This is a genomic window from Nitrospiraceae bacterium, assembly GCA_035623075.1.
Classification (GTDB): domain Bacteria; phylum Nitrospirota; class Nitrospiria; order Nitrospirales; family Nitrospiraceae; genus DASPUC01.
The window spans coordinates 57,672-107,500 of the sequence record DASPUC010000005.1 but is presented as its reverse complement, the minus strand read 5'-3'; the positions used below and the strand labels follow the sequence as shown (position 1 = coordinate 107,500).

Annotated in this window: 50 protein-coding genes (1 of these 50 only partly in view); 28 read left to right on the top strand and 22 right to left on the bottom strand. The window is 56.2% G+C overall.

Going from position 1 to position 49,829, the window contains the following annotated elements:
• Positions 1 to 546: 546 nt before the first annotated feature.
• From VEI50_01720 to VEI50_01690, 7 genes are all read left to right on the top strand, one after another.
• A complete protein-coding gene (locus VEI50_01720; protein HXX73831.1) occupies positions 547 to 735 on the top strand; it encodes a hypothetical protein in 189 nt (62 codons plus the stop codon).
• Entirely contained in the window at positions 732 to 1,358 is a 627-nt protein-coding gene (locus tag VEI50_01715) for an ATP-binding protein (GenBank protein HXX73830.1), read from the top strand. Before VEI50_01720 ends, VEI50_01715 begins: the two co-directional genes overlap by 4 nt.
• Before the next feature lie 58 nt (positions 1,359 to 1,416).
• Positions 1,417 to 1,938, top strand: coding sequence for a hypothetical protein (locus tag VEI50_01710; GenBank protein HXX73829.1), 522 nt, complete (start codon positions 1,417 to 1,419; stop codon positions 1,936 to 1,938).
• 252 nt (positions 1,939 to 2,190) lie between these two features.
• The gene (locus tag VEI50_01705) at positions 2,191 to 3,249 is read left to right on the top strand and encodes an NAD(P)-dependent alcohol dehydrogenase (GenBank protein ID HXX73828.1); all 1,059 of its coding nucleotides are present in this window, start codon (positions 2,191 to 2,193) and stop codon (positions 3,247 to 3,249) included.
• Positions 3,250 to 3,272: 23 nt separating this feature from the next.
• The gene (locus VEI50_01700; protein HXX73827.1) at positions 3,273 to 3,452 is read left to right on the top strand and encodes a hypothetical protein; all 180 of its coding nucleotides are present in this window, start codon (positions 3,273 to 3,275) and stop codon (positions 3,450 to 3,452) included.
• A gap of 58 nt (positions 3,453 to 3,510) precedes the next feature.
• The gene (locus VEI50_01695; protein ID HXX73826.1) at positions 3,511 to 4,860 is read left to right on the top strand and encodes an FAD-dependent oxidoreductase; all 1,350 of its coding nucleotides are present in this window, start codon (positions 3,511 to 3,513) and stop codon (positions 4,858 to 4,860) included.
• 80 nt (positions 4,861 to 4,940) lie between these two features.
• On the top strand, positions 4,941 to 5,189 hold the full coding sequence (locus VEI50_01690; protein ID HXX73825.1) for a hypothetical protein: 249 nt from the start codon (positions 4,941 to 4,943) through the stop codon (positions 5,187 to 5,189).
• Between the two features lie 509 nt (positions 5,190 to 5,698).
• Here the strand turns inward: VEI50_01690 and VEI50_01685 are convergent.
• The gene (locus tag VEI50_01685) at positions 5,699 to 5,878 is read right to left on the bottom strand and encodes a hypothetical protein (GenBank protein HXX73824.1); all 180 of its coding nucleotides are present in this window, start codon (positions 5,876 to 5,878) and stop codon (positions 5,699 to 5,701) included.
• A gap of 49 nt (positions 5,879 to 5,927) precedes the next feature.
• The gene (locus VEI50_01680; protein HXX73823.1) at positions 5,928 to 6,881 is read right to left on the bottom strand and encodes a hypothetical protein; all 954 of its coding nucleotides are present in this window, start codon (positions 6,879 to 6,881) and stop codon (positions 5,928 to 5,930) included.
• Between the two features lie 241 nt (positions 6,882 to 7,122).
• On the opposite strand from VEI50_01680, the gene VEI50_01675 reads away from it, so the two are divergent.
• Complete coding sequence (locus VEI50_01675; GenBank protein HXX73822.1) at positions 7,123 to 7,260, top strand: hypothetical protein; 138 nt, start codon at positions 7,123 to 7,125, stop codon at positions 7,258 to 7,260.
• A 4-nt stretch (positions 7,261 to 7,264) separates the two neighbouring features.
• Here the strand turns inward: VEI50_01675 and VEI50_01670 are convergent, their stop codons facing one another.
• Positions 7,265 to 8,179, bottom strand: coding sequence for an acyl-CoA desaturase (locus VEI50_01670; GenBank protein HXX73821.1), 915 nt, complete (start codon positions 8,177 to 8,179; stop codon positions 7,265 to 7,267).
• 357 nt (positions 8,180 to 8,536) lie between these two features.
• Between VEI50_01670 and VEI50_01665 the strand changes: the two genes are divergently transcribed.
• Positions 8,537 to 8,938 (top strand): PilZ domain-containing protein, encoded by a 402-nt coding sequence (locus VEI50_01665; protein ID HXX73820.1) that lies wholly within the window; start codon positions 8,537 to 8,539, stop codon positions 8,936 to 8,938.
• Here VEI50_01665 and VEI50_01660 read toward each other — a convergent pair.
• Positions 8,932 to 9,693 (bottom strand): DUF3365 domain-containing protein, encoded by a 762-nt coding sequence (locus VEI50_01660; GenBank protein ID HXX73819.1) that lies wholly within the window; start codon positions 9,691 to 9,693, stop codon positions 8,932 to 8,934. The two genes, VEI50_01665 and VEI50_01660, sit on opposite strands and share 7 nt — an antisense overlap.
• A 343-nt stretch (positions 9,694 to 10,036) precedes the next feature.
• Here VEI50_01660 and VEI50_01655 point away from each other — a divergent pair, with 343 nt between their 5' ends.
• Positions 10,037 to 10,393: a PilZ domain-containing protein gene (locus tag VEI50_01655; GenBank protein ID HXX73818.1), complete on the top strand. Its 357-nt coding sequence runs from the start codon at positions 10,037 to 10,039 to the stop codon at positions 10,391 to 10,393.
• A gap of 103 nt (positions 10,394 to 10,496) precedes the next feature.
• Here VEI50_01655 and VEI50_01650 read toward each other — a convergent pair whose 3' ends face one another.
• From VEI50_01650 to VEI50_01625, 6 genes are all read right to left on the bottom strand, one after another.
• Positions 10,497 to 12,803, bottom strand: coding sequence for a GspE/PulE family protein (locus VEI50_01650; GenBank protein ID HXX73817.1), 2,307 nt, complete (start codon positions 12,801 to 12,803; stop codon positions 10,497 to 10,499).
• Between the two features lie 192 nt (positions 12,804 to 12,995).
• Positions 12,996 to 14,723: a proline--tRNA ligase gene (locus tag VEI50_01645; protein ID HXX73816.1), complete on the bottom strand. Its 1,728-nt coding sequence runs from the start codon at positions 14,721 to 14,723 to the stop codon at positions 12,996 to 12,998.
• Positions 14,724 to 14,729: 6 nt separating this feature from the next.
• Positions 14,730 to 16,127 (bottom strand): RIP metalloprotease RseP, encoded by a 1,398-nt coding sequence (gene rseP, locus VEI50_01640; GenBank protein ID HXX73815.1) that lies wholly within the window; start codon positions 16,125 to 16,127, stop codon positions 14,730 to 14,732.
• 68 nt (positions 16,128 to 16,195) lie between these two features.
• Positions 16,196 to 17,356, bottom strand: coding sequence for a 1-deoxy-D-xylulose-5-phosphate reductoisomerase (locus tag VEI50_01635; GenBank protein HXX73814.1), 1,161 nt, complete (start codon positions 17,354 to 17,356; stop codon positions 16,196 to 16,198).
• A 24-nt stretch (positions 17,357 to 17,380) separates the two neighbouring features.
• A complete protein-coding gene (locus VEI50_01630) occupies positions 17,381 to 18,268 on the bottom strand; it encodes a phosphatidate cytidylyltransferase (GenBank protein ID HXX73813.1) in 888 nt (295 codons plus the stop codon).
• A gap of 8 nt (positions 18,269 to 18,276) precedes the next feature.
• Positions 18,277 to 19,062: an isoprenyl transferase gene (locus tag VEI50_01625; GenBank protein ID HXX73812.1), complete on the bottom strand. Its 786-nt coding sequence runs from the start codon at positions 19,060 to 19,062 to the stop codon at positions 18,277 to 18,279.
• Between the two features lie 216 nt (positions 19,063 to 19,278).
• Here VEI50_01625 and tldD point away from each other — a divergent pair, with 216 nt between their 5' ends.
• From tldD to VEI50_01605, 4 genes are all read left to right on the top strand, one after another.
• Positions 19,279 to 20,709, top strand: a complete 1,431-nt coding sequence (gene tldD / locus VEI50_01620) for a metalloprotease TldD (protein ID HXX73811.1) — start codon at positions 19,279 to 19,281, stop codon at positions 20,707 to 20,709.
• A 7-nt stretch (positions 20,710 to 20,716) separates the two neighbouring features.
• Entirely contained in the window at positions 20,717 to 22,093 is a 1,377-nt protein-coding gene (locus VEI50_01615; protein ID HXX73810.1) for a metallopeptidase TldD-related protein, read from the top strand.
• A gap of 165 nt (positions 22,094 to 22,258) precedes the next feature.
• On the top strand, positions 22,259 to 22,723 hold the full coding sequence (locus VEI50_01610; GenBank protein HXX73809.1) for a YbhB/YbcL family Raf kinase inhibitor-like protein: 465 nt from the start codon (positions 22,259 to 22,261) through the stop codon (positions 22,721 to 22,723).
• Between the two features lie 66 nt (positions 22,724 to 22,789).
• Positions 22,790 to 23,248: a hypothetical protein gene (locus tag VEI50_01605; protein ID HXX73808.1), complete on the top strand. Its 459-nt coding sequence runs from the start codon at positions 22,790 to 22,792 to the stop codon at positions 23,246 to 23,248.
• 44 nt (positions 23,249 to 23,292) lie between these two features.
• Here VEI50_01605 and VEI50_01600 read toward each other — a convergent pair whose 3' ends face one another.
• Positions 23,293 to 23,949, bottom strand: coding sequence for a uracil-DNA glycosylase (locus VEI50_01600; GenBank protein ID HXX73807.1), 657 nt, complete (start codon positions 23,947 to 23,949; stop codon positions 23,293 to 23,295).
• A gap of 60 nt (positions 23,950 to 24,009) precedes the next feature.
• Between VEI50_01600 and VEI50_01595 the strand changes: the two genes are divergently transcribed.
• Entirely contained in the window at positions 24,010 to 24,690 is a 681-nt protein-coding gene (locus tag VEI50_01595; protein ID HXX73806.1) for a hypothetical protein, read from the top strand.
• A gap of 25 nt (positions 24,691 to 24,715) precedes the next feature.
• On the opposite strand, the gene VEI50_01590 is transcribed toward VEI50_01595, so the two are convergent.
• The 5 genes from VEI50_01590 to VEI50_01570 all read right to left on the bottom strand — a co-directional run bounded on the left by VEI50_01590 (position 24,716) and on the right by VEI50_01570 (position 30,352).
• Positions 24,716 to 26,071: an FAD-dependent oxidoreductase gene (locus VEI50_01590; GenBank protein ID HXX73805.1), complete on the bottom strand. Its 1,356-nt coding sequence runs from the start codon at positions 26,069 to 26,071 to the stop codon at positions 24,716 to 24,718.
• Positions 26,047 to 26,907, bottom strand: coding sequence for a presqualene diphosphate synthase HpnD (hpnD, locus tag VEI50_01585; protein ID HXX73804.1), 861 nt, complete (start codon positions 26,905 to 26,907; stop codon positions 26,047 to 26,049). The genes VEI50_01590 and hpnD overlap by 25 nt, the downstream gene beginning before the upstream one ends.
• Positions 26,908 to 26,923: 16 nt before the next feature.
• Positions 26,924 to 27,625: an HAD family phosphatase gene (locus VEI50_01580; protein ID HXX73803.1), complete on the bottom strand. Its 702-nt coding sequence runs from the start codon at positions 27,623 to 27,625 to the stop codon at positions 26,924 to 26,926.
• 105 nt (positions 27,626 to 27,730) lie between these two features.
• On the bottom strand, positions 27,731 to 28,447 hold the full coding sequence (locus VEI50_01575; GenBank protein HXX73802.1) for an SH3 domain-containing protein: 717 nt from the start codon (positions 28,445 to 28,447) through the stop codon (positions 27,731 to 27,733).
• Positions 28,448 to 28,579: 132 nt separating this feature from the next.
• Positions 28,580 to 30,352 (bottom strand): adenosylcobalamin-dependent ribonucleoside-diphosphate reductase, encoded by a 1,773-nt coding sequence (locus VEI50_01570; GenBank protein ID HXX73801.1) that lies wholly within the window; start codon positions 30,350 to 30,352, stop codon positions 28,580 to 28,582.
• Between the two features lie 119 nt (positions 30,353 to 30,471).
• Between VEI50_01570 and VEI50_01565 the strand changes: the two genes are divergently transcribed.
• From VEI50_01565 to VEI50_01555, 3 genes are all read left to right on the top strand, one after another.
• Positions 30,472 to 30,885 carry a secondary thiamine-phosphate synthase enzyme YjbQ gene (locus VEI50_01565; protein HXX73800.1) on the top strand — a complete coding sequence of 138 codons (414 nt, stop codon included), beginning with the start codon at positions 30,472 to 30,474 and terminating at the stop codon, positions 30,883 to 30,885.
• 136 nt (positions 30,886 to 31,021) lie between these two features.
• Positions 31,022 to 32,035, top strand: a complete 1,014-nt coding sequence (locus VEI50_01560) for a hypothetical protein (protein ID HXX73799.1) — start codon at positions 31,022 to 31,024, stop codon at positions 32,033 to 32,035.
• A 134-nt stretch (positions 32,036 to 32,169) separates the two neighbouring features.
• Positions 32,170 to 32,799 (top strand): cysteine rich repeat-containing protein, encoded by a 630-nt coding sequence (locus VEI50_01555; GenBank protein HXX73798.1) that lies wholly within the window; start codon positions 32,170 to 32,172, stop codon positions 32,797 to 32,799.
• Between the two features lie 258 nt (positions 32,800 to 33,057).
• On the opposite strand, the gene VEI50_01550 is transcribed toward VEI50_01555, so the two are convergent.
• From VEI50_01550 to VEI50_01530, 5 genes are all read right to left on the bottom strand, one after another.
• A complete protein-coding gene (locus tag VEI50_01550; GenBank protein HXX73797.1) occupies positions 33,058 to 33,774 on the bottom strand; it encodes an FHA domain-containing protein in 717 nt (238 codons plus the stop codon).
• 36 nt (positions 33,775 to 33,810) lie between these two features.
• On the bottom strand, positions 33,811 to 34,623 hold the full coding sequence (locus VEI50_01545) for a Stp1/IreP family PP2C-type Ser/Thr phosphatase (GenBank protein HXX73796.1): 813 nt from the start codon (positions 34,621 to 34,623) through the stop codon (positions 33,811 to 33,813).
• A gap of 12 nt (positions 34,624 to 34,635) precedes the next feature.
• Positions 34,636 to 36,027, bottom strand: a complete 1,392-nt coding sequence (locus VEI50_01540) for a serine/threonine-protein kinase (GenBank protein HXX73795.1) — start codon at positions 36,025 to 36,027, stop codon at positions 34,636 to 34,638.
• A gap of 119 nt (positions 36,028 to 36,146) precedes the next feature.
• Complete coding sequence (locus VEI50_01535; GenBank protein ID HXX73794.1) at positions 36,147 to 36,995, bottom strand: PHP domain-containing protein; 849 nt, start codon at positions 36,993 to 36,995, stop codon at positions 36,147 to 36,149.
• Complete coding sequence (locus VEI50_01530; protein HXX73793.1) at positions 36,982 to 37,932, bottom strand: dihydroneopterin aldolase; 951 nt, start codon at positions 37,930 to 37,932, stop codon at positions 36,982 to 36,984. Before VEI50_01530 ends, VEI50_01535 begins: the two co-directional genes overlap by 14 nt.
• A gap of 131 nt (positions 37,933 to 38,063) precedes the next feature.
• On the opposite strand from VEI50_01530, the gene moaC reads away from it, so the two are divergent.
• From moaC to recN, 10 genes are all read left to right on the top strand, one after another.
• Entirely contained in the window at positions 38,064 to 38,555 is a 492-nt protein-coding gene (moaC, locus tag VEI50_01525; GenBank protein ID HXX73792.1) for a cyclic pyranopterin monophosphate synthase MoaC, read from the top strand.
• A gap of 35 nt (positions 38,556 to 38,590) precedes the next feature.
• Positions 38,591 to 39,289, top strand: a complete 699-nt coding sequence (locus VEI50_01520) for a molybdenum cofactor biosynthesis protein MoaE (protein ID HXX73791.1) — start codon at positions 38,591 to 38,593, stop codon at positions 39,287 to 39,289.
• Positions 39,290 to 39,344: 55 nt separating this feature from the next.
• Positions 39,345 to 40,412, top strand: a complete 1,068-nt coding sequence (moaA, locus tag VEI50_01515) for a GTP 3',8-cyclase MoaA (protein ID HXX73790.1) — start codon at positions 39,345 to 39,347, stop codon at positions 40,410 to 40,412.
• Between the two features lie 56 nt (positions 40,413 to 40,468).
• Positions 40,469 to 41,176: a sulfite exporter TauE/SafE family protein gene (locus VEI50_01510; GenBank protein ID HXX73789.1), complete on the top strand. Its 708-nt coding sequence runs from the start codon at positions 40,469 to 40,471 to the stop codon at positions 41,174 to 41,176.
• Between the two features lie 152 nt (positions 41,177 to 41,328).
• Complete coding sequence (gene accD, locus VEI50_01505; GenBank protein ID HXX73788.1) at positions 41,329 to 42,165, top strand: acetyl-CoA carboxylase, carboxyltransferase subunit beta; 837 nt, start codon at positions 41,329 to 41,331, stop codon at positions 42,163 to 42,165.
• A gap of 23 nt (positions 42,166 to 42,188) precedes the next feature.
• Positions 42,189 to 43,484 carry a folylpolyglutamate synthase/dihydrofolate synthase family protein gene (locus VEI50_01500; protein HXX73787.1) on the top strand — a complete coding sequence of 432 codons (1,296 nt, stop codon included), beginning with the start codon at positions 42,189 to 42,191 and terminating at the stop codon, positions 43,482 to 43,484.
• Between the two features lies 1 nt (position 43,485).
• The gene (gene lptD, locus VEI50_01495; GenBank protein ID HXX73786.1) at positions 43,486 to 45,945 is read left to right on the top strand and encodes an LPS assembly protein LptD; all 2,460 of its coding nucleotides are present in this window, start codon (positions 43,486 to 43,488) and stop codon (positions 45,943 to 45,945) included.
• A 38-nt stretch (positions 45,946 to 45,983) separates the two neighbouring features.
• Complete coding sequence (locus tag VEI50_01490) at positions 45,984 to 46,538, top strand: hypothetical protein (protein ID HXX73785.1); 555 nt, start codon at positions 45,984 to 45,986, stop codon at positions 46,536 to 46,538.
• The gene (trxA, locus tag VEI50_01485; GenBank protein HXX73784.1) at positions 46,526 to 46,969 is read left to right on the top strand and encodes a thioredoxin; all 444 of its coding nucleotides are present in this window, start codon (positions 46,526 to 46,528) and stop codon (positions 46,967 to 46,969) included. The genes VEI50_01490 and trxA overlap by 13 nt, the downstream gene beginning before the upstream one ends.
• 21 nt (positions 46,970 to 46,990) lie before the next feature.
• Positions 46,991 to 48,676, top strand: a complete 1,686-nt coding sequence (recN, locus tag VEI50_01480) for a DNA repair protein RecN (protein HXX73783.1) — start codon at positions 46,991 to 46,993, stop codon at positions 48,674 to 48,676.
• Between the two features lie 6 nt (positions 48,677 to 48,682).
• On the opposite strand, the gene VEI50_01475 is transcribed toward recN, so the two are convergent.
• Positions 48,683 to 49,829, bottom strand: partial view of an HD domain-containing phosphohydrolase gene (locus VEI50_01475; GenBank protein HXX73782.1) — the 3' portion only. Its footprint extends 5 nt past the window's final position; only the last 1,147 of its 1,152 coding nucleotides appear in the window; the start codon falls outside the window, past its right edge — the gene reads right to left on this strand; it ends in the stop codon at positions 48,683 to 48,685.

Sequence of the window (49,829 nt, the reverse complement as noted above, 5' to 3'; positions counted from 1 at the left end):
TTTTCTTTTCTGATTGAGATGCCGGTGTGACGAGGCTCAGCTGCTCCCACACCTTTCGGAGCGACCCTTTCGGACTCGGCGGGCGGAAGCCTTCTGGAATTCCTTCAGCTGCGATCCTGCGATCGCAGTGCTTCGGTCAGTTCCAGCTTTCCTACCCGACCGAGTCTCGGTGGGTCCCCGCGCCACGGTGTGAGGTGCGCTCAACCACGGCACACCGACATCCGGGAAATGGTTGCGGCTATCTGATCTTTCCACAATCGGGCATTTGGACTTACAAGGCAGCGTTAGAGGAGAGTGTGGTACTCATTCCGTTGGAAGCTACGCTTGAACGGAACTGCGCGAGCCAGGACCTGATTAAGCAATAGCGGCGCCGAGTGAGGAGGGCAGTGGCTAGTCTCTATTGCAGCAGACTGGCTAAGCAAGCGAGTCTTAGAGTTGACACGCGCGGTTTAGGAAAGTAGCTTGTCCCCACTATGCATGACCTATGCTGGTCTTGATGCTATCATCCCGCCACGACTGCCCGCCAGATTTCTCGGGAGGATACAAATGGGAATCGAATGGAAGAAAATAAGTGAGACGCTGCCAAAGACTGCCGCGCAATTAGTAAGGGACATTCAACGAGCTTACGAATCTGGCGGAGACGATCCAGCCAGAGCAGTTGACATGACTCTCCTGGAAAAGCTCTCCGGCGTGAGAGCCCGATTCGAGGCATTGAAGAAGGAGGGGGCAAAATGAGTGCGTGGCATCTGCAGAAGTTGCAGCTAAAAAACCTTCTCGGGTTTCAGGGGCTCAGGGAGCAGCGCTTTCAACCAGGAATCCAAGTCATCGAAGCCCCGAATCACACAGGCAAGACGTCATTGACAATGGCCCTGTTGTGGGGGCTGACAGGCAATATCCCGAATCTTCCTCGTATCAGTCGCCAATCCTTCCGCATGTCGAATAAGCATGCTGGGACGGATGCCGAACAGTTTTGCCAGATCGACTTGGTCGACGACGCTGGCCGTTGTATGACGGTCAAACGCTTATACCGAGGCGCACGGGCTGATCTCGACACGGAACTGACTCTGGAAGTGGACAGCAAAATCCTCAGCGGGCAGGATGCTCAGGCACGCATCGTTGAGGAGTTGAGGGTGAAGCCTGGCGGCTTGGAAGGTTGCGGCGTTGTCTTGCAGGATCATCGGCTTGGGTTCATCACGGGCAAAGACAGCGACATCAGCGAAATCATTAGCGATATGCTTGGCCTAACCGTACTGAGCAGATTTGTTCCCACCTTGGAGGAACGGCTCAAAGAGGCGAAAGGGTTACAAAAGGAAATTACCGGCTATCTGGAAGCTGCCGACCCCTTGAAGAAAGTGTGAACGAGAACGGGCTGACCAACTCGGGGATCACCTCGAAGAGCAACGAGACAGAAGGATCATGCAACTTACGATTTTTGCCATTCTCGGCGGGGCCTTGGTCGGCATACTCTCCGGTGCGCTCAACCTCGCGAACCAAGATACCGCGGCTGCTGCCGGCGCCATCGCCGGCGGTGTGTTGGAAACCGCGTTTGGGTCGGCGGCGATGTTCTATGAAACCCGTCATGACTTCCGGCATCGCCGGAATCTGCTGCAGGAGGTGTGGAGCGCGCCACCACAATCCACGCTCTTTCCCGACTCGGTGTGGCGATATTTAAATTCACCCAGTGACCCTCCCTTGCCCAATTCGTTGCGGGAAGCGGTGGTGTCTGAATGGCGCAGAACCGGCCGTTTGGGAGAGCCAGGGTCGAAAGACGAACAGAGGCGTCTCGCGCTGCTCTTCAGTCCAGGCGGGTCCTATACGGTTGAAGAATTGCGCGCGCGAGCGGCGATGCTGGACTTGCTCGCCGCCCATATCGACCTCATGAGTCAGGATCTCAATGTGCTCGTACGCGAGTTGTCGAGTCCGAGGAACGCCGGATAGCGTCGTGACTCATAGAAGTCAGTTAGAGGTCGTTATAGTTGTCTTGGTGGGCAAGCAGCATAAAGAAGGGACCGGCCTGTCGTAGTTCTCGGGGGCTGGATCAAGCTGTCGCTGAGGATGGAGGTGAAGATCGAGGGAAAGGTAGATGCCGAATATTCGCGCGGTGCCATTGACTCGCCGGACAGCTAAAGCGAGAATTATCCTCTCCGGTGGGCGATGATACTCACCTATCGCATAGAGGAGCATACATCCATGTACAACGCGAAGGCTTACTCCGCTGCCAGTGCGACCTCATCGATGGCGCCCACGACGATCACGAGGCGTGATCCGACCGAACACGACGTACAGATCGAGATCCTCTTCTGCGGCATCTGCCACTCCGATCTCCATCAGGTCCGCAATGAGTGGAAGAGCGTCATGCCAACGGTCTACCCCTGCGTCCCAGGCCATGAGATCGTCGGCCGTGTGACGAGGGTCGGCTCTTCAATCAAGAAGTTCAAGCCAGGAGACCTCGCCGCGGTCGGCTGCGTGGTCGATTCCGATCGCACCTGCCGCGAGTGCCAGGCCGGCCTTGAGCAGTTCTGTCCGAATCTGACGCTCACCTACAACTCCCCGGACAAACACCTCGGCCGCGTCACCTACGGTGGCTACTCCGACAGCATCGTGGTCGATGAACGCTTCGTGCTGCGAGTCCCCTCCAATCTCAACCTGGCCGGGGTCGCGCCGCTGCTTTGCGCCGGGATCACGACGTATTCGCCGATGCGCCACTGGGGCGTCACCAAAGGCAAGAAAGTCGGCGTGGTCGGGCTTGGCGGGCTGGGCCACATGGGGGTCAAGTTCGCTCGAGCGCTCGGAGCCCACGTCGTGGTCTTCACGACGTCACCGAACAAGAAGGAAGACGCGCTCCGCCTTGGTGCGCACGAAATCGTGGTGTCCCGCGATGCCAGCGAGATGAAGAAGCAAACCGACAGTTTTGACTTCATCCTCGATGCCGTTTCCGCCGAGCACGACATCAACGCCTATATCAACCTGCTTGGTCGCGACGGCAACATCACGCTCGTGGGCGCGCCTGAGCACCCTCTTCCCGTCGCTGCCTTCAGCCTTCTGTCCAAACGTCGCAGCCTCTCCGGCTCACCCATCGGTGGGATCCCAGAAACCCAGGAAATGCTCGACTTTTGCGGCAAACACAACATCACTGCCGATGTCGAAGTTATTCCCATCCAGAAGGTCAACGAAGCCTACGATAGACTGCTCAAGTCCGATGTGAAATACCGCTTCTCTATCGACATAGCTTCTCTCAAATCTCACTAACCGAGAGTGGAGACAGTAAGGGCATGCTACTGGTTTCAACGGCAGTGGCTGACGAGAGCCAGTGCGTGGCGTTCGTGACACAAGTGTTTCTGTCGCCGACTAGTCGGTCCCTCGGTATGGTCGGTGATCGCTTAGCAGGGGAAAATGCCTGTGCCGACATGCCGAAACTGCATCGCGACAACTTCCGGCATACATGTCATTGAGATCGGTTTTCCACGCCACATCTAGTGCGAGTCTTTCGCCACCTGTTAAGCTGAGGCCATGACTCGATCGCTCCGTGGGAAGTCCGTCGTCGTGGTCGGAGCTGGTCTGGCCGGGTTGACGGCAGCCGTGGAGCTGCAGAGGCAGGGTGCAGCCGTGACGGTGCTGGAAGGGCAGGGCCGGGTCGGCGGAAGGGTCTTGACGATCAGGGACGGGTTTGTCGAAGGACAGCATGCCGAAGCGGGCGCCGATTTTATCGACGAAGCGCACGAAGAGGTTTGTCGATTGGTTCACAATTTCAATCTGAAGCTCGTTCCCGTGTTACGTGCAGGTTTTTCCTTTGTGCTGTCGTCCGATGGGAAGGTCCGGCGAGCTGCCCCAGGAGGTGGCATTTGGAAAAGGCTGACGCATCATCTGGCTCCCCTGATTCGCGCCTACCGGCTGAGCGAGCAGCGATGGGATGGAGCGGTTGCGAAGGAATTGGGTTCCATGTCCGTGGCCGACTGGATGCAAGGGACGTCGTTGCCGGCGGAAGTGCGCGAGATGCTCGTTGGGCTGCGTGGTTTTTTTCTGGCCGACCCGGGCAACCTGTCGTTGCTCAGTTTGGTTGATCAGGTGGCATCCGGCAGTCCTGGAAAGGGAGGCATGTATCGGATCGCTGGTGGAAACGATCGGCTGCCAGAAGCACTCGCCTCGATCCTGTGCGACCGGCTTCTGCTTCGGCATGAAGCGCTGGCGGTATCCCAGTCGAACACCACAGTTCGTGTGCGTTTCCGTTCCGGCGATCACGAAACATGGCTCCGATCCGACTTTCTCGTTCTCGCGCTGCCGGCCACGAGGGTACGGATGCTGGATATCCGTCCCCCCTTGCCTCGTGAACAGGCTGCTGCCATCTCGACATTAGCCTACGGACCGGTGACCAAAACGCTGCTGCAGTTTGATCGCCGCTTCTGGAAAAAACCGAATCAGCGATTAGCCTATGGCACGAACCTGCCGATCGGTGCTGTATGGGATGCGAACGAACAGCAGAAGGGGAGGGCAGGGATTTTATGCCTCATGGCCGGAGGCACAACGAGTGAGGCTACTCGTAGGCTTCTATCGGGTTCCGGGACGGCGGGTCTCGTGCGAGCGCTCGACTGGCTCGGCAAGCGGCGAAGGAATTTGGTCGCGATGCGTTCCGTCACGTGGGAGAAAAATCCCTGGGTGCAGGGAGGCTACGCAGTCTTCGGGCCAAGGTTTGATCCGACGCTACGCGCGTGGCTGGCTCGGCCTTGTGGACGTATTCTCTTCGCCGGTGAACAGACCAGCCTGCAATGGCAAGGATACATGAACGGAGCGGTGGAAAGTGGATTGCGGGTTGCAGCCGAGATCCAGGCGCTGAGCCGTGAGCCAGTGAAGAAATCGGGATAGGCTACTGTCCTGAGGTACCTGAATCATGTCGTGGTGCTTGTGGCAATATACGGATGGAGCCGTGTGCAAGGGAGGTGCTTATGACTACACGATCGTCTCATGTCCTTCTACTCGTCTATCTGGTTCTCATTGCCGGAATGCTTGGGTGCCAACGGGAGACTCCCGCTGAAAAAGCCCAGCCTCCTCAGCCAACGTCAACCGTGGATCGAGCGGCACAGCAGGCCGTCGACGCCATCAAGACGCCGATGGACGAGGCTCGAGGAGTGGAAGGGACGCTGGAGAAAAACGCAGAACGGACGGCTGACAAGGTCAAAGAAGCAGGGCAATAGGGCCTTTTGGCAACGGTTTCGTGTGTGGTTTGTATTTTTATCGTGGGCTGTTGGGGGCGAGACACCGTACACCTGGCAAAAATCTTCAGGCAGTGCTCGTGCAGTTGCTTCTGGTCCTGCAGGTTGCGCAGGCAGAGGCGACACGGATGGTCATACGATGGCTCTCGGTGCCCTCGTGCTTGCCGTCGCATTGGCATATGTCGGAATATCACAGAGGTATGCGCGCTCGTCTCACGCGCTGCCTCCACTTGCATGGGGTAGGCCTATCTTGCCGGGAACTTGCCTTGCTGGTCGTTTCTTAGGCTGCTCGCTGTGCAGGCTTCAGGTCGGCTTCGACGGGCTAAGTGGTCTTGTGAATCGACTCGATCCGTCGCCGTGCCGCATTGCTCTCTCCGGCCATGACCGAGACCAACAACCAAACGAGCGCACCGGTCATTGCGAGACCGATGATCTCGACCATAGGCTCCTCCTATTACATCAACCCCGTATCGTGCCGGGACTGGCGATTCTTACGCCGCCAGCCGACGGTCGGTGGCGTTCCCTCTCGACATCTCACCTGGTCGGTCCTTTAAAGGCGGCGATGTGTCGGGAGATGTCTTGGAGTCGGAGTATACCAACTCCAAACAGATGAAGAGGGTCGCCACCAATGCCACGAGCCCCGTCACGATTCCCCAATATCCCAATGACATGCGCTCCTCTCGGCGATACCCGTCCTCGGCCTTGTTGATTCGTATTCATTCACGCTGCCATGCGATATACCCACTTGGTTGAATGGCGCTGCATCGTGGCAACGTCCTTTGCTTCTCGGCTTCGAGCTGTCATCGAAAGCCCTCCGAAAAAGACGACCACGAGCATGAAACCGGCTGCGATCAGGAATCCGATCGGCATCTCCGGCCAGGACGCCTGCTTGGTAGAGGGCACCGGGGCAGTTTCAGGTAGTGACTCGATTGCCTCGAGCAGGGTCAAGCGCCCTATCAAATCTTCGGTTCGAATGGCTGCCACCACTAAGCTCCCCATCTGAGGTTGCTGGACAGCCATGCCTTCTTCCAGCGATTGTCGGGCTTGTATCACGTGCAGCAACGCCGCCCCCAATCGCTCTTGGATGCCGTCAGCCCGACTGGTGTAGCTCTGGAACGCCCACACAATGTCACGACCTAGGATTGCCTGCCAATTCGAGGAAAAATCCCGGTCAAGTTCCTGCCCTCTGGCTTCTGTCGCACGAATCATACTGGTGTTGAAATCTGATAGGTACTGATCGGCTGAAAGTGCCCCATTCCGAATACCACGTTGAGTAAAGTTCACAATGGTCCGTCCCAGGACACCTTGAACACGAGCCTGATGTTCAGCAGGAACTGTCATAGCCCGGTGCATCACAGCGCCGAAGGGGTCCCCTGACAGAGATTGGAACTCGTGGTGAGCCAAGGTCGCGCGGTTCCATTCAGAAGCGGCTTCTGCCATTGCCTGATTGCCGCGCCGTTCATAGAGTGCTTGCTCGACAATGGCTTGGCCGACGGCCGGCTGGAGCCAAGTCATCCCTGCCTCAATTGTGGTGGAGGACTCCATGGGGGTAGGTTGCGGGAGCGCGGCTTCGATGGTTCCATTGGCGACGAGAAAAAACAGCAGCGCTCCGAATACGATCGCAGACGTTCCGACACCTACGATGATGTCGGTGGCATTGTAGCGGTACGACATAACGACCTCCTTTCAATCCAAGGACAGCTGGTCAGTAGGGCGTGTGCCGTGCGAGCCCACGTTTAGGCCGCATGAAACGAGTTCGGGCAATGAAAGACAGCTTGGCGCGCACAGATCTGACCATGGGAAAGTGCGAACACTGTCCGGATGCAACTCGGCTCTGTGCTTGATAAAAGGGTAATGGGAGAGAGGCTTACACTTGCCAGGCCCACACCGTTGGATCTGTTCTCCACGGAGGACCATGGCCTCACCTCCGAGCGAGGCGGTTGTTGACGTGAGTTCACTCTACGCCTCGATAGAAACCCTGGTCAAGGGGGCGCACGGCGAGGCGAATCATCGGCTTGGAGAAACATTCTCGGTGGCGGCTGCGCCTGATTAGTGGGCTAGAGAGTAGACGGGGACTGCCTGACGGAGGTTGTCGCAGCGAAATTGGCGGTGCGCAGATCATTCGCCAGGCCGAGTGAGTAGAGTGCTCGGATCACCCATTTGGAAGGGTCGAAGTCATACCAGCGCGGGCCGTTTCGATAGTCCGTTGGATAGGCGTGGTGGTAGTTATGGTACCCCTCGCCGAACGTGATCAGTGAGACCCACCAACTGTCACGACTGGAATCCGCAGTACTATGCGGTTGGTGTCCCCACAGATGACAGATGGAGTTGATGCAGAATGTCGAATTGAGCACTGCGAACGTGCGACCGACGCCGGCGAGGAGAAAGCACCCGATTCCCCCCATGATGCCGTTATACAGAAACCCGATCACAAACGTCCCAGCGAGCCCACTGAGTACCAGGACCGCGTAGTTCCGGTGCTGCCAGATGGCAACCGGGTCAATTGCCACGCGCGAGGCATATTTCGTATCAGCGTGGAGGTCCGGGGTCAAAAGCCACCCGCAGTGACTATGCCAAAAGCCCAATTGTGCATTATAGGGGTCTTTCTCATCGTCGCAGTGTACATGGTGGCGGACATGATCAGCAGTCCACTTAATGGCGGAATTTTGCAGTGCCCAGGCTCCGGCGATTAAAAGGGCGGCTTTCACCCAGTTCGGGCAGTCAAAGCTGCGATGGGCCATGAGACGGTGGTAGCCGACCGTGATTCCGAGGCCGCTCACGAGATAGAGCAGCCCGAACAACGACCAGTCAAGCCACGTGTAGTGATAGAGATAGCCGTAGAGCGGCACACCCACGACGGCGCTGAGCACGACGGACGCAAACAAGAGAACTGTCCATCCTTTGTGGTGGCGTCGTATGACCGCGCGGGCAACATCTGTGTACGTGAGCGTTGGGATATTGGACTGAGACACGGAATTGTCTCCTAGCGATGGGTCTATCCGTTCACTTACCGGATGTGTGCGAGACGTCATCGGTGAGGGAATGTCGGATTTCGTGGTCGCGCGGTGCTTTCCTTGGCCAGCAGCAATGCCGTCACTCTCTATTAGTATAGCGTCGGGCTGTGGGCACTCCGAGGACCATTATACCTGGTATTCCTATGAGAACAAGCCCCAAAAGCATCTTTGTGAGTCTTATTACGATGGGAACTGATGGCATCAGAAAATGAAGACGAATCTTTGTCTGGGAGGGCCGCTGTCGCGCAAAAACGGCAGAATTGATTTCTCAGGTGACGGTCGTCGTGTAGAGTATGACTACCACGAGGCCAAGCGATGGACGGGACGTCAGTTCGGTCAAGCACGCTCAACTATTTCCGCCGACATCCTCGCGTCCGCATTTCCACGCCATTTGTCTGTGCGCTGTCACGAGTGGTTTCACGACGGTGGTTTGCACGACCAAGCATTGACCTCGGTGTCGTTTATGATCTCTCGCTCCGAGGGGTGCGGGTAAGCACCGAAGCTGCGATCAAACCTGGAGAGGAGGTGGCCCTGAGTCTCCGCCTCCCGAAGCAGATTGCCTCGGCCGAAATTGCTGTGGCGACCGTCCAGTGGACGAAAGATAGCTTTTACGGTCTGGCCTTCAGGAGACTGTCTCCCGTAACCCAGAGCCGTCTGCGAAAGTACCTTGCCTCGGCTTCCCAGATGTCGCTCTTGTCCGAGGCTCGGCGTTATTGAAGAGGTAGTTTGACGCTGATCGCTCCACCTAGCTCTCCCTCTCGTCCTCCCTCTCGAGGATAGCCGGTGATATCGCGTTCGCCCTTTGGTTCCCCGTGGCAGCTGAGGCACGCCTTGCTATAGTACAAAGGGAGAATGACACGAACCGTTTTCTCGTGATCGATCGTCTCGCTGATGGTCGCGTCATTTTGCGGGGGGGGACCGGAGTTTGTTATTCGTTCCAGTGCTCGGAGTTCGTACTCATCCGGTTTATTCTTGGGGTTGCGCAGGAGGTGAGTTGGTGCGGTCTGTTTAAGATAGATGCCGGACCACACTTGAAATCGTCCCGCGGTTTCGGTGCCAAACGTGGCTGGGATGAGTCCTTTGTACGCGAGCCCCTCTAAATTAATGACGGTTTGGTAGGAGGCGAGGGTTTTTTTGCTCTCCTCCACCAACCGCTTCAAGAGGGGTTTCGCCATTTCTGGTATCTCGGCCTGCGCCAGGGAGGCGAGATCAATCCCGGTTCGCTCGCGATAGACTGCGAACAATTGCCGTTCGAACACGTCAGGGGTAAAGCCTTTGTCGCCTCGGGTTTTGTCATTAATCAGAGACTGGTTCAGAGCGATGGTGGTTCGACCAGAGTCCAAGAGGATGGCGATGAGGCGGCCGGTTTCAATGCTCTCACTTTCTGTGTCCGAACTGGATACGGTTGGAGCAAGCCCCCCATAGACGATCGCTAGGGACAAGGTGATGACAACCGAACGTCTCCTCCACATTATTGTCCTCCCATTCAGGTTCGACACGGATCGGATAATGCTGTTTGCCCGGACAGCGCCGCATATCATGGCCTCCAATCTCAGAAATTTCTACTCCCCTAAGGGGGGGTACCACCACAATCGGTCAGTATATCAAGGAACCGACAGACCCTGCGCACGGGAAGGCGGACAGGGGGTATCTTTCGGCACCCTCGCAAGTTCGGCTCGTGCCAAGGGTAGCGGTGACGGGATTGGCAGCAGCCGGTGACAACTTTTCGAAAATATGTTCGTGAACTGATGAAGCTAGCGTATGGTACAGGGCTGATACATCTGGTAATGGGAAATGCGATCTACTCACGAACCTATGCAGAGTGAACTGCGACAACATCCGCGTTTGCGCATCCTCGCCCCATTTGTCTGTGTGTTTTCAAGGACTGGATTAGTCCGCTGGCTTTCTGCTGATCGCGAGGGCCTCGGTGTGGTTCTGGATGTATCCCTAAAGGGTGCGAGAGTGATGAGCGCTGTCACCATGACACCGGGTGATCAGCTGGCTGTCAGTCTGCGGCTGCCCAATCAAATTTCGACCATGAATGCCGATGCGACTGTCCGATGGGGGAATGACCAAACCTTTGGGTTGGAATTCGCAATCCTATCCCGCACTGCGGAAACGCGACTCCGTAAATACCTTACGCAGACCTCTTCCACCCAGCTCACAGCATAGCCATACCGAAAGCGTATTGTCATCGGAGGATTGTGCTGCACAGGTGCACGCCATCCTCAGCCCGATGGGGAACGGCCTGTAAAGGATTTCCTGTGGGGGGGGGTTACTTGATCGCGACGGCTTTCACTTCCTTGTAGGTCGTGTGGCCCTGAAGCACCTTTAGGATGCCGTCCTGAACGAGAGTCGTCATGCCTTCTTCCAGCGCGACCTTCAGGATCTCTTCCGTCCGGGCCTTGGATTGGACCAGCTTCTTCATCCGATCGGTCCCCTCTAAGAGTTCATGCAACGCGACCCGGCCCTTGTACCCTGAACGGTTGCAGGTCTCGCAGCCCTTTCCGCGCGCCAAGCGGAACGAATTGTCTTGCTTGATACCAAGTTTGTCCCAGTATTCGGGACCGTAGCCCTGCCGCAGTTCTTCGTATTCTTCCTTGCTGCCGACGTATTGCTCCTTGCAGTCCTTGCAGACCCGTCGGGATAGACGCTGGGCGAGCACGCCGAGCATTGCATCGGCAAAACTGAAGGAGTCGCAGCCCATGTCGAGCAGCCGGGTTACCGTCTCCACCGCGCTGTTGGTGTGGAGAGTGCTCAAGACTAAGTGCCCAGTGAGTGAGGCTTCGATGCCGATGTCGGCTGTCTCTTTATCCCGCATCTCACCAACCATGATCACATCAGGATCAGCACGGAGGAAGGCGCGCATGGCTGCAGCGAACGTGAAACTGATCTTTGGCTGAACTTGGACCTGACGGAGCCCATATTGAGTGATTTCGACCGGATCTTCGGCAGTCCAGATCTTGATGTCAGGCGTGTTGATAGAACCGAGTACAGAATGGAGGGTGGTAGTTTTTCCTGATCCCGTCGGACCTACGCAGAGAATAATCCCGTACGGTTTCTCGGCAATCTGTCTGAGGATTTTCAAATTCCGATCGGAGAATCCCATCTTTTCCAATGGCAAAGGTTCACTGGCTGCCAGGATACGCATCACGACGTCTTCGTTATAGCCGGCGGTCGGAATCGTCGCGACGCGCAACTCGATTTCCCGGTCGCCGCCCAATTTGAATTTGATCTTGCCGTCTTGGGGTTTGCGCCGTTCCGCGATGTCGAGATTGGCCATGATCTTTAATCGCGAGACGATGGCGCGGCGGTAGCTCTGCGGAATCTTCATGTACTCGAAACAGTCGCCGTCCACCCGGAAGCGAACCAGCGTTTCCCGCTTGTCCCCATAGGGCTCGACGTGAATGTCTGACGCCCCCTGCCGATAAGCGTCGGCGATGATTTGGTTCCCCAGCCGCACGATTGCACTGTCGTTTTCATCAAGCCCGCCGCCTGCCGAAGCCTCTTCCATGGCCTCAGCTTGAGCTTCGCTGGTCAACTCGCCGAGGATGTCGGACACATTTTCATCCAATTTTCGTCCCCCGGCGTCACCCTGACCGGTGGCGGTATTGAGAAATTGGATGATATCGCGGCGAAGGCTGACGGCGAACCGGATGTTGAGACCAGGAAACGTTCGCTTGATGTCCGCCACCCGATCCAGATCGCCGGGGTCATCTGTCAGGATCTCGATTGCGGTGCGGTCCCGTTTGAGGGGCATCCAGTGGTTTTTCTTGAGGTAGTCGACGTTGAGATTCTTGAGCAGTTCGACATCGACGATGGTTCGATCACTGTATTCTATATAGGGACACTTGTGGAACTGAGCCAAGGATTTCCCGATGTCGACTTTCGGCACTTTGTACTTCTCGATCAGGATGGTTTCCAGGTCGGAGGAAATGCTTTTGCGTGCTTCGGCAACGGCATGGTCGAGTTCATTTTGCGTGATGCGGTTGTTCGTGACGAGCAGATCAAATTTCGTGGGGTTCTTTTTCGTGATCTTTTTCAGATTAAAGAAGGCAATGCCGAGCGCCTTGGCTATTTCTGCGACGGACTCTTCGTCCTTTCTGGTGAACCGCCCGCCGCTTTTCTTGTTAAGCAGCTGCAGGACCCCCATCAAGTATTTGTTGTCAGCAACGATCGGATATGTCAGGACCTGTTTGGTCCTGAATCCGGTTCGCTTGTCGTAGGAGGTGTCGTGAATAAGCGAGGGATGAATGCCCTGTAATTCTGCAACGTTGTAGGCATCGAGAATATTAACCGGACGGAGGTATTTGGCGCAAAATCCCGCGAGGCTTTGCTCGGTGATGGGAATACGAACTTCCTCGACGGTATCGATATGCGGGACCTTTGAGAAAATCTCTTTCTTTTCTGAGTCGAAGGCGAACAGAGTCAGATCTTCCGCATCGAACAGACTGAGAATATCTTTATGCAGGTCGAGCAGAATTTGGTCTAAATCGCTGGCGGCATGGATTTGGTTCGTGATGCGCTTAACGTGTTCTGCGAATTCGACCTTCTGCTGGAGCTCCTGCATGTTTTGAGGCATGGGCTTGGCGTGCATTCTATGAAATCCTCAGGGCCGCTGACTGCGAGGCGCTTCTCTGACTCCTTGGGGAGTACATTTCTGAATGGATTTCCCTGTTCGAGAAGGTTGATTGTCAGTCTAGCTGATACCGGGCGGAAGGCAAGCGAAAGGCGTTTTCAGGCTGACCCTGTCTGAGGTTTCTATCCTAAAAACCTACAAGGCCTGGTTGAGTGTTGGGACAACGGTCGACTTCAGATCAAGAAGGTGGCTGAGTATCTGGGCAGGCGGGTGCTTGACTTTGACGCTATCTTTCCGGGATTTAAGCTCGATCAAGCCATCGGCAAGACCCTTATCGCCGATGACAATCTGGAAGGGTGCGCCGAGAAGATCGGCATCATTGAATTTGACACCGGCTCGTTCGTCACGGTCGTCCCAGAGGACTTCAAACCCTGCCTCGGGCAACTCCTGATAGAGACGAGTGGCCGCTTCAATCGTCGTCGCCGACTGACTGAGGGTGAGGAGGTGCACATGGATCGGAGCAATGGGAAAGGGCCAAATGATTCCCTTGTCGTCATGATTTTGTTCGATCGCCGCGGCTGCCGTTCTCCCGACCCCGATGCCGTAACAGCCCATGACCGTCAGAGTCTCTTGCCCCTTGGGATCTAGGTAGGACGCCTGCATCGCTTGGCTGTACTTGGTCCCGAGCATGAATACGTGTCCGACCTCGATGCCTCTCGTCGCTTTGAGGGTACCGTCTTTCCGAGGTGACGGGTCGCCAGAGCGGGCATTCCGTAAATCAGCGAATTGTTCGGCTGAAAAATCGCGTCCCCAATTGGCGTTCAGGTAATGGGTGTCGTTCCGATTGCCGCCGACAACGAAATTGCGCAACGCCTTGACGGCATGATCGGCGATCACCCGCACGTCGCTTAAACCCACTGGTCCGGCAAAACCAACGGGCGCCCCAGTGACCTGCTCAATCGTCGTCGCGCTGGCAAGTTCCAGTTCGGACACGCCCAAGAGTCGCTTGATTTTAATCTCGTTTGCTTCGTGATCTCCTCGAATCAGCACCGCAACCGTTTCCTTTCCGGTCGAGTAGAGGAGTGTCTTCACCAGTTGTTGCGGAGTAATTTTCAGAAATGCCGTCACCTCTTCGACCGTGCGACATCCAGGCGTAGAGACGGATTGCAGCGGACGCAAGGGGCTGGTGTCCATTTCGACCGGCGGAAGGACCTCGGCCCGTTCCACGTTGGCTGCGTAGGTGCCGGTGTCGCTGTAGACAATGGTTTCTTCCCCTGTCTCGGCCAGCACCATGAACTCATGGGATGATGTCCCACCAATCAGGCCCGTGTCGGCTTCGACGGGACGGAACTTCAAGCCGCAGCGGGTAAAGATACGGCAGTACGCGTCGTACATTTTCTGATAACTGAGTCGGGCGCCCGCCTCGTCTCTGTCGAAGCTATAGGCGTCCTTCATGATGAATTCGCGTCCGCGCATCAGGCCGAACCGGGGGCGGATCTCATCCCGGAACTTCGTCTGAATTTGATAGAAATTCATGGGGAGTTGTCGGTAGGAGCGGACTTCGCGTCGAAAGAGGTCGGTGATAATCTCTTCGTGAGTCGGACCTAGACAAAAATCGCGTTCATGCCGGTCTTTGAACCGGATCAGTTCTTTCCCGTAAAAGTTCCACCGCCCGGTTTCTTTCCAGAGTTCAGCCGGTGAAGCCACCGGCATCAGCAATTCTTGCGCGCCCGCCCGATTCATCTCCTCCCGGATGATCTGCTCGACCTTCCGGATCACCCGAAGACCGAGCGGCAGATAGGTGTAGATGCCAGCTGCCACCTTACGAATGAGGCCGGCGCGGAGCATGAGCCGATGACTCACGGTTTCCGCTTCACCGGGATCTTCCCGGAGGGTGGGAATGAGGAGTTGAGAGGCTCGCATCAGACGTCAGCGGGAGAGCATACGTTCGAGATCGTTCCAGAAGGCGAAGATCATGATGCCGACCAAGAGGACCAAGCCTACCTGCTGGGCGAGTTCCCGTTGGCGATCGCCGAGCGGCTTCCGGAGTATGCCCTCGATCAAGAAAAACAACAGGTGCCCACCGTCCAGGATGGGAATGGGCAAGAGATTCAGGACTCCCAGGTTAATGCTCAGAATGGCGATGAGGAAAATCACACTGGATGGCCCTTGGGCTGCGGCTTCTCCGGAGATGTTCGCTATGGTCAGTGGACCGCCGATATTCTTGCTGGAGATATCGCCCACGATCATTTTGTAAATGCCGATGGCAGTCAGCTCGGTCCATCCCCAAGTCGCTTCGAGTCCGCTGTACAGGGACATCAACGGACTGCTTGAGCGTACGAGTGAACGGCCAGGTCCAGAAATCCCGATCTTTCCGATTTCGACCGTTTGACCGTTGACGGTGGTTTGTTCGCCGGCTGGAGTCACGGTCAGCGGTATTCGCTGGCCCTCGCGCAGAATTTCCATGTGAAGCGGGCGACGAGGACTCTCTTTCACGATTCCCGTCATCTGCGACCATGTATAGATGGGTTTCCCCTCGATCGACACGACCTGATCGCCGGCTTTGAGACCGGCTGCGGCCGCGGCGGAACCGTGCAAAACGGAGGTGACGAGAGGAGGTGTTTCTTCGATGCCGAGGTAGTACGTCCCGTCCTCGGCCGGTCCGGCAACGTGCCCAGGTGGAGAGGGGATCGGCGTGACGGTCAGAGGTATGGTTCGGCTATCCCGTTTCACCGTGAGGGGTAGCGGCTGCCCGTTGCTTTTGGCCACGGCATCGAGGAGTTCGGTCCTCGTGGAGATATCTTTGCCATTGACCTGAGTGACGCGATCTCCGATCTGCATGCCAGCATTGTCGGCAGGTGATCCTGGCACCATCACTTCGATATCGGGGCTCAAATCTCGAAAGGTGGGAACAAACAGCGGTGCGCCGGTCGCCAGCCAGCCGGCGAAGATCAAGTAGGCCAAGATGAAGTTGAATCCAGGCCCAGCGGCAACGATGAGGACCTTCCCCCACAATCCCTGGTGCGCGAAGGATCGCTTTCGATCCTCTGAGGTGATTGCTTCGCTTTCGTCTTCACCGAACAATTTGACATAGCCGCCGAGGGGAATAGCGGAGAGGAGGTATTCTGTTTCACCTACTTGGCGGCCGAGTAATTTTGGTCCAAAACCGAGTGAAAATTTCAGGACACGGACGCCGACCCACCGAGCGGCCAAAAAGTGTCCGAGTTCATGGAAAGCGACCAGAACCCCGAGGACTACAAGAAACCACCAGGCCTTCTGGAGGAATAACCACATCGCATCGGGAGACCATGTGAACGCAGACAACACGCTAGAGTTCCTCAATCAACGTTGAATTCAGAAGTCATGATGATTGCCACCAGACCTCGACGGTCGTACTATTTTGCAAGTGCGTGGATAAGGGCTTCAGCCTTCTCTCGTGCCCAGCGATCCGTTTCAAGGGCGTCATCCAGTGATTCGACCTCGTCAGGTTGGTGTGCCTCCATGGTCGAACGAATAACTTCCGCAATGTCGACGAACCGAATGCCGCCGTTCAGGAAGGCCTCGACTGCCACTTCGTTGGCAGCGTTCATCGTCGCAGGCATCGTTCCGCCCACACGCAAGGACTCGTAGCCCAGGCCCAAACACGGAAATCGATCGTGATCAGGCTTGCAGAAGGTCAATTTCCCGATCTCCGTTAGGTCCAGTGAGGGCAGATCCAACGGCATTCGTTCGGGATAACGCATCGCGTATGAAATCGGCGTTCGCATGTCCGGTAGCCCCAACTGCGCGATCATCGATCGATCTTGATATTCTACCAAAGAGTGAATGATGCTTTCCCGATGGATCAGGACGTCGATTCTTGATTCCGGAATGTCGAAGAGCCAGCGCGCTTCAACGACTTCGAGCCCTTTATTCATCAGCGTGGCAGAATCGACGGTGATCTTGGCGCCCATCTTCCAATTGGGATGTTGCAGTGCGCGCTCCGGCGTCACGTCCTGCAGTTCCTCTTTGGTAAGAGTCCAGAGTGCGCCGCCCGAAGCTGTCAGTATCAGCCGGCGGACGTCTTCCACCCGATGCCCCTCAAGAGATTGGAAAATCGCGCTGTGTTCGCTATCGACCGGATAAATGCGAATGCCGTGTTTCCGGGCTTCTTCCTGCATCAACTTGCCTGCCATGACCATCGGCTCTTTGTTGGCCAATGCAATATGCTTGTTGGCGCGAATGGCAGCCAAGGTGGGGACAAGCCCGGCCCCGCCGACGATGGCGGAGATGACCATTTCGGCCTCGGGAATCGAGGCGACCTGCGCGACACCGTCCGTTCCTGACAGAATCTTCACCGGAAGATCCGCGCACCGCCGCCTCAGGCGCGCAGCGGCTGATTCATTCGAAAGCGCCACCAAGCGAGGTTTGAATCGGCGAATCTGCTCTTCCAACTTTTCATCGTTGGTCCCGGCGCTGAGGCCCGCCACGCAAAATTCATCGGGGAACCGGTCGACGATGTCCAGTGTATTGGTGCCGATCGAGCCGGTGGAACCGAGAATGACGATGGTTTTCATGGACAGTCTCCCGGTGACGAACCGCTAGGATCCGTAGAGCGGGATCCCGCTGTACCGAACATAGTAGTAGAACGCAGGTGCCGTGAACAAGAGACTATCGATGCGATCCAGCATGCCGCCGTGTCCTGGAAGAAGTCCGCTGGAATCCTTCACGCCGGCGCTCCGTTTGAGAGCCGACTCAGCGAGATCGCCGATGAGGCCCGCGATTGTCAACATACTCCCCAATCCAACGCAACCTGCCATGCTGACGTCGTCAGACGGAATCCAGGACCTGCACACATAGACCGCAATGATAGCAAACGCCAAGCCACCCAGCAGTCCCTCGACAGTTTTCTTGGGACTGATCGCGGGAACCAGTGGATGACGTCCAAACGTTTTCCCCACGAAATAGGCACCTGTATCAGCGGCCCAAGTAGCGAAAAGAATGAAGAGAGCCAACGACTCTCCCTGCGGCAAAGAGCGAATCAGAATCATGTGACTGAGTGCGCCCCCGATGTAGACGACTCCAAACAGCGTGACCGCGCTATCGATCAAATGGTGTTGCAGGTTCTCATGAATAATCAGGGGCATGATCAAGACGGCAGCCGCTCCCAAGAACAGCATCTCCATGCCGGCACCGTGCCAATACACGCTCACGAATAAGTTGGCGAGGGTCAAGAGTCCGATTCCGATCAGCACGCCGTTCGTGCGTTCATGAAAGAACAGGCGATAAAATTCGTAGAGCGCGGTTGCTCCGATGACAAAAGCAAGGGCGATGAATGCGACAGAGGGCAAATAGCGGATCACCGCGTAAATGAGCGGTGCCAGCGCGATCGCTGTATACACGCGCCGCAGGTCAAACCGTGCGGTAACCGACGCGGAGTCGGTCTGATGATGGTCGGCGGCGCGGTACTCCGAAATGTGCGGTTCCACGATACGGGCTATGACGATAGCGCGCTGAGCACACGACCGAATCGTCGGTCACGTCGCTGGTATTCCAGCAACGCAAGCAGAAATTCTCGACGACGGAAGTCGGGCCACAGGGTTGGAGTGAAATACAACTCGGTATAGGCGAGTTGCCAGAGTAGAAAATTGCTGATGCGGGTTTCTCCACTCGTTCGAATCAGCAGATCGGGATCGGGAAGATCGTGTGTGTAGAGGTACAGTTGCAGCCGTGACTCATCAATGTCGCTTGGACTGAGCTTGCCTTCCTGCACGTCGCGGAGGAGTCGTTTCACCGCATCGGTGATCTCCGAGCGGCCGCCATAGCTGAGGGCGACGGTCAGATGGAGTCTGTCCAGATGCGCAGTTTCCTGCTCAGTAGTCCGGACCCACTGAACGGCAGACGGTGGAAGTGATTCGATGCGACCGATGGCACGAAACCGGACGCCTTGCTCGACGAGTTTGGATCGTTCGGTGGAGAGATAATGCTCCAACAGTCCCATCAGTGCACTGATCTCCTGAGAGGGGCGCTTCCAATTTTCCTGTGAGAAGGCGTAGATCGTCAGGGCCCGGATGCCGAGTTCGAGACAATGAGTAATGAGCTCACGGACGGACTGAATGCCCTCCCGGTGACCGGCAATGCGCGGCAGGCCGCGGAGTTCAGCCCAGCGCCCGTTCCCATCCATGATGACGGCGACATGTTTCGGGAAAAGGTCCGGTTCGAGTTTGGCAGCCAGTTCGTGTTCGGATAGCTCTTCGAGGCTTAAAGACTGTCTCCGTTCCATACAGAGTCTGACTCGGATCCTTTCTGTGAGTGTCGTGTAGGCAGGTGTACAAAGTCTACTGGTGAGGGTTCCGAAAGTCAAACGCTATCTTGGAATTTTCTCCTGAAAAAGCCTGACGTTGGAAGCGTTCACATTGCGCCTGCGGAATTGAATCGGCTATACTCCGCCCTCTTCTTGTATCGATCAAATCATGGATTAGAAAGGGTGTCCCGTCTCATGGGAGAACTGGTCCAGTTGACGACGTTCGGTTTAAGTGAAGGAGAAGTGCAAGCAGCCCTCGGACGGATCAAGGTTCGCGAGGTGGACTATGCGGATCTCTATTTCGAATCCTGTGTGTCCGAATCCGTCTCGATGGAAGAATCGCTGGTGAAGCGAGCGACCAAGAACATCGCGCAAGGGGTTGGTGTCAGGGCTACGGCAGGAGAAAAAACCGGGTTTGCCTATTCGGACGAGCTGACCAGGAAGGACTTGGAACTTGCCGCTGATACAGCCCGCTATATCGCACAGTCCCACACCGCCGGCCACTCTGTTCCCGTTCCTGTCTACCAGCGTCCGACCAGGAATCTCTATCCGGTTGAACATACGCAAATCGAGGTGGCAACGGCCGACCGTGTGGCCCTGCTCAACGCGATTGACATCGAAGCACGACGCTATGACTCGAGGATTAAGAATGTGATGGCGTCGTTCAATACGGAATACAAGCGTGTCGTCGTGGCGACATCGGATGGCACGATGGTCAGTGATGTCCAACCGTTGTCGAGACTCCAAGTCACCTGTATCGCCGAGGAGAATGGGAATCGTCAGGTCGGGACGTTTGGCGGAGGTGGTCGCGTTCCATTCGAGTTTTATCAGAACGAAGAACGGTTTTTGGCGTATGCGCGGGAGGCAGCGAGGCAGGCGATCCTCAATCTCTCTGCCGTGGCAGCTCCCGCGGGTGTCATGCCGGTGGTGTTGGGAGGCGGGTGGCCGGGGATCCTGTTGCACGAAGCCATCGGCCACGGACTGGAAGCCGACTTCAATCGGAAGAAGACCTCCGCGTTTTCGAACCTGATCGGCAAACGCGTCGCGTCGGATGTCTGTACGATCGTAGATGACGGCACATTGCCGAATCGCCGAGGCTCCTTGAATATGGATGATGAGGGGACGGCTACGAGCCGAACCGTCTTGATCGAGCGAGGAATTCTTCGTGGCTATATTACCGACAAATTGAACGCCCGGTTGTTGGGCATTCCGTTGACCGGTAATGGACGCCGCGAAAGCTATCAAAGCGTCGTACTCCCCCGTATGACGAACACCTTCATGCTGGCCGGAGAGTCTGATCCACAGGACATCATTCGCTCAGTCGAGCACGGGCTCTATGCCGTGTCGTTCGGCGGAGGTCAGGTGGACATCACCAACGGGAAATTTGTCTTTTCCGCGAGCGAAGCGTACCTGATCGAAGGCGGGAAGGTGACAAGGCCGGTGAAGGGCGCGACCCTGATCGGCAGCGGGCCGGAGATTCTGACCAAGGTTTCAATGGTCGGGTATGACCTGAAGCTCGATGAAGGGATCGGGACCTGTGGGAAGGAGGGACAATCCGTACCCGTCGGTGTCGGATTACCCACCATCCGTATCGATGAAATAACAGTGGGTGGCACGCAAGGATGATTCGCGTATGGATTCGATGAGCCATCAGCTGCAACGAGGAAATGGCTATTCGGAACTGGCCGCCGATGTGCTCCGTTACGCGAAACGGTCTGGTGCGACCGAGGCCGATATCATCATTGCCGAGGGAGAGACCTTTTCGGTACAGATCCGTCTGGGGACGGTCGATCGTTTGACGAAGGCTCGAGAAAAGCAACTGGGATTGCGGGTGTTCGTGGGGAAGCGATCCGCCTCGACGTCCACGTCGGACTTTTCGAAGGAATCGTTAGATCAATTGGTCACGCAGACCTGTACCTTGGCGAAGGCTGTGGTGGAAGACCCTTTGTCCGGTCTCCCTGGCGCGGAACAGATGGCGATTGAGAAACCGGACCTCAACCTTCATGACCCGACTAAGCTGGAAACCGACTATCAAATCGATTTGGCGCGACGAGCTGAATCCGCGGCCATGGCGGCGGATTCGCGTGTGACGAACTCGGAGGGAGCGGAGTTCGATTCTTCCTCGGGGCGGGTGATACTCGGTAATACACATGGCTTCATCGGTGAATTTCGGAGTTCGAGTTTTTCCCTTTCGGTTTCGCCGGTCGCCACAGACCAACAGACCGGCACGATGCAACGTGATTCCTGGTACGGCATTCAGCGAAAATTCAGCAAGCTTGAGAGTCCGGAATCGATCGGCGTAGAAGCGGCTCGGCGGACGGTCCGTCGATTGGGTGCCAGGAAAGTAGTCACGCAACGAGTGCCCGTCGTCTTCGATCAGGACACGGCTGCCAGTTTAATGGGGACGCTTTCGAGCGCGGTGTCGGGATATGCTCTGTATAAAGGAGCATCATTCCTCGTGAATCACCTCGGAAAGTCGATCGCACCAGAGTGGGTGACGGTGTATGACGATGGCCGGATGGTCGGCGGTCTCGGCTCAAAACCGTTCGATGGTGAAGGTCTTCCGACACGGAGAACCACTGTGGTTGACCGAGGTGTCCTCACGAGCTATCTCCTTGATACCTATTCGGCGAGGAAGCTCGGCTTGAGTTCGACGGGTAACGCATCGCGGAGTGTAGGCGAGAATCCGTCCGTCGGGCCCACCAACCTGTATCTTGTGCCGGGGACAAAGACCGCGCAGGAGATTATTGCGAGCGTCCGGCAGGGACTCTATGTGACGGAGTTGATCGGGTTTGGGATAAATATGGTGACAGGAGACTATTCTCGAGGAGCGTGTGGATTCTGGATCGAGAACGGAGAACTGGCCTATCCTGTCGAAGAAATAACGATTGCGAGTACGCTTCAGCGGATGTTCGCAGGGATCGAATTGGTGGGGAACGATCTCGTGTTTCGGGGGCGGATTGCCAGTCCGACCGTCAAGATCGCCGACATGACTGTGGCGGGGAATTGACAGCGCACAGGAGCCAATCGCATACGGGTTCATGCGAATGACCGGAGATTCGTCCCGGCTATCAACGGGCAGGGTATGAGTCGCCAGAGCTATGACGTGCTGGCAGCAGCGGTGCTTGCAAACGCTATGACTACAGCGGCCGCGCTGGCTTGTGAGGAGGGGAACATGCGTCTGACCTCGACGGCGTTCAACAATCAGAGTGCGATTCCGACGATGTATACCTGCGAGGGCAAGGATGTTTCACCACCGCTGGCTTGGTCAGACCTTCCAGCGGGTGCCAAGAGCCTGGCGTTGATTGTCGATGATCCGGATGCCCCGGACCCGGCCGCGCCGAAAATGACCTGGGTGCACTGGATTCTCTATAACCTCCCGGCCACGAATAATGGGCTACCGGAAGGTGTAAAGGCGTTGCCTACCGGAACGAAGGAAGGTGTGAATGACTGGAAGCGAACGGGCTACGGAGGACCGTGCCCGCCGATCGGCCGCCATCGCTACTTCCATAAGCTCTACGCCTTGGACACCGTGCTACCTGACCTGAAGCAGCCGACCAAGGAGAAGCTCGAAGAGGCGATGAAAGGCCACATTATCGGAGAGGCACAGTTGATGGGGACGTATCAGAATAGCAAGTGACATTCATGTGCATCAGGGTAAGAGGCGGGACTCAGCTTCGTACCTTTGACCTACAACCGAGGAAACATGGCGCTTGATCCCGAGCTTGGAAAACAAATGCTCCAACTGATTACGTCGCGGTACGACGATCGGCATTGGAGAAAGAAGATCGAAAAAACGTTGAGCCTGCCGCAATCCGGCGTAGGCGATCCCATTCAGCAGCAGATCTTCACGTACTTCAAAATCGCCCTCAAAGCCTACAAGTCCCGACGTGCCGATCCGAACTCCTGGATTGTCGGAGGATATGCCACCAGAGAAGTGATCGATCGCGCCAAATTTCAACCCAACCTTGTCGGCCCGTCTGTCACCAAAGACGATGTGGCGTTTCTCGGCAGCGATCCCGGCCAGGATGTTGATGAGGCTTGGTGGGACGACATGCTCGTCGCTTGGTTTGAAGTGCCGGAAGAGGAAGCATCCTCAGGTGGAGAGGGGGAGATTGATTCGAACCAGTCGAACAATCTCGAAGACGCCAAACCTTCCTTGTAATAAGGCTCTCGCAGCATGAGCGAACCGCTGACGGTGATGGCTCGTTACGATCCAAACAAATCCATTTGGGCCGGCACTGGTGATTCAACCTGCAGCGTGGGAGTGGCTGCGGGTGCGGTCTCGGTGGGATCGGCTGGTTTGGTGTGGCGATCCAAGAATTCCTTCAGCTTCTTAAAGTCCTCTTTCAATGGGTCCAATAATCCGCCTTGGTGCAGAGCCGCTGCCGGGTGGAGCAGCGGGAAGATCACAAAATCCTTCATGTAGAACGCCTGCGCTTTCACTTTCGTAATTCCCACTTTCCGTTCCAAAAGCGTTTGGGTGGCCCAGTTTCCCAAGGTACAGACCAGCTTGGGCCGGATCATCTGAATCTGCTGCATCAGAAACGGCTTGCAGGTATCCACTTCATCCATTTCCGGGTCGCGGTTATTTGGCGGCCGGCATTTGATGACGTTCGCGATATAAATTTCGTCCCGCGACAGCCCGGCCGACTGCAGGAGATCGTTCAGGAGCTTCCCCGCCGCACCGACAAACGGTTCTCCTTTTTGATCTTCATAGAAACCGGGGGCTTCGCCGACGAACATGATGGTCGCGTGAGGATTACCGACGCCGAATACAACTTGAGTCCGGCCGAGTTTGGCGAGTTTGCACCGCTGACAATCGTGAAGAGATTTGGCAAGTTCTTGGAGTGCCGTGGCGGTCATGATTGAATGGAGACAAAAAGAAGGTGGTCGGCATCTTAGGGGGCAGAAACGAGGTTGTCAATGTGTGAGGCGGGTAAAACTGGCACCATGTATGGCTGTACGAGACTGGGTTTTCTCAGCGGAATGTTTCTGGCGACCTTTCTGTTGATCTCCGCCGCAGCTTCTTCGGTGGAGCTGGTGGCATCGAGGGACACGCTGTTCTGTGAACGAGTTGTCGAACTGTTTCAGAAGAACATGGAAGAGAGGCGTCGCTTTAATTTACACAAAGAGCCGTTCAGTCCGATCACGTGGGAGCCGGTTTCGTTGGCGGGGCTCGGTCCAAAAACCCGCTATTGTTCGAGCCTCGACAAGGCGATTGTGGATTTGGATAACGATGGGCATCTGGATTTGGTCGTCAAGACGACCTTCTGTATGAAAGGCGCGCCGAGTGACAGCTTGTACGTCTTTCCCGCCGACAGTGCCGTGCTCGACCAAGCGACCTGGCAGGACTTGAGTCCATTGCTTGCCACGCCGGATAAGTTCGAACGGACCGGCGGAACCTATCCATTGTCATCTCTCCGCATTGAGAACGTTGCAGTTTCTCCTGCCTTGACCACACTCTTTGCGATCCAACCATTTATTCTCGACGACGTGACCTATGTCAGCTTAACTGATGCGCGACACGAGTGGATTGTGGTCGCGAAATATCTTCGCGGTGGACGGTTCGAGGATCAGTGCTATCTTCGTGTGCCTTCCAGCTGAGCGGTCAGAACGCCATCGATCCCAATTATGCAAGCGAACCGTGCACGATCTCCACACAACGATCGGCGCTCACAATGGCGCTCTCCATATTATTGTTGGGCGGCCAGCCGGTATCGGTCCAGGCGCCTGAAACGAGCAAGTTGGCAATCGGACTGCGTTGAAGAGGGCGGCGAAGTTGTGCGCCTGGTTCAAGAGACAAGCATCCTTCTTCATTTCTCCGATAATCAAAAGATTCTACGGTTTGTCCGGGAGCAAGCAGGGTTACCGATCGAAGAACCTCTTCCGCGCTCGCCTGCAAGATGTCTGAAGTGATGGAATCGACTCTCTCGTCACCTCCACCGGAGAATCGACAGACCGTGTGATTCGATCCATCCGACTGGGCGACCATCGAATAGAAGAAGCCTCGGCTCAAAAGTAGAATACGTGGCTTGGTGAACGATTGCCTGATAATAATTTGTGCGCTGATCGTCGCATGAGTCATCAATTCCGCAAATTGCTGAAAGTAGGCGTAGCGTGAGAGCCACCGTTCAGGTAGAAGTCCGGCGAGGCGGTGAGGGGGAAGCGCCGCAAGGTACCAGTCGCCTTGAAGAGTGGAACCGTTTTTGAGGAGCACTCCGGTCACGTGATCGCCGTCACTAAGTAGTTGGGCGGCTTCGGTATCGAGCAAGACCGCAACCCCGCTTGCCCTGAGCGTCTCGATCATCGGGCGGAGCAGTGACGCGTGGGGCGACGGAACGATCGTCCAACGACTCTCGCGGGCCGATCGAAGAAAGGTCTGTTCAATCGCCTGACGGAAGGTGTCGGCAGACTGGTGAGTCAGCTGGTTACCGGTCAACCACCGAGCCAGCGGGTTCCAAATAGTCTCGCGTGCACGTTCACCTTGCCCAAGCGTCGCGAGCCACGCATCAGCGGTCCGATGGGCGAGGTCAGAAGGCAGTTGACTGGCTCCCTCCCAGATCTGGTCCAGCCATGAAACCAGTCGCCAGCGTTCTGGCCATGTCAACCCGTTGAACCGAAAAAGACTCACGAGGACGTGCACAGGTTGAGGCAGAGGCGTGTATCGGTAAGCGGTCGTGGTGCCATCTGGCATCAAGAACTCCAGCGGAACCTGTGGGAGGTGGGCAGGACTGATGCGTGAACCGAGCGAATGCAGGAGGTTCCACGTTGCGTCATGGCTATTGGAGATTGTCAGCGGATAGGGCTCCCACTCCTTGTCCGACTGGATGGCATTGCCTCCAAGGGCGGAGCGTTGCTCAATGAGGGTAATGCGAAGACCGTTGGAGGCCAGACGGTAGGCGGCTGTCAAACCGGCAAGGCCACCGCCCAGGACAATGACCGATGAAGGGGTTGGACGAGTCACGAGAATCGAGAACGAAGCCACACTCCGGCTGCTACAGCCAGTCGATGGGTGGTCGGGAGACGAACTCGGGGGCCAAAAGGAGAGTACTCGGCCTGTTCAATACGTTGCAGCATCCTGAAATACACGGCGCGCATGATTTCTGCGACCGTCAGGGCCCGCCGGTCCTTGGCTGGTAAGGCTTCCAGTGCGGCGACAGCTTTGTCATAGTACTCATGTGCCCTCGCGGCCTCGAAACGGATGAGTTCTCGCAATTGAGGACTGTCCTGCCGACGTCGCAGCAGTTCGGCCGAACAGCCGAACTTTTCCAGATCTTCCTCAGGCAGATACACACGGCCTTGAGCAACATCGGTTCCAAGGTCTCGGAGAATATTCGTGAGCTGAAACGCCAAGCCAAGGTCGACGGCATAGTCTTGCGCCCGTGCCGAGGTGGTGCCGAACACATGCAGGCAGATCAGCCCCACGACGGACGCGACCCGATAACAATAGAGTGAAAGGTCGCGAAACGTCTTGTAACTCGTCATCGTCAGGTCCATCTCGACCCCTTTAATCAGCTCATCGAAATAGGCCTGCGGGATCGAGAGACGTCGAACGTGCTCGGCCAGACTGATCGTGACGGGAAGAGTGGGGGTACCGTGATAGGTCGCGTCAAGCTCCGTTCTCCATCGGCGCAATTCCTCCTTGGGGTTGCTGCCTGGGGGTGGTTCATCGACGGCGCTGTCGACCTCTTTGCAGAAAGCATAGACCGTATACATCGCTTGCCGACGAGTGCGAGGCAGGAAGAGGAACGAGTAGTAGAAATTGCTCCCGCTCTTCTTGGTAAAGGCCGTGCAATAGGCTTGAGCTTCTGCAGGAGTCATCGCGTCTTGGATTCTCTCATTGACGGGGCCATAGTCGCTCACGTAATTCGGACAAACGGACTTCGTCGAGACTGTGGGCGACGGCATGCGCTTCATGGAGATCCTGTACAGTATGGGTATTGGCGACAGCGAGCACTTTCATGCCGGCGGCCTTCCCTGCCCGGATCCCTGGGACCGAGTCCTCAATGACTAAACAGGCTTCGGGAGGAACTTCCTGATCAGGGTGCAATCGGTTGAGACCGTGCAGCGCATGGAGGAAGGGTTGGGGGTCCGGTTTGCCTCGAGTGACGTCTTGCGCGCTCGTGATGTGTGAGAACTGTTTTCGCAGCCCGCTCTGTTCAAGAATCAATTCGATCTCGTGGCGAAAAGCTCCCGAAGCAATCGCTAACGGATAGGAAGCTGCGGCCTCCTGCACCAATTCGCGGACGCCGGGGAAAATGATCAGGTCTTCCTTGATCGATTCGAGATAGGCGTGGGCTTTTCGTTCCATCAAACGAGTGATGGTTCCGGGATTGGCAGGCTGACCGTGTGCCTGCAGAGCGGCGATGAAACAGCCCCGGTCGTCATAGCCTAAATAGTTCGCATAATAGTCGGATTCGTTGAGAGTGATACCAATTTCGGCAAGCGTCCGGCGAAATCCCGCAAAGTGCAAGGGTTCGGTATCAGCAATGACACCGTCGAAGTCAAAGATCACCGCACCCAGTTGACCCATAGCCATCGAGAAGAAAATACAGCTGTAGAACCGGCGAATTATAACACAGAGCAGAATCGTCGCTGCTCTGCTGATTCCGAGAGAAGAAGAGAAAGAATTGGGATGTGAAGATCAGAATTTCAACCGAAGACGTTTCTCCGGCACCCACCCTTTGATGCCCTCATCGGTTCGAACCGAATAGACCCAACCGTTTCCTTGTAGCTCTCCGTCCAAGACCGTGAGCGTCACGCCCGGCTTCACGACGGCGCCGGGTTTCGCTCCCGAGGAATCCATGGTGAGCGTGATGCCTTCGGCCGGCGCCATCGGATCTGTCGTGACGGTGACTTTCTGTCCTTCGGCAAACATAGGAACGGCTGTGGCTACTGGCGGCACAGGTGGTGTTGGTACTGCCGCGGGTTGCGTCATCGCTGGAGCCGGCGGCGCAGGAACTGCAGCAGTCGGCGCTGGCTCTGGAGCCGTGGCTGGAGCCGGAACCGGAGCTGGAGCCAGGGTCGCAGGAGGTTGGGGCTTGGGACTCACCACACGTGGAGACGGACCTGCCACGGGGGCGCTTTCACCTAAGATGGGGTTCAGTACCTCCGTCAGCATCTCCGGTTCCATGGCAACATAGGCGATACCGCCAACAAGGATCAGCAGCAACACCCACATGATGGGTCGGCCTCCGCCGGACTTCTTGCCTGGTCTCTTTGGCGACATCGGCCGTGTGGCCGTGGTTTGTTCGAGTTCCTCTTCGGTGAACTCCAAGTCCGGTTCCGGCTGACGAGCAAACAGGAGGCTCCATTGAAAGGGAGTCCCTGGCATAGTCACGCAATCTGTGTAGGCCGCCATCGCATACCTCCCTGCTGGGCGCACGGGGCAAGGTCTTAGTTGCTGGTTAATCTGGAGAAGTACTTATCATTATCCTCCGATGGTGTCAATTTCGTTCGGGAATTTCTCCCATTGGTTTGAGTATTACACAGGTCAACAGGCTTGAATCTGAGTGCAAGAGAGGACCTGCTTTTCTCGGCTCCCTGAACGGAACACGGTCAACCCTTTGCATCCCAGTTGATAGGCCAAGCGAAAGGCTGCCGCAACATCTTTGCGCGTGGAGGTCGCCGGCAAGTTGATGGTTTTCGATACGCCGCTGTCACTGTATCGTTGAAACACGGCCTGCATACGGACATGTTGATCGGGAGCCACATCATGTGCAGTGACGAACAGTCGGCGAAGCTCCGCAGGAATCTGCGTGAGATGTTGGATGGATTCGTGAGCCGCCACGTCTCGTTCAAGTTTCGCAAGATCGAGGCCAAGAGCACGCGCGCGATGAACAAACATCGGATGTAAGCCGGTCAGGCGCACGTCCTCCATGACCGTGCGGACGACTCGCACCCCATAGAGCGGCTCAATGCCAGGCGAGCAATCGGCAATGATGCTAATGGTGCCGGTGGGAGCGATCGTCGTGACGGTGGCGTTGCGACGGTGCTGGCCCGTGGCGCTGAGTCGGCTGGCTCGATAGGCTGGAAAGGTCCCGCGCGCGGCCGCGAGATAGGTCGACGCCTTGTGTGCCCGGGCTTGCACAAACTTCATCAACGACTCCGCGACCGCCAGAGCTTCCGGGGTATCGTACCGAATGTTCAGGGCGATCAGAAGATCGGCGAATCCCATGATGCCGAGTCCGATTTTCCTTGTCCGCCTTGTTGCGGCAGCGATCTGGGGAAGAGGGTAGTGGTTTCGGTCGATGACATTGTCCAGGAAACGAACGGCGAGAGCAACCGCGTCGCCCAGCCGTTCATAATCCACTGCTGGATGGGTTTTCGAGGGAGAGATGAACTTGGCGACATTGATCGATCCGAGCGTACAGGACTCGTGGGCCAACAACGGCTGCTCGCCGCAAGGGTTGGTCGATTCGATCGTGCCGAGTTGGGGCGTCGGATTGGCGCGGTTGACCGTGTCGAGGAAAATCATGCCCGGCTCGCCGGTTGCCCAGGCCGCTTCGACGAGACGGTTAAAGACCATTCGAGCAGAGACGCTTCGAACCGTTGAGCCGTCATGGGGATTGATCAGGGCATATGTCCGGTTGCGCTCGACAGCCTGCATAAACGCATCGGTAATCCCAACGGACAAGTTGAAATTCGTCATCTCGCTCAAATTCTGTTTGACCCCGATGAACTCCAAAATATCCGGGTGGTCCACCCGCAGCACGCCCATATTGGCTCCGCGTCTCGTGCCGCCTTGCTTGATGACGTCTGTGGCCATGTTAAAGATCCGTATGAAGGAGACCGGGCCTGAAGCAACTCCGCTGGTTGAAGCGACGCGATCGTCTTTCGGGCGGAGGTGACTGAAGGAGAAGCCGGTCCCGCCGCCCGATTGATGAATCAAGGCCTGGAATTTGACGGCTTCAAAAATGGAGTCCAAAGAGTCTTCGACCGGAAGGACAAAGCACGCCGAGAGTTGTTGCAGCCGCCGCCCGGCGTTCATGAGAGTCGGCGAATTGGGAAGAAATTCGAGTCGGGCCATTAATTCGTAGAATTGCCTGGCTGCATCGGGCAGGCGGGTATCGGCCGGATACAGTCGTTCGGCCAACGCAACGTCCGACGCGGTTCGCCACAGCAACTGCGCCGGCGTTTCTATGATTTTCCCGCTCAGAGATTTGGCCAAGTAACGCCGACGGAGGACGGTTAACGCATTGGCGGAGAACCGGAGAGAAGGAGTCTTCGGCGGGCGGCCCTTGCCGGACGTGCCTGATCGAGGCATGGTGTGCATTATACCGTATAGCGGGAGCGGGGGAAGTGCTCAACGGTCGAGGGCCATGACCCATTGCTTGCTTCCCCAGGGTACATTCGGCAGAATGCTACTCCCACTGGTTGACAGAAATGAAATCCTACCGAGAAGAACTTTGGTTTGAGACAAAGACACGGCGCGCGTTCGTAAACATTACTCCTCAGGTTGAGGCTGCCGTCCAGAAAAGTGGCGTCCTGGAAGGACTCGTCCTCGTCAATGCCATGCACATTACGGCGAGTGTGTATATCAACGACGATGAGCCGGGACTGCTCCACGATTACGAGCGGTTTCTCGAAACCATCGCTCCGCAATCAGCGACCTACCGCCACAACGAGACCGGCGAGGATAATGCCGATGCTCACATCAAACGGCAATTGATGGGGCGGGAAGTTGTGGTGGCGATTACGAAGGGCCGGCTGGATTTTGGTCCATGGGAGCAAATCTTCTACGGAGAATTCGACGGACGCAGACGCAAGCGAGTGCTGATCAAGGTGATCGGTGAATGATGAGCCGTCGACACAGGAGGTTAATGGCCAGAAGTAAATGTATCTGGTGCTTGCTCCTCGGGCGAAAGTTTGGCAACATGGTGGCTGGACACAAACCGGTTCGTGGACTGAGTCGCCGGTTGCGTGGGAGTGCGACATGCTGAGCTGGTCACGCCCGGATCCCCTTACGCGAGATTTAATTCATCTGATCAATGCGCGCCGCCATGATCATGGCGATACCGGGGCGGCGATCGACACGCTCCAGGCGTTTATCGAACAGGGGCGTGAACATGATCTGCTGACGGTGCTTGCCGCACTCGATGAAGACATGGCGGAGTGGCTCTTTGATCTGCTGGCCGAGTCCGCGTGCACGGTGTTGTTGGAGGAGGAGGCTGACGAGAAACCGCTATATGCCGTCATGGCTGCGCTAGCTCTTCCGCTCCAAGCGAATCTCAGCCATCCGTTGAAACTCAAGATCGATCCCGTCGCCACAGCGAACTTGCTCCATCGCGCGCTTCGTCTGCCGGCCGGAACCGTCGTCCGGGTGGAATCACGATTGCTCACGGATGCGACGCTGGAGCCGTTGACGCTTCAATCGGTCAATGAACACGTGAACGCCGTGGCTGATTCCCAGCGGGCTCAGCCCATCGCCGCTCGACTCTATCCCCCCGTTGAAAATACGGCGTTCCTACTGTTTGAGCTGATCGGTGCGCCGGACGCCGGGTTGCCGGACTCGCTGGAGGATCGGCACCGTCGTGCGTTGTCGGAAGGCCTGGTCGAACAATGTCCGGAGCTAGCTTTTGCGCCGGATGCGATTGAAGCTCCAGTCTACGCCGCCTATGCATTATTTGATGCGCAAAATGCGGTCCGTCTTCATCGGCTGGCCGACGAAACTGCGGCTGTGTGGCGGGACTTGGATCCCTTGGTGCGCGCTCGCACGATCGTCCATCTTCACACTCAGTGCGGGAACGGTGTTTACATGCCGGTCTGGACGGATCTGTTCGACCCCGAGCTGCCCGAGGAACACGGTCCGGTGTGGACCTCGCCAGATGTGTGGGTATTTACGGCTGATTTGCCCATCGAATGGCCGGGAGAAATGCTGACCAACCGTTTGCTGGCTGAAGGCTGTACTCGATTCGAAAATCACATCGTCGAAACTCCTGAAAACTAACATTTTCGGTTCCGGCACCGACGTCGTCTCGTTCTACTCGACCTCGTTCCTCCCGCGCGCGCGAAAACCGGACATTTCATAGATTTTTCTACAGGCTTGGCCTATGCTGGGATGAATTCACGAGAGGAAGGACCATGACTCAGCAGGCGTCGTCCGGCAGAGTGTATTTATGGTTGGTTACGGCTCTCAGTCTTGGGCTCGTCTGGGGTACGATCGTCTCAAGCTTCCCTTCCCAGCAGGAACTTACTGCAAGTGATCCTCCTCGTACCGCGGCAGCGTCGGCGCCTCCGTCTGCAACCGTACCGACTCTCGATCTCACCATTCGGACGTCACCGCCTCTGCCTTCGCAGGACCAGTCGGCCGTCCAACCGGAGAGTGCACCGGTACCACGTTCCCATACGGACAGTTCCACAGAAATGGTCATGGATCCTCGATCTCAGCAAATTACGAAACTCAAGTGTGAGGCTGAAGTCGAACAGTTCTGTCCTGGTTCGTCAGATGGTCCCGCGCGTCGTCAATGCATTGAGCAGCACATGCAGCAACTCGCTCTTCCATGCCAGCAGCTGATACGAGAACGATTCGTCAAGTGGAGAGAAGAGCGGACGAGGATGATCACAGCCTGTCAGGAGGATGTAAGGCGATACTGCGCGTCGATCACACCGGGGTCAGGCAACGTTGTCCAGTGCCTCCAAGAACATGCGCAGGATATATCGGATCGGTGCTATCAGACTCTGCCTAAGGGCACGGTGTACTTCAAACACTAACAGAATATTAAAAAAGTCCTCCGTCTCACCTACGTTACCCGACAGCCACGAGGCGTCTTTCCCAGACTTGGTTCTCCCGTCGCTCAGGGAGTCGCAGTCCGGCACAAAATCCCGGCCTCATCGCTTCACTCGCGGTGGTCCAGCTGGAAGGCCTGTGTGAACATCCTGCGGGGTGTTCTGATGTTATACAGGGCGGTTTGCTCTGGGGTGTCTCCAAGCGATCGGACTGCTTTTCAACGACCGCTCGTCTCTAAACCGCTACCGAGGCTGGGTTTTGGAAGGAGGCGTGAGGAAAAACGAGAGGGTGACACCCGCCACCTCTATCTGGTCCCCGTTTTTGAGTTCCTGCTGCGTGACAACCTCCTTTCCATTCACCAGAATTTTCTTCGCATTCTGTGTCGGACTGATGGAGTATTGAATCCCTCGACGGGTCACGCGTGCAGCAGATTTGGGCGCGAACCATCCAGTCAGGCGAATCGTCGCATCCTCTTGAGATCCAATGAGTGCCACCTGTTTCGCCAGGGTGTATTCCATCTGATCGGTTTTGCCCGACGTCACCAAGAGGCGTGCGGCCGGAGCAGCCGGAGTCTGAAGTTGACTCCCCCCCACGAGAACCATCGTCTTGTCCATATCCATGGATGCGGCGACGGGGGTAGTTTCAGCCTCGCTGATATCTTGAAAGATCAGACGGTGTTGGCCGATCGAGATAATGTCTCCATCTCGCAGCTGATGCCGATCGATTCGCTTCTCATTGACGGACGTGCCATTCGTGCTCTTCAAGTCTTCAATAAAAAAGACCGACTGTACCTTACTGATTCGTGCGTGGTGACTCGAGATGCTCTGGTCGTCGATCGAAAGATCATTATCAGCCTTGCGTCCGATGGCAAAGCCCTCTGTCACGAGGTCAATCATCTTCGAAGCTTGGCCGTGCAATTTGACGAGCAGTTTCGCCTGTGCGGTGGCAGTGTGCGGCATCGGTGATCCCTCCTCTTTCAGTCTCAGCTCACATGGTTACAAGAATCGTGTGCGAAATTGTTCCCACAGCCCGGGCTGGTCGGCTTGTTGGACCGTGACGACAAGAACAGTGGTGTTGTCATCCCCTCCGGCGCGATTCGCCATCATGATCAATCGATCGGCTTTCCATTCCACGTTGCATTCGTCACGGAGTGCCTGAAGTATCTCTGGAGTTCGGACCCCTCGCGTCAGTCCGTCCGAACAGAGCAAGAGCACATCGCCCGGCATGACCGCCATTTCGCCGAGCTCTACCTCTACGGCACTCTCGACTCCGAGCGCGCGCGTGACGATGTTCTTCCGTGATGACTGCTCTGCCTCTTCTTCCGTCAGAACGCCGTTCAGGACTTGGTCAGCGACCCACGAATGATCCGTCGTCAACGCATGAAGGGTGTTTCCGCGGGCGAGGTAGAGCCGGCTGTCCCCGACGTGGGCGATGGAGAGCATCTCGCCGGAAAGATGTGCCGCCACAACCGTGGTGCCCATGCCGACACAGTTCGAATGCGTCCAGGACTCTTGATGAATCGTCTGGTTCGCCAGCCTGATGGCGCTGGCGAGCCGGTTTGTCATTGAAGAGACGGTGGCGTCGTACGGACCGACGAACGGCAGGTCGGATCGACGCACAGTGTCTGCCATGTATGTTTGAATGGTGCCGACGGCCAGGGAACTGGCGATGTCTCCGGCATTTTCCCCACCCATTCCGTCACAGACGACGTACAGCCCGAGGTCATGATTCGCGCAGAAGCGATCTTCGTTGCGATGGCGCTTAAGCCCGATGTCGGTTCTCGCGCAGTGGAGGATCTCGATCGGCATGAAGAACCTTTCTCAAGCAGCCAGGCTCTGAAGGCACGCGCGGAGATCTTGGGCCAACTCTCCGGCCCTGCGGTATCGTTGCGGCAATTCTTTCTGTAGTGCTCGATCGAGGATCTCCTGCACTATGGGGGAGAGATCATTCCGAAACGAATGAATGGCGGGATGGGGATTGTGGGTAATGGTGAAGAGCAGGGCTGATAAATTGTCCGCCGTGAACGGCGGCTGTCCTGCGAGAAGCTCGAACAGGACGATTCCCAGCGAGAAGATGTCGGACCGTCCGTCGACCTTCTTCCCGGCGATCTGCTCCGGCGACATGTAGGTCGGTGTTCCGAGCACGATGTCAGTTTGGGTCTTGTTACTCGAGGCCATCTTGGCAATGCCGAAATCCATCACCTTCACGGTTTGGTCTTTTGTGATCATGATGTTGGCCGGCTTGATGTCTCGATGGACAACACCTTGCTGATGAGCATAATCAAGGGCATCAGCGACGGTTGCGAGTATCGAGACGACGTCCCTCGGGGGGAGCAGGTTTGGTTTCCGGGCATATTGTTTCAGAGGGATTCCCTCGAGCAGTTCCATCGCAATGAAGGCGAGGTTCTGTTCTTCCCCGGCGTCATAGATCGTGACGATGTTGGGGTGAGACATGCGTCCGGTCGATTCAGCTTCACGGAAAAATCGGGCTTTGAAATCCCGCAGTTTCTGATCGTCATCGATTTCGTCGAGCTTCATGGTTTTAATGGCGACAAATCGTTGGATTTTTGGATCTTTTCCCAGATACACCACCCCCATTGCGCCGCGCCCGAGTTCCTTCAAGACTTTGTACCGTCCGAGCATTGCCGGAGTCTGACCATTGGTGGCCAACGGTACCGGTTTACTCGTCGGTTCGGTTCGTGTCGTCACCGTCTCTTCTAAGTCAGCCAATTCTTGGTCGGTTCGGATGACCGTACGAGAATGAACCGGGGAGGACCAGACTGCCCGCAGAGCCTGGAGATGAAGCATCCAGGCCAACGTAAACCAGCAGCCGGCAACCAAGAGACTGATCGCATAACCCCATGCATACCGAGTGCTGCCGATCTGTTCCACAAAGGGGAGCCCGACGGTCTTCATTGCCTTGTTCGTAAAGATTACTGTCAGAAGAGCTGTGATCGGGAGAATGAGGCTGCGGAAAAAACCCAACCCGCGGCCGTTATCGGGAATTTCCCGGAAGGCGGCGGCAGCCATCAGCCAAAGGAGTATGAGAGCGACGCCATCGGCGACTAACCGGACAACGTTGGGACCGCTTAGTTGAAGAGAGTTGATCGACAGCGCCTGAACAAGGGAGAGACTACTGAGCAGGGGGCCGGCGACGAGCGCCGCTAAGATGGCAAAACTATACGGACCGATCCAGTTCCAGCGTGTCGACATGATCGCGATCAGGGTTCCGATGGATGTGTCAAAGTCTAGCGGATGGCAGCAGAGAGTCAACGAATAGGCGAAAACATGCGAGCACGGTAGGATCGATTAAGAGCAGGGAGAAGCAACGATCACGACCGCGTTGCCGCTTCCTTCAAGGGAGCGAGCAACTGTTCTGGAACTTTTAGACTTCCACGACCTACCCCTACCTCGATGTCAGGTTTGGTCAGCCCATGGAAGTCGCTTCCTCCTGTGACCAATAGGTCGAACTGTTTGGCAAGTTCGAGGAACCGCATGGTCTGCTGTTGCGTATGGGTGCTGTAATGGACTTCGATACCGCCGAGCCCATTGTCTTTGAGGGCTCGGACGAATGCAGGCAAGGCGGTATCAGATTCTTTCACCCAGGTAGGATGGGCCAACACTGCGACGCCCTGTGCCTCCTTGATCCAGCTAATGGCTTCAGCTGGGCTCGGTAACTCACGTGCAACATACCCCGGTCGGCCTTCTGCAAGATAGCGGTCGAAGGCTTCTTTAGCAGAGGTTACGTATCCTTTCTCCATCAAGACTCGGGCAATATGCGGCCGGCCGACAGATTCTGTTCCTGCCAAGGCCCTGACTTCGTCATAGGTGAGCTCCAGCCCCATCGCCTGGAGCCGTTCGACGATGAGTGGGTTGCGACGGTGCCGGCTGGCACGCAGCACGGCTAAGCGGCTCTGGAGCTTTTCATCCCGCCAGTTGAGGCAATAGCCAAGAATATGAAGCTCGCCTTTACCGTCAAAGGAGCTGATTTCCACGCCGGGAAGTACCTCGATTCCGAGTTGAGTCCCTACCGCCATCGCTTCGGGGAGACCGTCCATGATGTCGTGGTCCGTGATCGCCAGTGCCGAGACCCCCGCTTTCTGGGCGAGGGTAAGAACATCGGCTGGTCGCAGGCTCCCGTCAGAGTGCGTGGTATGGAGATGGAGGTCAATGCAGCCCATGAGACCGCTCTGCAAGTCCGGATTTTTTCGCGACGAGCTGCGCCGTGAAGGCAGGAACCAGACCGTGATCACCGTTGTGCTCGCCCTCATCGTAGGAGAGGACCCGAAGATCCGACGTGAGACGGAGGAGTTCGTTCTGCGCTAGGCAGAACTCCCACCGCCGGGGATGATGATGCCGGAAATAATTCTCAATGGAAAACGTTTCGTAGATCAGGACGCCATTCGGCTTCAATGCCTCTATCAGCCACGGAAAGAGTGGCCGGTGAAGGTAGAAGAACACCAAGATGACGTCATAGGTGCTCTTGGGGAATTCCGGTCGGTCGTCGGTGGATCGCTCCAGATCGACGGTCTGCACGCTCAAGCCCGGCAAATTCTGTTGTTTCGCCATTGCAGCAAGATTGGCCAATCGCTGCTCATCGCGGTCGAGCGCATCGACTTGGAAACCATGTGAAGCCAAATACAAGGCATTGCGGCCGGAGCCTGCCGCGACATCAAGTGCCCGGCCCTTTGGCAACCAGTGCAGTTGTTGGGTGAGGAAGCGAGCGGCTGTTGCATCGGGGAGATGCAGGGGGTGAGCCATGCGGGTTCGGTCCATCTGCACTCCTACGGATCCGGTGCTATAGAGAAGCGGCGGGGCGAGTTTCCGGAGCCAGAGCTTCACCCGATCAACAGGAAATTCGGTGAACAGCATCGTGAGAATGTGCTCGCCGAGGGTTTCGAGGAGTATACATACTTGAGTCGTACCCAACTCAACGATCCGTTCAATAACTTGAGCATAATCGACGACATCCTGAACATTGTCCGGCACATGACCTGGTTCCACCTCACACTCAAGCTCCAAATCGATAGCCAGTGGTTGCGGCCGATGGCGTTCTTCTGCCGTTACTCCACAACATCCTTGAAATTCAAGCCGTTCGATGATGATCTGACGAGCCATGTCGCCATTCTCCAGGATTGAAATTTCGACTGTCAAGCAGTCCGTTAGGAGGACCCGAGCTTGACTCGCTGTTTAAGAGCCACCTATAATCTGATCGGGTTTCTCTGCAACTGCCTGATTCATTGAGGAAAATGGCTGAGTTCACGCACTTCAACGAAGCGGGTCGTGCTCGGATGGTCGATGTCAGCGCGAAGGATGCAACCGAGCGGGTTGCCACGGCGCAGGCAAAGGTTCTCCTCCAGCCGGAAACTCTTGAAAAGATCCAACGCGGCAAGATTGCAAAAGGCGATGTCTTGTCGGTCGCTCAGGTTGCCGGGGTCATGGGGGCAAAAAAGACCCCGGATCTCGTTCCCATGTGTCATCCCATTCTCCTCACCAGTGTGGACATCTCCTTCAAAGAAGAGACGCAGCCGGATCGAGAAGGCCGTTGCTCGATCACGATCACGGCGACAGTCAAGACGACCGGACCCACCGGCGTGGAAATGGAAGCCCTGACTGCTGCGTCGGTGGCGGCGCTTACAATCTACGACATGTGCAAGGCAATTGATCGGGGCATGAGCTTCAGTGAAGTGTGTTTGCTTTCCAAATCCGGAGGCAGGTCCGGTACGTTTACTAGGGCCTAGGGTCCGATCGATTGCCTTATTGGAAAGGCGCTATCGTGGTCACAGTCCGGCTTTTCGGGATGACGAAGGCGTTGGCGGGAAATCAAGGCGCATTGTCCTTGAACCTCCTGAATGGGCGACGGGTGAAAGACCTTGTGAGCATGATCGAGACTGGATATCCGGCGATCGGGGAACTGATCCTTAAGAAAAAAATTCTCCTATCGGTAAACCAGGAAATCGCGCACGAGGACACGACGATTCACGATGGCGACGAGGTAGCGCTCCTGCCGCCGTTCGCAGGGGGATGTCCCATGGATCAGGTCCATGACGATGCTGAGTTCGTCCGGGTGCAGCGGGAGGATTTCTCTGTGGACAAGGAGATCGACCGCGTCCGAAGCCGGTCGAAGCGGATCGGCGGGATCTCGATCTTTCTCGGGACGGCGCGAGATCGATCGAAAGGCCGGGATGTGGACAGTATCACCTTCGAACATTACGAAGGCATGGCGCAGAAAAAGCTTCGAGAAATTCGTGAACGGGCGCTCAAAGATTTCGACGTGCTTGAAGTGCTGATTCTCCACCGTTACGGAGAAATCGGGATCGGCGAGAATATTGTGCTGATCGTGGTCGGGGCCGAGCATCGAGCCGAAGCGTTTCGGGCATGCAAATGGACGATCGACGAGTTGAAGCAGATCACCCCAATCTGGAAGTTGGAACACACACCTGAGGGGGAGGTCTGGGTCGAGGAGCATCCCTGATGTGCTGAGATGTCGCTCGTGAAGCGTAATTCGTTTATGAACAGCCATGCAATCAATGAGTAACCAATCAGCGGTCGATCCTTCCTTCCTCCCCGCTACTGATATGTTCGGCCGGCCGCTCAAGAGTCTACGCCTCTCCGTGACGGACCGATGCAATCTGCGCTGTCAGTACTGTATGCCGGAGGAGGAGTATGTCTGGCTGCCGCGGGAAGATGTACTCACGTTTGAGGAGATGGCCACGTTAACGGACTATTTTACGGATGTGGGCGTGGATCGGGTTCGCTTGACGGGCGGGGAACCGCTGCTCCGGCGCGACCTCCCACGATTGGTTCGGCTCCTGATGCAAAACCGGAAGATTATGGACATTGCGTTGACCACAAACGGAATCCTTCTTGCCGATCAAGCCCAGGACTTGTATGACGCAGGATTGCATCGTATCACCGTGAGTTTGGACACGTTGCGCCCTGAGAGATTTCGTCAGCTGACGCGTCGCGATGAATATGCCCGCGTATTGGAGGGCATCGAGTCGGTTGGTCGCGTTGGGTTTACGGGATTGAAGCTCGATACCGTTGCCATTCACGGGTTCAATGACGACGAACTCGTTCAACTCATCGAATTCGCCAAGCATTATCGGGCAGAAATACGGTTTATCGAGTATATGGATGTCGGTGGGGCCAATGACTGGTCGCTCGATAAGGTCTTATCGCGCGCTGCGATGCTGCAGATTCTCGGCAAGCATTACGGCCACATCGAACCTCTGCCGGAACGTGGCTCCGCTCCGGCTCAACGGTTTCAACTCCCCGACGGAACCGTATTCGGCATCATTCCGTCAACAACGACCCCGTTCTGTTCGACATGCGACCGAAGCCGCGTGACGGCAGACGGGATGTGGTATCTCTGCCTCTATGCTACGGTCGGCACTGATCTCAGAAAACCGTTACGGGCCGGGGTCTCGCCTGAGGACATGCGGGCGATCATCAGGGCGGGATGGGAAGGTCGCCGCGATCGAGGCGCCGAAGCACGCAAGGCCCTGGAACCGGTTGGGCTACGGGATGGTGGCTTGATCGGGATCGATCGGCTTCGCGAAGATCCGCACCTCGAAATGCACGCACGAGGGGGGTGACGTGCGGGGGCTCCTTTCGAGGAATCAATCCGCTCCTTACCGAACCGTGTTTGTTCATGTCTGATACAGAAATAGTGACCATTCTCGGATTAGGCTTTGTGCTCGGGCTTAGGCACGCGCTCGATACAGACCATATCGCGGCAGTTTCGACAATCCTTGCACGGAGGCCCTCCATGCGGGCGTCCGGCATCATTGGGTTCAGTTGGGGACTCGGGCACACACTTATCCTGCTGCTGGTCGGGGCCGTCGTGCTGGCGTTGCGGGTTGAGATTCCTGAGTTCCTTGCCCGCACAGCCGAGTTCGGAGTCGGCGTGATGCTGTTCGTTCTAGGGTCCGTGCTTGCTTTCAAGCTTTCCAAAGAGCGATGGCATTTCCATCAGCACGAACACGATGGTGAACAACATCTCCACCTGCATAGTCACCACCTCAATGCCGATCACCGTCATCCGCATTGGTTGCGAGATTCCATCCAGCCGCTCTGTATCGGCATGATCCATGGTCTCGCCGGGTCGGCGGCGTTGTTGCTTGTGGTGCTTGCCACAGCCAAGAGCATGACAGCCGGGATGCTCTATATAGCCGTCTTCGGAGTGGGGTCCATTCTCGGCATGATGCTCATCGGCCTCGCAATCTCGGTCCCGGTCTTGTGGTCTCTGTCTGTCGGACGACAGGTCTTCTTCGCAGTGCAAGGGCTGGCTAGTCTCAGCAGTATCGGGCTCGGCATCGCCATTATGATGCAGATTGTTTCTGGCAACCATCTGCTGTGACGAAGCCAGGCATGGTCTGTTCTCGGAAATCCTCGTGCGTCCTCAAGGACGGTATGTTATTCTCCACAGCGTGGGCAAGCTGAGTGTAGAACAGAACGTCCCTGTGAAGGAATGTCGGTCGATTGTTGACGGTTAAGTGAGAGGAAAGGACGATGGCCTGGTTCAAGAAGCAAAAAGGCACTGAGACGGAACCTCCCAAGCGCTCCAAGGTCGCTGAAGGCATGTGGCTGAAGTGCAACCACTGTCGTGAGATCGTCTATCGCAAAGAAGTAGAGCGGAACAATAAAGTTTGTCCGAAGTGCGAGTATCACTTTCCGATTTCAGTGATGGAACGGGTCGCACTGTTAGTCGACCTCGGGACGTTTAAGGAGTGGGACGTGGAACTTGGTCCGCAGGACCCCCTCAATTTCCATGATACGAAACCCTACAAGGATCGTGTGAAGGCCCAACAAGAAAAAACCGGTCGGAAAGATGCGATGGTAATCGGTGAAGGCCACATCAACGGCCGCCGTGTTGTATTGTGCGTGTTCGATTTCGGGTTCATGGGTGGGAGCATGGGATCGGTCGTCGGCGAGAAGATATGTCGTGCCATTGATCGCGCACTCGACGCTAGACTCCCGGTGATTCTGGTTACGGCATCCGGCGGGGCTCGCATGCAAGAGGGAATCTTGTCGTTGATGCAAATGGCGAAAACCTCCGCAGCTGTGGCAAAACTCGGCGAAGCCAAGTTGCCCCTTATATGCTTGTTGGCCGATCCCACGTTCGGTGGAGTGACAGCAAGCATTGCGATGTTGGGCGACGTCATTATTGCTGAGCCGAAAGCGTTGATCGGATTTGCCGGTCCTCGTGTCATCGAGCAGACGATCAAACAGCAGTTGCCGGATCAGTTCCAGCGCGCCGAGTTTCTGCTGGAACATGGCATGATCGATATGATCGTCGAGCGGAAGCAGCTGAAAGAAACTGTCAGCACCCTCGTCAGTCATTTCTAGTTCCTCGTTCCTCTTCACACAGCATGACTTATTCGGCCGCCATCGCCTACCTCTATAGTTTGCAGAAGCATGGTATCAAGCTGGGACTTGAGACGATGGCGGCACTGATGGCGCGACTGGATTCGCCGCACAGACGGTTTCGCGCGTTACACATAGCAGGGACAAACGGGAAAGGTTCGACCGCGGCCATGACCGCGGCAGTCTTGCAGGCCGGTGGATTCCGGGTCGGGCTCTACACCTCTCCTCATCTTGTGGACTTTCGAGAACGAATTCGCGTGAACGGGACGATGATCGATGAAGGGTGCGTCTCCCACCTCACTCAGCAGATTCGCGATGTGTGCCGGCAAGATCTGTCACCAACCTTTTTCGAATGTACGACGGCGATGGCCTTCCAATACTTTGCCGATTCTTCCATTGATGTGGCCGTTGTGGAGGTCGGGCTCGGTGGACGGTTTGACGCTACGAACATTGTGCAGCCGGCTGCATGTGCCATTACCACCATCGCGCTGGATCACCAGGAATATCTCGGTAAGACTCTGGCGTCGATCGCAGCGGAAAAAGCCGGGATCATTAAATCGAGAATCCCGGTCGTTGTGGGGCGGCTGGACGAGGAAGCCGAGCAGACCATCGAACGGATTGCTAGGGAACGACAGGCTCCATTGCGTCGACTGAACCGTGATTTTCGGACCATTGGGTCGTCGACCAGCTGGTTTGACTATCAGGGTGCCAACAGGTGTCGAGCAGGACTCACCTGCCCATTAGCAGGTCGGCACCAACTGGATAACGCTGCCTCTGCGACGGCCCTGTTAGAGGCCGCTGAGGGGGAGGGATTTCCTGTCTCAGATGACGCAGTTCGAGAGGGGTTGCGTTCGGTCAAATGGGAAGGCCGTCTTGAGATTGTGGAGCGATGTCCAACCGTCGTGCTGGACGGAGCCCACAATCCCGCTGCAGCGGCTGTTTTAGCGGACTCGTTGGGCGAGATGTTGCGGGAGAGACCTCGGGGACGGCTCATTTTGGTGTTCGGAATGATGCGGGATAAGAACCATCGGGGCTTTCTCATGCCGCTCCGACCTCTCGTCGGAGAAGTGGTGGTAACCCAAGCCGATCTTCCTCGATCCGCAACCGTCCCAGAACTCCGCGTTGCGCTGCAGGACTGGCTGCCCTCTTTCCATGAGGCACCGGTACCAGCCGATGCGCTTGCGCTGGCAAAGCGATTGGCTGGCCCGGACGACGTAATCTGCGTGACAGGTTCATTGATGCTCGTGGGAGAGGTAACGGCAATCTACCGCGGTTGTGGGCTTTCACCAGTCCGGGGTTGAGATGGCCGGTGTCCTCGTTCGGATGCGGGGCTATCTTCTGGGCCTGGTGATCGCGGGATTGCTTATTCCAGCTCCGGGATTGGCGGAGCGCACGCAGGTTGCTGTAGGGTCTCCCCCCTCATCTGGGCCGTTGCCGCTGGACGTTCGCGCAGAGCGCATCGATTATTTGCAGAACCAAGAAGTCTATGAGGCCGACGGCACTGTCGTTGTCGATCAAGGCACGCTTCATCTGACGGCTGATCACATCATCATTCAAGCCCTTCCCGGCGTGCTGATTGCGACGGGCCATGTCCACCTCACAGACCCTAAGGCGGACCTCGTCACCGACCGCCTTGAACTGAATGTAAACACCGAAGCGGGTGTTGTGACGAATGGTCAACTCCACGTCCCGGCATCGAATTCATTTGTCACGGGACGTCTACTCCAGCGCTTTTCCGAAGACCACTATCGAGTGAAAGAAGGGACGTTCACCAACTGCGACGCGCAGCAGGGAGAGGTGCCGGCCTGGAGGTTCCAATTCAAGGACCTTGATCTGGAGGCTGGAGATCATGTGGCCTTTACAGGGACGTGGCTCTGTGTAATGGACGTTCCTCTCGTTCCGATCCCTACTATGACCTACCCGCTTTCGAATCGACGCAGCGGTTTCTTGATTCCTCAAATACTATATGACAATCGGTTTGGGTTTAACGCACAAGGTAGCTATTACTGGGCGATTAATCCTAGCCAAGACTTGACCCTCGCACCCTACTATTACTCCAAGCTCGGGTATGGGAGTGAGGCGTCGTATCGTTACATGTTGGATCGGCAGTCGAAAGGACAATGGTATGTGAATTTACTCCAGCAGACGCAACTGCCGAACGTGTCAGGCGTGGATCAGCAAGGTGGAGGAGCGACTCAGACCAGAGCAGTGATTACCGGGAGTCATACTCAACAATTTAATCCGGACTTGTTGTTGCGATTGCAGGCCAATTTCGTGACAGACCCAAACGTCCTCCAGCAGTTGAGCAATTCGGGTGTTCAACGGGCGCTTCCCAGTTTGGAATCGAACCTCTTAGCCAATCAACGGTTCACCACAGGGAATCTGTATCTCTGGAGCAACTACCTACAACCTCTCGAGCAGGGAGGGGTCGATACCTTTCAACGGCTGCCGGAAATCGGATACTCCTTGCCCTATCTGTCACTATTGAACTCTCCTTTGCTATTCGGCGGTGAGACAAGCGCTGTAAACTTCTACCGGACCGAGGGGTTTCAGCAGAATCGTCTTGACCTCGTGCCGGGATTGTCGACCGACGTGATTGATTTCGGTCACATGGTTGGCCTAACGCCTCAAGTAAAATTTCGTGAGGTGTACTATACGAGGGGAGTTGACACTGTGCAGAGTCAGCATCGTGAGACCTTTTGGGCGGCGCTGGATGCCGCTTCGAAATTGAGTCGCCAATTCGGCGCGAGCGAGGGAGGATCCTTTCTCCATACAATCGAGCCGAGCGTGATCTACGAATATGTGCCGCCAACCGATCAATCGCAGATCACGCAGATTGACCAGGTAGATAACCTTCCCAAGAAAAATCTGTTGACCTATTCGCTCCGGAATCGTGTCTTGGAGCAGGACGGTGGTAGCAGTTTCAACTGGCTAGATCTAACTCTAGCGCAGAGTTATCACGTGGGAGGGATTCAAACGCAGGCGACAAACTTTACGCCAGGCGTTCAGCCTCTTGTGGGTACCATAACTCAACCGTTGCAGCCGGCGACTGTGTCAGTCGATGGGAAAAAATTGTCCGATCTCTGGATGCGGGCTGTCATCGGGAATACGTCTCCTCAGTATACTCAAGCCCAGCTAGCGGGCACGGCGCTTACTCGGGGAGGTGGGCCAGCTCCGGGGCAACGGCCTCCCATCAATCAATATCTCGTCCTCGACGGATTTTTGAGTCCCTACACTGGATCGTTCACTCAGTGGAACACCGATCTGCGCGTCCAACAGTCGAATGATTGGTATTTGGAAGTCGGGCAACGATTTACGAATGGTGGCAATCGTGTGCAACGGGGTGACCTGTGGAATCCGATTTCATTCAACCAAGTGTTTGCCCCGACCGGTGAAGTCGAGTTTCTCACGACTGGCGGAGCGTTTCGAACCCCATGGGGTTGGACGATAGGAGCCAAGGCGTATTACAACATCCAGACCGGAACCGTTCCCGAACTGGACATCGTGGGGCTGTATCAAAACCCGTGTAAGTGTTGGTCGCTGGGGATCTACTATCTCCAGTTTCCGGATCGGCAGCAGTATAACTTTATGCTGAACCTGACGGGAATCGGATGGACGGAAAACTTCGGGACGAATGTGTTGAGAAGCATTCTAAGCCCCTTGCTGATCGGTGAGAAAGGATTGCCATGGGCCGCTCCGGGAGGACCGTACGGATTTCCGTTGTCGAGCATTCCGCCGCAAAGTGGGGTAGTCGGCCGATGAGTCGGTTTGAATCGAGCGAGGGTAGGTGCTATAGAGCGATGTCACGATGCTCGCGATGGAGGACCGGTGCTGCGGTCGGCCAGGTCTTCGTCTTTTGCCTGTTAATAGGGTGCGCCTCGGAGGTTAGTTCGGCAGATGTTTCGATAAGAGAGGACGTGGGAGGGGGGAACCTTCAGCGCGCGAAAGTATTTTTGGCTGCAGGAGACTTCCGGCGAGCGATTGAGGCCTGCCAGCGTGATGTTGTCGAGCATCCGTCGGTGGAACGGTATGTCTATCTGACCTATGTCTACCAGGCGCTTGAATCATATGTAGAGTTCCTGGCCAGGACAGACCAATGGGTGCAGGTGGAGCACCTTTATTTAAATCTTGTCTCCAGTCGCCCTGAAGATCTTGTTGACCCACCGGATGTCTTGGCCAGAATCGCGAAGGAAGTGATTCAGTCCGCTGCGCAGAAACAAGCGGATCTCACCGCGGCGATGGCGAGTCGGCTTGATGATGCGCTCGTGAAACGGCTGTGGACGCAGCAGACGGCCTGGAGAAAAGCTCACGCCGAGAGCTGGTGGTTTGGAGTCCCTCCAGAATGGAGGTGGTGACCTCATTTGACTCTCCGGAGATGGCTAGGATACGATGCAGCACCCTTTTAGACGACGAAATTTTTTCGAAGGAGGAGTGGAACGTGGCTGGTGACGCAATCAAGGTCGAGGATACAACCTGGGATGCCGAGGTCATGAAGGCTCCCGAACTGGTGTTGGTGGATTTCTGGGCTGTGTGGTGCGGCCCCTGTCAAATGGTGGCCCCGATCATCGATGAATTAGCCAAGGAGTATGCTGGGAAGGTGAAAGTCCGCAAACTGAATACCGATGAGAATCCTGAAATCGCTGGACGATACCAGGTGATGAGTATTCCGACGATACTCTTTTTCAGAAACGGCCAAGTCGTGGAAAAGCTCGTCGGGGCAAGGCCGAAACGGCAATTCAAGGAAATCATCGATTCGCTGCTTGCGCAACATGCCGGTTCCGCGTAAGGGGCGTCATGATCCGTCGCAATGCTTGCTGAGTTGCGCATCGCCAACTTCGCGCTGATCGAGCAACTCAATCTTCAGTTCCAGCCCGGCTATACGGTTCTGACCGGCGAGACCGGAGCCGGGAAGTCTCTTCTCATCGATGCGATCGGTTTGTTGGTTGGCGGTCGAGCCTCGGCCGATCAAATCCGCTCGGGTGAAGAAGAAGCATTTCTCGAGGCAGCCTTTCAGTTATCTTCGTCACACCCGCTGCTTGACCAGTTGCGGGCAAAAGAACTTGTTGGAGCGAATGGTACGGAGCTGATTCTTCGTCGCATCCTCTCCCGTTCCGGTCGTCACCGCATCTTCGTGAACGGAAGCTTGTGTCCCCTTCGCACGCTGGAAGATCTCGGAGGAACCCTCGTTGATATTCTCGGCCAGCACGAACAACAATCATTGTTGAGCCATGGTGCCCAGCTTGACGCGTTGGATGCCTTTGGGCGAACGCTGGACCTCCATGGGCGCTACCAACAGGCCTTTCGGATATGGAACGATTTGAAGACTCAGGTCGCAGCTTTTCAGGTGGAAGCAACCGATCGTGCCCACCGTGCCGAGTTACTTCAGTTCCAATATCACGAGATTGATCAAGCGGGATTGCAACCAGGGGAGGACGAACTTTTGGAGACTGAGCGTCAACGACTAGTGCACGCCCGTCGATTAGGGGAGTTGGCGCAGACCGCATATGAGGGGCTGCAAGGTGATGAGCAAAGTGCCCTCAGTCACTTGACCAGAGTCGGTCGGGCTCTGTCTGATCTGGTCCATACTGATGTGGCGATGCAGGATTGCCAACAGACGGCGACCGAGGCGATGATCCAGCTCAAGGATCTCGCCGGGCGGCTTCGTGACTACATGAAAAATCTGGAATCCGACCCGAGCCGCCAAACGCTGTTGGAGGATCGTCTCGATCTAATCCATCGGTTAAAAAAGAAGTACGGAGGGTCGATCGCAACGGTCGTAGAATTCGGTGAACGTGTGAAGGGAGAATTGGAGGCCATTGCGACGCACGATGAGACCCTCTCAGGGCTGACCGCGAAATTGGAAGGGGCCCGACAATCCCTGTGGGAGCTAGCACTGCAGCTTTCCAAGAAAAGAGCCGAGGCTGCCAAACGAATGAAAACGCTCGTGAAGGATGAACTGGCCATTTTGAAGATGGACCATGCAATCTTCGACATCGTTGTGACGAGTGCAGAGTCCCTCGAGTCGGCGGGACCGAATGGGCGCGATGGCGTCGAGTTTCTCATCTCAACGAATCGAGGGGAGCCTCTGAAACCCCTGGCTCGTGTGGCTTCCGGGGGGGAACTCTCAAGAGTCATGCTGGCCCTCAAAACGATCTTGGCGGAGATGGACCAGGTGCCGGTCTTGGTTTTCGACGAGATCGATTCTGGTGTTGGTGGTTCCGTCGCTGCGGCGTTGGGAACCAGACTGAGAAGATTGGGCGCATTTCACCAGGTGTTCTGCATCACGCATCTTCCTCAAGTGGCATCCCAGGCTGATCACCATCTCGTGGTGGAAAAAGAGCAGAATCGCAAGCGGACAACAGTGTCCGTAAGGAATCTTAGCGGCATTGGGCGAGAATCTGAGATCGCTCGGATGTTGGGGGGCGAGACTGTCACACAAAAGGTTCGAGCTACGGCAGCTGAGCTTCTGTCCGAAACAAAGCCCAGACGATAATGGAGGTTACGCGTCCGGTTCGGTTGTTGGGGTGGTCGCAATGGCCATCGCGGGGAGAGAAGCCTTGCATTCATCGACCACACGTGTGAAGAGTTCGGTGAGCATCGGATCAAAGAACGTTCCGGCATGCTGAACCATGTTGTGACAAGCACGGTCGACGGTCATGGAAGTGCGCCCGGGAAGTTCTGCCGTAAGATGGTCAAAGGCTTGTGCGAGACACACGATACGAGCCAACACCGGGATACCGTCACCTTGTAGACCATGCGGGTAACCAGACCCATCCCATCGCTCGTGGTGGTAGGACACGATCTGTCCCACTTCGGCAGGAAGGCCAAGGGGAAGAATCATGCGAGCGCCGAGTTCCGGATGCTGGTGATTGCTTGTGGTCTCTCCGGCTGGGGATATTTCGTCGTCGGCGAACCGGTACGATTCTGATACGATTTTCCCGATGTCATGAAGAAAGGCCCCGAGAGCGAGTGACTTTTGCTCCGCCATGGTGAGATTCATCCGGTTGGCCAACAGCGTTGCGTAGAAGCTCACGCGGCTACAGTGGTTGAGCAGTTGGCGATCCTTGGCTTCCAGCAAATCTGAAAGCATCGGAAGGACATCCGACGTCTCGCCCGTGCTTCCCGGGTCGGCAGATCTCTTACTCCCAATACGATAGTAGCCCGCCATCAATTCTTTCCACGCTTTAGCGCTCTCTTGCTCAGATCCCCAGAGGGTAGGTTTGGTATTCAAGAAGTTTCGCAGGAAATCAAGGCGCTGCTTTTTTTCTAAGGTCTGGTTGACGAGGGTGATAAGTTCCGTCACGTTGAACGGTTTGAGGAGGTACCCGGCTGCACCGTGCCGGATGCCTTCCATCGCTGATTTTAAGCTGCCGTAACCCGTGATAATGATGACTTCGACGTCTGCGTGGGTATGCTTGATGTCTTGTAAGAGATCCAAACCCTGTCGGTCGGGGAGTTTCTGGTCGAGGGTGATGAGGTCTATCTGGTGCGAGTTAAGTAGGTCGATGGCGGCCTTGGCCGATTCTGCGGCTTGAATATTGAAGAAAGGGCGCAGGATAACTTTAAGGGCATCACGTGGCCCGGCCTCATCGTCAATCACCAGGACGGTCGGCTTCGTCTTCTCTGTGCCTTGCGTGGAGGCAATG

What these genes read in the sequence shown, in the direction of transcription:
- VEI50_01705 (HXX73828.1), top strand. Translation starts at nt 2,191, where the DNA reads ATGTACAACGCGAAGGCTTACTCCGCTGCCAGTGCGACCTCATCGATG.
- VEI50_01555 (HXX73798.1), top strand. Translation starts at nt 32,170, where the DNA reads ATGACTCAGCAGGCGTCGTCCGGCAGAGTGTATTTATGGTTGGTTACG.
- VEI50_01540 (HXX73795.1), bottom strand. Translation starts at nt 36,027, where the DNA reads ATGTCGACACGCTGGAACTGGATCGGTCCGTATAGTTTTGCCATCTTA.
- VEI50_01575 (HXX73802.1), bottom strand. Translation starts at nt 28,447, where the DNA reads ATGGCGGCCTACACAGATTGCGTGACTATGCCAGGGACTCCCTTTCAA.
- VEI50_01535 (HXX73794.1), bottom strand. Translation starts at nt 36,995, where the DNA reads ATGGGCTGCATTGACCTCCATCTCCATACCACGCACTCTGACGGGAGC.
- tldD (HXX73811.1), top strand. Translation starts at nt 19,279, where the DNA reads ATGGGAGAACTGGTCCAGTTGACGACGTTCGGTTTAAGTGAAGGAGAA.
- VEI50_01550 (HXX73797.1), bottom strand. Translation starts at nt 33,774, where the DNA reads ATGCCGCACACTGCCACCGCACAGGCGAAACTGCTCGTCAAATTGCAC.
- VEI50_01665 (HXX73820.1), top strand. Translation starts at nt 8,537, where the DNA reads ATGGACGGGACGTCAGTTCGGTCAAGCACGCTCAACTATTTCCGCCGA.
- recN (HXX73783.1), top strand. Translation starts at nt 46,991, where the DNA reads ATGCTTGCTGAGTTGCGCATCGCCAACTTCGCGCTGATCGAGCAACTC.
- VEI50_01580 (HXX73803.1), bottom strand. Translation starts at nt 27,625, where the DNA reads ATGGCTATGGGTCAACTGGGTGCGGTGATCTTTGACTTCGACGGTGTC.
- VEI50_01655 (HXX73818.1), top strand. Translation starts at nt 10,037, where the DNA reads ATGCAGAGTGAACTGCGACAACATCCGCGTTTGCGCATCCTCGCCCCA.
- VEI50_01675 (HXX73822.1), top strand. Translation starts at nt 7,123, where the DNA reads ATGGCCTCACCTCCGAGCGAGGCGGTTGTTGACGTGAGTTCACTCTAC.
- VEI50_01570 (HXX73801.1), bottom strand. Translation starts at nt 30,352, where the DNA reads ATGCCTCGATCAGGCACGTCCGGCAAGGGCCGCCCGCCGAAGACTCCT.
- VEI50_01710 (HXX73829.1), top strand. Translation starts at nt 1,417, where the DNA reads ATGCAACTTACGATTTTTGCCATTCTCGGCGGGGCCTTGGTCGGCATA.
- VEI50_01490 (HXX73785.1), top strand. Translation starts at nt 45,984, where the DNA reads ATGTCACGATGCTCGCGATGGAGGACCGGTGCTGCGGTCGGCCAGGTC.
- VEI50_01650 (HXX73817.1), bottom strand. Translation starts at nt 12,803, where the DNA reads ATGCCTCAAAACATGCAGGAGCTCCAGCAGAAGGTCGAATTCGCAGAA.
- VEI50_01560 (HXX73799.1), top strand. Translation starts at nt 31,022, where the DNA reads ATGCTGAGCTGGTCACGCCCGGATCCCCTTACGCGAGATTTAATTCAT.
- VEI50_01700 (HXX73827.1), top strand. Translation starts at nt 3,273, where the DNA reads ATGCTACTGGTTTCAACGGCAGTGGCTGACGAGAGCCAGTGCGTGGCG.
- VEI50_01530 (HXX73793.1), bottom strand. Translation starts at nt 37,932, where the DNA reads ATGGCTCGTCAGATCATCATCGAACGGCTTGAATTTCAAGGATGTTGT.
- VEI50_01660 (HXX73819.1), bottom strand. Translation starts at nt 9,693, where the DNA reads ATGTGGAGGAGACGTTCGGTTGTCATCACCTTGTCCCTAGCGATCGTC.
- lptD (HXX73786.1), top strand. Translation starts at nt 43,486, where the DNA reads ATGGCCGGTGTCCTCGTTCGGATGCGGGGCTATCTTCTGGGCCTGGTG.
- trxA (HXX73784.1), top strand. Translation starts at nt 46,526, where the DNA reads ATGGAGGTGGTGACCTCATTTGACTCTCCGGAGATGGCTAGGATACGA.
- VEI50_01615 (HXX73810.1), top strand. Translation starts at nt 20,717, where the DNA reads ATGGATTCGATGAGCCATCAGCTGCAACGAGGAAATGGCTATTCGGAA.
- moaA (HXX73790.1), top strand. Translation starts at nt 39,345, where the DNA reads ATGAGTAACCAATCAGCGGTCGATCCTTCCTTCCTCCCCGCTACTGAT.
- VEI50_01690 (HXX73825.1), top strand. Translation starts at nt 4,941, where the DNA reads ATGACTACACGATCGTCTCATGTCCTTCTACTCGTCTATCTGGTTCTC.
- VEI50_01500 (HXX73787.1), top strand. Translation starts at nt 42,189, where the DNA reads ATGACTTATTCGGCCGCCATCGCCTACCTCTATAGTTTGCAGAAGCAT.
- VEI50_01610 (HXX73809.1), top strand. Translation starts at nt 22,259, where the DNA reads ATGCGTCTGACCTCGACGGCGTTCAACAATCAGAGTGCGATTCCGACG.
- accD (HXX73788.1), top strand. Translation starts at nt 41,329, where the DNA reads ATGGCCTGGTTCAAGAAGCAAAAAGGCACTGAGACGGAACCTCCCAAG.
- VEI50_01695 (HXX73826.1), top strand. Translation starts at nt 3,511, where the DNA reads ATGACTCGATCGCTCCGTGGGAAGTCCGTCGTCGTGGTCGGAGCTGGT.
- VEI50_01595 (HXX73806.1), top strand. Translation starts at nt 24,010, where the DNA reads ATGTGTGAGGCGGGTAAAACTGGCACCATGTATGGCTGTACGAGACTG.
- VEI50_01680 (HXX73823.1), bottom strand. Translation starts at nt 6,881, where the DNA reads ATGTCGTACCGCTACAATGCCACCGACATCATCGTAGGTGTCGGAACG.
- VEI50_01600 (HXX73807.1), bottom strand. Translation starts at nt 23,949, where the DNA reads ATGACCGCCACGGCACTCCAAGAACTTGCCAAATCTCTTCACGATTGT.
- VEI50_01715 (HXX73830.1), top strand. Translation starts at nt 732, where the DNA reads ATGAGTGCGTGGCATCTGCAGAAGTTGCAGCTAAAAAACCTTCTCGGG.
- VEI50_01605 (HXX73808.1), top strand. Translation starts at nt 22,790, where the DNA reads ATGGCGCTTGATCCCGAGCTTGGAAAACAAATGCTCCAACTGATTACG.
- moaC (HXX73792.1), top strand. Translation starts at nt 38,064, where the DNA reads ATGGCTGAGTTCACGCACTTCAACGAAGCGGGTCGTGCTCGGATGGTC.
- hpnD (HXX73804.1), bottom strand. Translation starts at nt 26,907, where the DNA reads ATGACTCCTGCAGAAGCTCAAGCCTATTGCACGGCCTTTACCAAGAAG.
- VEI50_01685 (HXX73824.1), bottom strand. Translation starts at nt 5,878, where the DNA reads ATGTCATTGGGATATTGGGGAATCGTGACGGGGCTCGTGGCATTGGTG.
- VEI50_01635 (HXX73814.1), bottom strand. Translation starts at nt 17,356, where the DNA reads ATGAAAACCATCGTCATTCTCGGTTCCACCGGCTCGATCGGCACCAAT.
- VEI50_01545 (HXX73796.1), bottom strand. Translation starts at nt 34,623, where the DNA reads ATGCCGATCGAGATCCTCCACTGCGCGAGAACCGACATCGGGCTTAAG.
- VEI50_01625 (HXX73812.1), bottom strand. Translation starts at nt 19,062, where the DNA reads ATGGAACGGAGACAGTCTTTAAGCCTCGAAGAGCTATCCGAACACGAA.
- VEI50_01565 (HXX73800.1), top strand. Translation starts at nt 30,472, where the DNA reads ATGAAATCCTACCGAGAAGAACTTTGGTTTGAGACAAAGACACGGCGC.
- VEI50_01645 (HXX73816.1), bottom strand. Translation starts at nt 14,723, where the DNA reads ATGCGAGCCTCTCAACTCCTCATTCCCACCCTCCGGGAAGATCCCGGT.
- VEI50_01720 (HXX73831.1), top strand. Translation starts at nt 547, where the DNA reads ATGGGAATCGAATGGAAGAAAATAAGTGAGACGCTGCCAAAGACTGCC.
- VEI50_01510 (HXX73789.1), top strand. Translation starts at nt 40,469, where the DNA reads ATGTCTGATACAGAAATAGTGACCATTCTCGGATTAGGCTTTGTGCTC.